Raw genomic sequence first — 57,671 nt, forward strand, 5'->3', positions numbered from 1 at the left:
CTGCCGGCCCCGGGAAAGACGAAGACCACCCGGCGGGCGGCGGCACGGCCGCTCACCACCAGCGGCACACCATCATTCGGCGACGCGAGCGGCGACAGCGGGTCGCTCAGCGTTGCCAACCCCGCCCACAACGTGCCGAGATCCGCGCCGATCACGGCGGCCCGCCATTCGAGCGCAGTCCGCGTGTGGGCCAGCGACGAAGCCACGCCGGCCGCGTCCGACTCCGGATGCTCCGGCAGCCACTCGGACAATCGCCCGGCCTGATCTCGCAACGCCTCCGTGCTGCCCGCGGACAGCAGCCACGTCACCGGTACGTACCGGCGGGCCGGAGGCGGCAGCGCAGCGTCACCACGTAGGCCCTCGGAAGTACCGGCATCAGACACAGCTACGTACCGGCGGGCCGGAGGCGGCAGCGCAGCGTCACCACGTAGGCCCTCGGAAGTACCGGAATCAGATACCGGAGCCGCGTCGGTGCGCGGCGGCTGCGCGGCCGTGGCCGCTGTGGTCGGAGCCTGCTCCATGATCAGATGCGCATTGGCGCCACCCATCCCGAACGAGGACACTCCGGCCCGTCGCACCCGCGCGGCCGGCCATGGCCCGATCGCGGTGTGCACTCGCAGTCCCAGGTCGTCGAGCGGAATCCGGGGGTTGGGCGAGCGGTAGTTCAGGCTGGCCGCCAATTCGCCGTGCCACAGGCACAGGGCGGTCTTGATCAGACCCGCGATCCCCGCGGCGCCCTCCAGGTGACCGATATTCGTTTTCACCGAACCGACGGCCAGAGCGGCATCGGGTGAACGTCCCGCACCATAGGTTTCGCCGAGAGCACCGGCTTCCACCGGGTCACCGGCGGGCGTCGCGGTACCGTGCAACTCCACATAATTCACCGACGCCGCATCCACTTCCGCCGCCGCGAGGGCAGCGCGAATCACCTCGGCCTGCGCCGCTGGGCTGGGGGCGCTCAGGACCTGTCGCTCGTTGCCGGTTCCCACCGCGCTGCCCCGGATCACCGCGTAGATCCGGTCGCCGTCGGACACCGCCCGGGACAGCGGTTTCAGCACGACGAACCCGCCGCCCTCACCGCGAACCGTCCCGTCGGCGCGCTCATCGAAGGTGAAGCATTTCCCCGAGGGTGAATGCGCCCCGAACCGCTCGTACCGCTCACCACTCAACGGCGAGAGAATCAGACTCAACCCGCCCGCCAGGGCCGTCTCGCACTCGCCGCTGCGCAACGACTCGCACGCCACGTGCACTGCGACCAACGACGAGGACTGACCGCTGTCGATGACGAAACTGGGCCCGGTGAAGTCGTAGTAGTTGGCGATCCGGTTGGCCGCGACGCCACGACTCACCGCGGCCAGCGAGTGCCGCCCGATGTTCTCCCTCCCCCCGGACGCGGCGATCTCCGCGAAATCGGTTCCCATCGCACCCAGGAAGACCCCGGTTCTGGTGTGGTGGCGGCGCAGAAATCCCGCGTCCTCCAACGCCTCCCAGCTCAGCTCCAAACCCAGGAGTTGCTGCGGATCGATCGCCCGGGCCTCGTTCGGTGGCACCCCGAAGAAATCGGCGTCGAATTCGGAGGCCGACTCCAGGAAACCGGCCATCTCCTCGATCCCCGGGCGATCGGCCGGGGCCGCCCCCACCGCATCCCGGCCCTCGCGCAACAGACTCCAAAATCCCTGTATATCAGCGGCTCCCGGCAAACGGCAGGACATGCCTACAACGGCGATCGCGTCGGGTTCGATCATGGGCGTGTTACCTCTGATTCTCGGTCTGTCGCAGTAGAGGCAGCAGCCACTGGCGAAGCTGGGACGCGACCTCGGGGGCGGCCTCGTCGATGAGGGAGGAATGATCGGCCCGGACCTCGACGACGCCGCCGCCGTGCTGCCAGAGGGGAATGGGCTCGGCCACATCCAGCCCCGGAATCGCGGTGGTGGCGCGGAGATTCAGCGTGGTCGCGGTGATCGGGCGAACACCACGGTCCTGGTTGATCAGCGCATACCTGGTCATCGCGACGAGCCCGTAGTCGTCCACGGGCAGCAACGGGCCCGCGTGCTCGAGGATCACATCGAGCGCCCGAGTCAGCAGCTCACTGCGGAGATCGGGATCATCGGGGGCATAGGTGTCGAGCATGGCCACACCAGCCGGGCCGCGCCCCCGTTCTTCCAGCCGCCCGGCCAGTGCGTGCGCTATCGCTCCACCGCTCGAATAACCGACCAGTGCGAACGGCTCGGGGCCGATGCTCGCCAGAGTCGTGTCGGCGAGTTCGTCCAGGAGCGCATCCCAGGTGGCCGGTAGGTTCTCCCCCGCCCGCATACCCGGCAACCAGAGCGCGGACACGGCGAACCCGCTCCCCAGCTCACGCGCGAGCCGAGCGAACTGCTGTGGCCCGTTACCGACCAGATACGAGGGCACGCAGACCACTCGCGGACCGTCGTGCGCCCTGGTCAACACCAGGGGCGGGGCAGCGGTCCGCTGCGCACCGGGCCCCGCCAGCGCGTGACTCACCGAGGCACTCACATGCAACAGCGGCATCGCGGAGACCAGATCACCACGCCGATGCGCGGTCAGGACCAGATCGGTGAGCCATCCACCGGACAGCTCCCCGGGTCCGGCCGCGGCGGGTTGCGCGGCGGTGTCGTCGGTGCCGTCGGTATCCGTCTCCCCCAGGCGAATTCGCACCATCTCCGCGATGTCGGCCGCGGTGGGGTGATCGAAGACCAGCGTCGAGGGCAGGGAAAGGCCGGTGGTCGCGCCGAGCTGATTGCGGAACTCCACCCCGCCCAGGGAATCGAATCCGATCTCGGTGAACAGCGCGTCCGCCGGAACCGCGTCCGGCGAGCTGTGGCCGAGTATCGCCGCGGCCAACGACCGGACCTCGTGCAGCGCGGCCGCGGCCCGTTCGGATTCCGGGAGGGCGGCCAGACGTCGTCTCAGCCCGCCCCGGTCGTCTTTCGAGCGTGCCTTTCTCGACGCCGGTGCGATATCACGCAATATCGCCGGAATCTCGGCACGCATCGTCGCGAAATCGAAGGACACCGGCAGGACCACGGGCTCATCGGTCAGCAGGGCCCTGTCGAACAGTCGCACCCCGACCTCCGGGATGATGGGCGCCAAGCCGAACCGGGCGCGGCGTCCGGCGTCCACCGCACTGTCCGTATCGGCCATTCCCAGTGCCCACAGGCCCCAGGCCATCGATCGTGCGGGTAATCCGGCGGCCCGGCGATGGTGGGCCAGCGCATCGAGGAAGGCATTGGCCGCCGAGTAATTGCCCTGTCCGGGACTGCCCAGTGTGTAGGCGATCGAGGAGAACAGGACGAAGGCGGAAAGGTCGGCCTCACCGGTGAGCTCGTGCAGATTCCAGGCCGCGTCGACCTTCGGCCGCAGCACCCTGTCCACTTGTTCGGGGGTCAACGTCGCCAGGGTCCCGTCATCGAGGACGCCGGCGCTGTGGATGACGGCGGTCAGCGGATAGTCGTCCGGAACGGCACGCAACACCGCGCCCAACGCTTCTCGATCGGCGATATCGCAGGCAACCACCTCGACCTGCGCTCCCGCGGCGGACAGTTCGGCCGCGAGATCGGCCGCGCCGTCGGCCGCGAGTCCGCGCCGAGAGACCAGCAGCAGCCGCCGGACATCGTGTGCCGCGACCAGATGCCGGGCGATGAGTGCCCCGATCCCACCGGTGCCACCGGTGACCAGCACCGTTCCGTTCCCCAATGCGACCGTGCCGGTATCCGCGGCGGTCGTGCGGCGCAATCGCGGAACCCGAAGCTCACCGGCGTGCGCCGCGACCCACCCCTCGTCCAGCGACACGGCCCGGTCCACCAGCTCGGCGGTCAGCTCCGTCGCGTCGTCGTGGTCGAGCCGCACGATCCGGCCGGGATTTTCCGCCTGGGCACTGGCGACCAGGCCGGACACGATCGCAGCGGCGGGATCGGCGGCCGATCCGGCGAGTCCGGTCGCGACGACGAGGATGGATTCCCCGGCGCGCTTGTCGGCGAGCCATTCCCGCAGCACGGCCACTGTGTCGGCGAAGTATCGCCGAGCCTTGGCGGCGACAGCGCTATCGCCGGCGAAATCGCCAGTGCCCGTAGTGATATCGCCGGATCGCCACACGACGATATCCGGAACGGCCGGAGCCTGCGGGAGCGCGTGCACGGCCGGGTAGGCGTGCGCACCGGATATCGCCGTATCACCCAGGACCGCCACCACGCGACGCGATGCCCGGCCCGCGGCCGATGTCCACCGCAGTGCGTAGAGCGGATGGGAATCGCTGCGTGCCCGGCGCAGGGCCGCGGCAGCCGCGGCATCGATGGGGCGTGCCAGCAGACGGTCGATGGTGATCACAGGTGTCCCGTGCACATCCGCGGCATCGACGCGCAGGGTGGTGGCGTCGATCTGATCCACGCGCACCCGCAACCCGGTGACCTCGCCGAGGTGAGCGCGCACCCCGGAGTAGGAGAACGGCAGGGGGACCCGTCCGCTGTCCTCGGCGTCGATCTGTCGCCCCAGCGGTGCGTGAAAGACCGAATCCAGCAGCGCCGGATGAACGTGGAAACGCCGGCCGTCCACCTCCTCGGGCAGGGACAACTCCGCGTACATCTCCGTGCCGCGAGCCCATACCGCCCGGACTCCCCGGAACATCGGGCCGTAACCGAAACCGATGCCCTCCAGCCGCTCGTACAGCTGGTCACAGCCCACGGGTGTGGCCCCCGACGGTGGCCACACCCGCGCGTCCCACCCCGGCGCCACCGCACTGTCCGGAGCCAGGGTTCCCACGACATGCGTGGTCCACTCCGGCGCGTCATCGCGCTCGGCGATCCGGGAATACACCACGAACCGGCGAGTTCCGGACTCACTGGACTCACCGGACTCATCCGGGGGGTCGGCCACGACTTGCAGCTCGACGGCCGCCTCGTCGAGCACCAGCGGCGCTTCCACCACCAATTCCCGGACCGAGCCCACGCCCAGTCGCTCCCCGGCGAAAAGAGCCATCTCCACGAAGGCGGTACCGGGAACCAGCACCGACCCGAACACCGTGTGGTCCGCGAGCCAAGGATGGGTTCGCAGCGAAACCTGCCCGGTGAACAACCATTCGTCTCGACCGGCCACCGATACCGCGTCGGTCAGGATCGGATGGTCCGCCGAGCCCGCACGCAGGACAGGCGCCGGGTCCAGCCAATAATGCTCGTGCTGAAACGGATACGTCGGCAGCGCCACCCGAACCCGGGGCCGATCGGCGAAGCAGGCTCCCCAATCCACCGCCACCCCGGAGACATGGATGCGAGCCACACAGTTCAGCAGTTGCCCGATCTCCTGCTCCGACCGCCGCGAACCGGCGACGACCAGCGAACCCTCCTGGGATCGACCATCTTTCGCCAGACACTGCCCGGTCATCGCGGCGAGCACCGCGTCCGGTCCGATCTCGATGAAGCGGCGGACCCCCAGCCCGCGCACCGTATCGACCCCCGCGGTGAAGCGGACCGCCTCCCGCACCTGACGAACCCAATACCCCGGATCGACCAGCTCATCGGTGGCGAGCGCACCCGACACCGTGGACACCATCGGGATCGTCGGCCGACTGTAGGAAACCCGGTCGGCCACTGCCTGGAACCGCGTCATCATCGGCTCCATCAGTGCCGAGTGGAAAGCATGACTGACCCGGAGCCGGCTCGTCTTCACACCGGTATCGGCCAGCAACTTCTCCAGGCCGTCGATCGCATCCGCCGCACCCGAGAACACCACCGCCTCCGGCCCGTTGACAGCCGCCAGCCACACCTGCCCCGCCCCCTCCGCGATAGCCCGCCGCGCCTGCTGCTCCGACACGGCCGCCGCCAGCATCGCCCCGCCCGAGGGCAGCGCGCCCATCAATCTGCCCCGCGCCGCCACCAGTGCACAGGCGTGCGGCAACGACCACACCCCGGCCGCGTACGCCGCCGCGAACTCACCGATCGAATGGCCCATCACCACATCCGGCTCGATCCCGAAGGAAACCAGCAACCGATACAGGGCCACCTCGAAGGCGAAGAGCGCGGGCTGCGCGAATTCGGTCCGATCCAGGACCTCCGCGGGACCCTCGAACATCAACTCACGCAAGGACCACGCCGAATCCGATGCCCGGTCCGCCGGGCGCACGAACGGATCCAGCGTTGCGCAGATCTCGTCCAGCGTGGTGGCGAATACCGGAAACACCGCATGGAGTTCTGCGCCCATCCCGACGCGCTGCGCCCCCTGCCCGGTGAACAGGAAGGCCGTATCGCCCGAAATACGCTCACCCCGGACAACATTCGGCGACAAACGTTCCGCCGCCAGATCCGCCAGACCGATCGACATCTCGTCCCGCCCGGCGCCGAACACCACCGCGCGGTATGCCAGGAGCGCTCGGTCCTCGACCAAAGCTCTTGCCGCCATGGACAGGTCCACCTCGGGGTGATCGATCAGCCACCCGCGCAACCGGTTCGCCTGCTCCGCGAGTGCCGGGGCGGTCTTCGCGGAAAGCACCATCGGCAACGGCTCGATATCGACCCCACCGGCCGGACGATGCTCGGATGCGGGTGCGGGCGGCGCCTGTTCCACGACGACGTGCGCGTTGGTCCCGCTGATCCCGAACGATGAGATTCCGGCCCGGCGAGGCCGATCGCCGACCGGCCACGGCCGCGACTCCCGTAGCAACGCCACCTGCCCTGCCGTCCAGTCGACATGCGAGCTGGGTTCATCCATATGCAGCGTCCGCGGCAGAGTTTCGTGCCGCAGGGCCTGCACCATCTTGATCACGCCCCCGACACCGGCGGCCGCCTGCGAATGCCCGATATTCGATTTGAACGACCCCAGCCACAAGGGTTCCGGCCGGTTCTGCCCGTAGGTGGCCAGCAGCGCCTGGGCCTCGATCGGGTCTCCCAGCGGGGTGCCCGTGCCGTGTGCCTCCACCACGTCCACCTCTTCGGGCCGCAGGCCCGCATCCGCCAATGCCGCCCGGATCACCCGCTCCTGCGCCGGACCACTCGGCGCGGTCAGACCGTTCGACGCACCGTCCTGGTTGATCGCGCTGCCACGGACCACAGCCAGCACCTCGTGCCCCAGCCGGTGCGCGTCCGACAACCGCTCCAGCACCAGCACACCGACCCCCTCGGCCCACCCCGTACCGTTCGCACCGGACGAGAAGGCCTTGCATCGGCCGTCGGGCGACAGGCCACGCTGCCGCGCGAAATCGATGAGGAGCCGCGGCGTGGACATCACCGTCACCCCACCGGCCAAGGCCAGCGATATCTCCTTGCGGCGCAGGGCCTGCGACGCCATGTGCAAGGCCACCAGAGACGAGGAGCACGCGGTGTCCACCGTCACCGCCGGCCCCTCGAATCCGAATGTGTAGCACACCCGGCCGGAGACCACGCTGCCCGCCGAGCTGGCCGTCAGATGCCCCTCGGCCACCGACCCCGCCGCACTGGCCACCTGGTCGTAGTCCTCGTACATCACCCCCGCGTAGACACCGGTAGCACTGCCCCGCAACACACCCGGCGCGATTCCCGCATCCTCCAGTGCTTCCCAGGACACCTCCAGGAACAGGCGCTGCTGCGGATCCATGCTCCTGGCCTCTCGCGGCCCGATACCGAAGAAGCCCGCGTCGAACCCGGTCGCGTCCGCGAGGAAGCCGCCCTCTCGCGTGTAGGTCGTCCCGGCATGGTCCGGATCCGGATCGAAGAGCTTGTCGATGTCCCAGCCGCGGTCGCGCGGAAACTCACCGACCGCGTCCGTGCCCGAGCGCACCAGATCCCAGAGACCTTCGGCGGACGACACCCCTCCCGGATATCGACATCCGATGCCCACGATCGCGATCGGCTCATGGTTCTCCCGCCGCACCCGGGCCAATTCTTCCCGGGTTCGCACGAGATCGGCGGTCGCTTTTCTCAGATAGTCGACCAGCCGGTCCGAGGAAATACTCTCAGGTGCATCCATGCTTCATTCCAAACAAAAAGACAACACGAAAAGAATTCACACCGGCGAGCCTCGATCCACAGTCTTCACCGGACCGAAGCCGCTTTCGTTAGCGTTCACAGAAGATTCTGGCCGGGACCGCGTCGTCGTTCGCCAGAAGAATACTCGCCGAACAATCGGTGGGATCGTTCCCACCGCTTCGTGACAGGCATCGAGCCGGAAATATCTGCGGGAACAGCGGCTCTGATATGAAGAATTGTGCCACCGGCATCGAGATGCCGCAACACGAGGGTTATTGCTTCATACGTCACCCGATCCGGGTGGATTCGGTCGTCTCGGAAGGCTCCGATTCCCGAGGCCGGGACGGTGGCCGCAGAGCCAGTGCCACGGCACCGGCCACCACGGTGACGATCGCGGCCCCCTCCCACAGGACCTGGAACGATCCGAGCCGGTTCGCACCATGGGCGCCGAGGTAGGACACGCAGGCCGCGATGCCGAGGACCGCGCCGAGCTGGCGCAGGCCGCTGCTGAACGCCGTGGCCGTGGCGAATCGCGCACCCGCCACCCCTTGGACAGCGGCGGCGGAAAGGCTCGCGAACAGCATCCCCACCCCGAGTCCCGAGAGCGCCGCCCCCGGCAGGAAGTCGGTCAGGAAACCGGGCTGTACATGCACGAACCGCACGTACCACGTAAGCCCGAGAGCCACCAGAACCGCGCCCGCCGCGGCGATGTAACGGCCCCCGAAGCGGTCGTAGAGAATGCCCGCCGGTCGTGCGACGAGTGTGGACAACAGCGGTGCGGGGGTGAGCGCCAACCCTGCCCGAACCGTCGAATAGTGCCAGAGCGAGGTGAGGAACAACACATTGGCCAGCAGATACCCGTAGAAGGCGACAGCGAACACGAATGTGCTCGCGTTGGCCGCCGCTACGGTCCGGTCCGTGAGGATCGTCGCCTCGATCAGCGGCGCGGGGTGCGTACGACACCGCTGAGCGACGATCAGTACCAGGACGATTCCCGCGCACAGCGATCCGACGGTATGCCAGTCGGCCCACCCCCAGTCGTGCCCTTTCACGATCCCGAGCGCCAGCAGACCGAAACCGGCCACGGAGCACACGATCGAGACAATGTCCGGCCAGGCGGTCGCGGCCTCGTCCTTCGCCTCGGTCAGCCATACCCACGCCACGATGGCGGCCACCAGACCGATCGGCACATTGACCGCGAAAACCACCCGCCAGTCCCAGACTTCGATCAGGAAACCGCCGAGCGCGGGACCGATCCCGGCAGCGAGGCCACCGGTCGCGGCGAACAACGACACCGCGACACCGCGGCGGGACTCGGGGAATGCCGCCAGCAACAACGCCAGCGAGGACGGGACGATCATGGCGGCCCCCACCGCCTGAACGCCGCGCAGCACGATCAGCAGTCCCGCGCCCGGTGCCAGGGCACACAGCAACGATGCCACGACGAAGACGATCAACCCTGCCGTGAACATCGCCTTCCGGCCGAATCGATCCGCATATCTGCCCGCCGGCATCAACAAGGCCGCGAACAAAATATTGTAGGCGTTCATCACCCACGACAACGAATCCATCGACCACGCGGGAAAGCCTGCATGAATACTTGGAAACGCAATATTGACAATCGTGGCATCGAGAAACGCGATAAATGTCGCCAACGAGGCGACGACGGCCACGACCATCACTCGAGGACGCCCAGCGGACGCCGATCTCCTAGGGGACGTCAATTCTTCGGCCATGCAATATTCGACCTCACTACTATGCGCACGCAGGCCAGGATCACCTATCACTGCAGGTGGATTCCACACTCGAGCGGGACATCATGCCCACCGTCCGGCCGAACGATTATCGCCCGACCGTGCCTGTCATTGACAGATTAGGAAGCCCAGGGGAATCGCGCCACAGCTGCCATCTACCGGACCAGAAATGAGACCTAGTTCACACCGCAGAACTGGTCGAGACGTCCAGTCGGTTCGCTCCCGCGGAGCCCGCAGCCACCCTCACCGCGGCGTCCTGGCCACAGCACCGTGCCGTCAGGAGATCCGATGACATCCGATGACTCCTCCGAACCGCTGGAACTCGACATCGACGGCCTGAATACCGCGGGCGCTCTGGCTACCTCGCCGCCCGGGGCCACCGCGTTCCAGAAGGACCCGAATTACGACGTGTGGCCAGAGAACAGGCCATCCCTGCAACCCAGAGGACCGGTGTCGTCCTGCACAGATGGAGACGTGACTCAACGCGATGTGATTGATACTCAAATAACTGGGCCTACAACAACGTTCGGCGGCCACAGGGGGTGCGAGAGCCTGGAGAAAGAAGGCCTCGCCTGTCGCGCAGCCAGAGGTTCTGCCAGCTAAGCCGCTGGCGCCCACCGTGTGATCAGCTATCGGCAATGGGCAGAATTGATGGTCGAGCTGCGGCGCAAGTCCCTGGTGGTCTGCCACTCTTGCCACAACGGCATCCATACCGGGAAGCCGATACCGCAGCTCACGTCGTAGTCATCGGAGAGCCCGTCGCGGTGAAAGCCGCACACCGGGTTCGGGCTGGGGGTCGCTGGAAAAGGAACCGTCCCAACGGAAACCTCGTCAGCGGCCTACCAGTACTCTGCTGGCGAACCTGATGACCGCCGTGGAGCGGGTGCTGGGCCGCAGGCGATCCTGCCTGAACGAGAAAGATCCGGACCGGATCGAGGCCTTGCCGGACCCGGCCGCCGATCCACCGGATGATTTCTCGGATGGTCCTCTGGCGCAGCGGATCACCCGCCAGCATCCCCAGATCCTGCAGATGCTGGCCCAGGGCCGCACGATCAGCGCGATCTCGCGGGAGCTGCACCTCGACCGCAAGACCGTGCGACGCTACGCCCGCACCGAACTCGATGATCTCCTGCACTCCGGAATCCGCCGCGCGAGTCTCATCGACCCGTTCGTACCCCATCTGCAGGCCAGGTGGCGCGAGGGCTGCGTGAACGCCGCGGTCCTGTTCCAGGAGATCGCGGCCCAGGGATTCACCGGCAGCGCCCAAACCGTTCGCCACTACCTTCAGCGCTGGCGCGTGGCCGGTGTCCCCGTCACGCCCGCGGTAATCACCCCCAGAAAGGTGCCGGTTGGATAAGGCGTCGTCCCGACGACCTCGACGGCCAGGAGCGTGAGCGCCTGCGCGCGATCACCCGGCGCTGCGACGAGATCGCCACCGCCGCCCGACTGGCGGGCGAGTTCGCGATGATTCTCCGGCAACGGCGGGGACACGAACTGTTGGACACCACGTGAGGGATGCTCGTTGGGCATCGCGTGATGGCGATTTGCTGCCTACCGGCACCCCCCACCTGTGACCTACGTTACGACCTAGAAGCAATGCACGGCGGGGCAAGGTCACTGTCGGCGCAAATGTTCCACCGTTTCCGAAGCCCAACGGAGTAGCTATGCCCCACATCAAGTTTCTCAACAATGGCGAAGAATCATGCATCCACGCGGACACGGGTAGCACCGTGATGTCGGTGGCAACGATGAACAACGTCAACGGGATAGTGGCGGAGTGCGGCGGAGGTTGTTCGTGCGCGACGTGCCACGTGTACGTGGAGGGTGAGTGGTTCGACAAGCTCGAGCCCGCCGCCCCGGAGGAACTCGAACTCCTGGAGTTTCTTGAAGGCGTACAGCCCAATTCGCGTCTGTCGTGCCAAATTGCGATGAATGCCGAACTCGACGGTCTGACCGTCAGCGTCCCGCCGCAGCAGGGCTGATCGTGACCACACCCCAGGACAATACAGTGACGACCAACTTCGACATGGGCCGGGAGTTGGGCCCGGAAGGGCCGGCCGGCTTCCAGCTGCTCAAGTCGGTGTATCAAGCCCCGTAGCAACGGTGCAGCCGGGGCCGTCCGAGTCGCCCCGGCGGGGCGTCTCCCAAGCGACAAATGTCTCGTCTTCGTACACCTTTCTTGCCACCAACAGTGGCGGTGATCACACTGACGGAGCAGGCTCGCGAGCTCTCACGCCCGGGTTCGCAGCAAAAGGAGTCGCTCGAGGTGGATGTTCAGCAACTGGAGATGTTCGTCGCGGTCGCCGAGGAGGGAAGCATCCACGGCGGAGCCCGCCGAGTGCTGATAGCCCAGCCCGCCGTATCCAAGTCGCTGCGCCGGCTCGAGCGCCAACTCGGTACCGAGCTGATGATCCGGTCCCCGCAAGGAATCGGGCTTACCGTGGCGGGCGAGGTTCTCCTTGCTCAGGCCAAGGAAATACTCGAGCGAGTGGGCCGCACCATCGAGATCGTGCGCAAGGCGGGTGAACCCGGACGCGAGTTGATAATCGGTCTCATCGCCGGGGCCGTGGCAGCGGCGGAGTTGACCAAAGAGATCATCCGCCAATATCGGGTCGACCGACCGGATGTGGCATTGACACTGCGCGAACTCAACTTCCCCAATCAGTTCACCGCTATCTCCGATGGGGTGGTGGACGTCGCCTTGGTGCGTCCGCCATGCCCCAATCCGGACGTCGCACTGACCTCCCTGTTCGACGAGCCGATCATGCTGTGCTGCCGGGAGGACCACAGGCTTGCCGATAAGGACTGCCTCGAGATAGCTGACATCGTCGACGAGCCGATGCTGGACATGGCCGATGCTCCGGTCCTGTGGACCGATTTCTGGCTTCTGGTCAACGAGCGCCACGGGCGACCACCCACAGAGCAATCTGTCCGAACTCTTTCCGAGTTGGGTCTCGCCGTCGCATGCAGCCCCGGCACTGTCACTCCACTCGTCGGCAGCGCCTGGCGCCTCGGACTGGACCCGTCGTCGTTGAGCACGGTCCCTCTGCGTGATGGGCCCCGATCGATTGCGGCGGTGGCCACCGCGCGTGGCGATTACCGCGATGAGGTCTGCGACTTCGTCGCCACTGCGATACGCGTGACCCGACAGCGGGTCACCGAGATCCCCGGCGCAAACCTGCTCGCCTGACTGGTCAGCATCTGGACCAGGCTCTCCGCCTCGCCATGACCAGTGATCCCGATACGGAATCACGTGATGCGATCTTGCATCTACCTGCCCCATCCCTTGTGACATAGATTACTAATCATGGCACGGGAAACCGGCGCCTCTTCTGTTGAGATCCCTTGCGCTGGAACGGCTTACGACCCCTCACCGCTGGGACCCTCCGAGTCCGATGGAGACCTATCGTGAAGCAGTGTGACTATCTGATCGTCGGAGCGGGTTCGGCCGGCTCCGTCCTCGCCGAACGGCTCAGCGCCGACGGAGCACGCGTCCTCGTCCTCGAGGCCGGTTCCTCCGACGACGACCCCCTGGTCAAGATTCCCGCCCTGTTCGCCGGAATGTTCCAGGGGCCTAACGACTGGAATTACAACTCCGAGCCCGAACCTGGACTGCACGGGCGCCGCGTTTTCCTGCCACGCGGGAAGATGCTCGGGGGCTGCTCATCCATGAACGCCCTTATTTACATGCGTGGCGCCCACAGCGACTATGACCGATGGGTCAGCGACTTCGGCGCCACCGGTTGGTCATACGACGAGGTGCTGCCGTACTTCAAACGGTCCGAGAACAACGCCGACATCCACGATGAATACCACGGGCAGGACGGCGGCCTGCACGTGACGCGCGATCGCTGGATGTCTTCTCATGCCGAGTCGTTCATCGACGCCGCCACTGCCAGCGGCATCGCCCGGAACGACGACTTCAACGGTGCACAGCAGGACGGCGCAGGTTTGTTCCAGGTCACCGCACAACACGGTCGCCGTTGTTCGGCGGCGGATGCGTTCCTGCGGCCCGCGATGGAGCGCCCCAATGTCGAGGTCGTCACCGGCGCTCTCGTGCGACGAATCGTTATCGACGGACACCGAGCGGTCGGCGTGGAGTACATCGAGAACGGTCTTCTGCATACAGCGGTCGCCGATCGTGAAGTCATCCTCAGCGCCGGCGCCTACAACTCTCCGAAGATTCTCATGCTCTCGGGGATCGGCCCGGCCGATCACCTGCGGGAGATCGGGATCCATACGGTCGTGGACTCTCCGCACGTCGGCCAGAACCTGCAGGATCATCCGCTGACACTGCTGCACTGGGACACCGACAGCACCGACACCTTCAGCGACCTCGCCCAGCCCGCCCTGATGGATCAATGGCTCGCGGACGGTACCGGCAAGCTGAGCTCGAACGCTGCCGAAGCTGCGGTACTGTGGCGATCCGACTCCTCACTGCCCGCCGCCGACTTCCAGATGGTGTTCGTCCCCGGCTTCTTCTGGGATCACGGTTTTCGGCGACCGGCGACCGGCGGTCTCACAATCGGACTGTCCTATAACGGCCCTTCCTCGTCGGGTTCGGTGCGGTTGCACTCGTCCGATCCGGCAGCCCCACCTCGCATCGTCAGCAATCTGCTCTCGCAACAGTCCGAGGTAGACGCGGTTATTCGCGCCATCGGCCTGGCCGAGGAGATTGCGGGCCGGCAAGAGTTGTCCGCGGCGTTCGGCGAGCGAGTCAATCCTGGCCGGGGCGTCGGCCGGGCCGAACTCGCCGCATGGATCCGTGCCGACACCCAGCACATGTACCACCCCACCAGCACCTGCCGGATCGGTGTCCCGGGAGAGGGTGTCGTAGACCCGGATCTGAAGGTCTACGGAGTTGAGGGCTTGCGCGTCGTAGACGCATCGATCATGCCGAGGATTGTGTCTGGGAACACGAACGCCCCGACGATCATGATCGGTGAGCGCGGGTCGGACCTAATCCTCGGAAAGGCCGCCGCCGCGGCCGCCGAATCTGTCGCCGTGTAGCTCGCCCTCGTTCGAATTTCATTACACCCCTTCATGTTCAGTTCATTCATCACAACAATCCGGTTGTTCACTTCGACCGGAGGAGGTAAAAGGGCCATGACTGTCCACGTGACCGAACGGGACTACCGCGTTCCCGAGAACATCGCGAAGGCCGCTATCCTGCCGGAGTCCTACACCGACGAGCAGGCCGTCACGTATCCGGCGTTTGCTTGGCTTCGTGCAAACAACCCGTTCGGGGTCGCGCACGTCGAGGGGTACGACCCGATCTGGCTTGCCACCAAACATGCCGATATCCTGGAGATCGAGAAGAATCCCGCAGTATTCGCCAGTGGCATCGACGAGCCGAACATCAACGACAGTGCCAGTGCGGGCTTCCTGAAAATGGTCAACAGCGGTGGGAGCCGCACCCTGGACACGCTGGCGTACATGGATGCACCCGAGCACACCAAGATCAAGAATGTGACGAGTGCCTGGTTCATGCCCGCGAGTGTGCGCAAGCGTGAAGACGAGATCCGCACGTTGGCCAAGGATGCGGTCGACCGGTTGCTCTCGTTCGACGGCGAGTGTGATTTCGTGAAGGACTTCGCCGTCTACTACCCGCTGCGGGTCATCATGAGCCTGTTTGGGGTGCCGCCGGAGGACGAGCCCCGAATGCTGACCCTGACGCAGGAAATGTTCGGACCTGCCGACCCGGAGACCCAGCGGGCAGAAATGGTTCCGGAACCGGATGCGATGGCCCGTATGTGGAAGGCCGCCATCGACGACTTCTCCACGTACTTCAACGATCTGGCTGCCGAACGCCGAAAGAACCCCACCGATGATCTCGCGTCGATCATCGCCAACGCGAAGGTCGACGGGGAGTACCTGTCGCCCTCGTTCATCAACGGCTACTACGTGGCGATCGCCACGGCCGGTCACGACACGACCTCGTCGACCGTGTCCGGTGCGATCAAGGCATTCGCCGACAACCCCGATCAACTCGAGAAGGTCCGTGGTGATCTGTCGCTGATTCCCTCGCTGGTGGAGGAAGCTGTCCGGTACATCTCTCCGGTCAAGCACTTCCAGCGTGTCGTCACCCAGGACCACGAGTTCCGTGGCCGCCGGCTCCACCGCGGCGACCACGTCATGTTGCTGTATCCTTCCGCGAACCGGGACGAGGAAGTCTTCGACAACCCGGATCAGTTCGACATCACTCGGCGCCCGAACAAGCACATCGCCTTCGGTCACGGTCCACACATGTGCATCGGTCAGCACGTGGCGAAGCTGGAGATGCGGATCCTGTTCGAGGAACTGCTTCCTCGCATCCGCAAGGTCGAGGTGGTCGGAGAACCCAAGTATGTGGCAGCCAACTTCCTTTCCGGCCTGAAGTCCCTTCCGGTCAGCATCACCAAGGTCTGACCGATGAGCACGGAAACCTCCGTGGTCGGCGCCGTCATCATCGGCGCCGGCCACGCCGGCATCACCGCCGCGGCACTGCTTCGCCAACGCGGATTCGACGACCCGGTAACCATCGTCGGGGACGGCGAACACTTGCCCTACCACCGGCCCCCGTTGTCGAAGTCCTATCTGTCCGGCCCTGACGGCGCACTGGATCCACTGAGACCGTCCGAGTTCTACCGCAGCGAGAGGATCAACCTCATTCGCGGACAGCAGGTTTCGATGATCGATCCTGACCGCAAGGTGGTGCGGCTCGACAGGGGAACGACCCTCGAATACTCGTCGCTGATCCTGGCCACCGGGGCACGTCCACGAACTCTGACCATTGCCGGTTCCTCCCTCCGCGGAGTGACCAGCCTGCACAACTATGAAGACTCCCTGGCGCTGCGCGATTTGCTCGGCGCCGGCCCGGGTACCAAAGTCGCTATCGTCGGCGCCGGCTACGTCGGTCTCGAGGTGGCCGCCGCGGGCATCGAGCACGGAGTGGACATCACCGTCGTCGAACGCGCCGACCGTGCGTTGGGTCGAGTAGCAAGCCTGGACCTGTCGACGTGGTTGTCGGGCTACCACCGCGACCGCGGCACCCGGCTGTTGACCAGCGCAGACCTACTGGAGTTCCTGCCCGGAGAGGACGGGGAGGTAAGTGCTCTGTGTCTGGCCGACGGTACGGTAATCGACTGCGACGGTGCGCTTGTGGGGGTCGGAGTTCTCCCCTGTGACGGGTTGGCCCGTGCGGCCGGCATCCACTGTGACAGCACGGGGGTGGTAGTCGACGCCGACGCCCGTACGTCCGCGCCGGCGGTGTATGCGATCGGCGATGTCACGAGTCGGCCGGTACCTCCCTACCCTGGCCGGTTCCGGCTGGAGAGCATTCCGAGCGCGACGGAGCAGGCCGGCCGGGCCGTGGCCGCCATCCTGGGGCTGGACGCTCCGAAACCGGAAGTGCCGTGGTTTTGGTCGGACCAGTTCGATGCCAAGATCAAGATCGCTGGTCTGTTGGTGGATGCGACGGCCGCGGTGGTGCGCGGCAATCCCGCCGACGATCGCTTCGCGGTGTTTCATCTCGCCGACGACGACACCGTGCGCGCCGTCGAGACGGTCAATTCCGCACCCGAGTTCATGGCTGGCAAGCGCTGGATCGCCGAGGGCGTTCGAATCGATCGGCGACGCATCGAGCCTCCACAAAAGAAGGGGGCGGTCAGCCTCAGCAGATCGGAGTCTTCGCCGTGTCCACCTTCTCCTCCATTGATCATCTCCGGCAGGCGAAGGGCGCCGACCTGGGAATCTCGAGGAAAATCGAGGTATCACAGGCACGTATCGACAAGTTCGCCGCGGTCACCGAAGACCACCAGTGGATTCACATCGACACGGACAGAGCAGCGAACGGGCCCTTCGGCACCACGATCGCCCACGGATTTCTCACGCTGTCCTTGCTCGCGCCTTTTCTGACGGACTTGATCGAGGTACAGGGCGCGACGAGCTCGATCAACTACGGACTCAATCGCGTCCGCTTTCCCACCGCGGTTCCGTCGAACTCCTATCTGCATGCCGAGGGCCGGATTCTCGACGTGGTCGATCGTCCAGGTGCAGTCGACGCGATCGTGGAAGTGGCCGTCTACCCAGACGAGTCTCCGAAACCAGCCTGCATCGCCGAATCGATCATCCGCTATACCTTCTGAATTCGCCGGCAAACGCACAGTCCCAGCGCTAGAGCCTCGCCGGCAAGGTCCCCGCTGGTCAGCGCCAAGACCGCGGCGAAGGCCGCCGCCCCGGAAGCGACTGGTGCGTCGGCCCAGCGGATAGTTGGTAGTCAACTACCAACCTTGTATCGTGGGCATGCAGCCCCACTGTCAGGAGAAGTCCATGACCCGCACCGCCACCACCCCCGATCTCGCCGAGTTCCCCGTCCGTCAACGCGGCGCCTACTTCGAGAAGTTCGAAACGGGCCAGGTTTTCACCCATCACTGGGGCCGCACGATCACCACCGCGGACAACGTGTTGTTCAGTACCGCACTCGCTCACTGGTCACCGATGTACCTGAACGCCGAGTACGCTCGCGCCCACGGGCACAAGGATGCACCGTTGAACCCGTTCCTGGTGCTGTGCACGGTCGTAGGGTTGACGGTCGAGGATCTCAGCGAATCCGGTGGTCCCTTTCTAGGTATCGAAACGTGCGTGTTCGAGCAGCAGATCTACCCCGGTGACACCGTGCGCACCGAGTCGATCGTCCTGGATTCGCGGCCCTCCGCCAGCAGGCCCGGATACGGCATCGTGACATGGAAGACCACTGCGTACGACCAGCACGATCGTGTGGTGCTGCACTTTGTACGAAAGAACTTGCTGGCCACCAAGGAGTTGCGATGATCGGCCACGACGGCACCGTCGTCGTATTGCGGATGCACGGACCGATCGAAGGGAGCCACCGAAAATGACTCGGACACAATCACACTCAACTCCACCGGACTGGGTCACCGAGGACTCGGCATGGTTCGAATCGTTCGAGGTCGGCCAGCGGTGGAAGCATGCACGCGGTGCGACGATCGACGAGGTCGAGAATCAAATGATCACCAAGATGGTCATGAACACCGCGCAGGAACATTGGAACGAGGCCGCGATGCGGGACTCGCCATGGGGAAACAGTCGTTTGGTGTTCGGGCTCATCACCGGATCGCTCACTCTGGGGCTCACCAGTCAGGACACTGCCGAGAATGCACTCGCCGAGCTCGGCCTGGACGGTATTCGCTTCAAAGCCGGTGTCTTTCACGGAGACACGATTTATGCCTACACCCAGGTGCTGTCCGTCGAACCAGCGGACCGCGACGATGCCGGCGTCGTGCAATTCCAACACTGGGGAGCGACCGCCGACATGCGTGTCGTGTTCGAGTGCACGCGTCGGGTGTTGATCAAGCGACGCAGTCACTGGCGCCCATGAGGCCGACCAGCATTTCATTTCACACATTCATCTCGAAGGAGTACCGATGACGAGTCCGAGGCCGGTGCGGCCACGCCGATCAGAACTTTCCACCCCCGCCACCAGCGAAAAGATGATGGCCAAAGCTGCTGCCGGCGACGCTGATCTCGTCTTTCTCGATCTCGAGGATGCGGTCGCGCCCACTGCCAAAGACGTGGCACGCAAGCAGGCCGTCACGGCCCTGCGCGAACTCGATTGGGGGCGGAAGACCCGCGCGGTGCGCATCAACGGCGTCCAGACGACCTGGTGCCTCGACGACATCACCGAAGTGGTTGCCAACGCCGGCGCCCATGTGGATGTGTTGATCATTCCCAAGGTCAAAGCCGCGCGCGATGTCTGGTTCATCGACACTCTGCTGACGCAGCTCGAACACAAGCACGGCCTGAAGATCGGCGGTATCGGCTTGGAGGTATTGATCGAAGAAGTGGAAGCTCTGGCGGCCGTCGACGCGATCGCCGCGAGCAGTCCGCGGTTGGAGGCGCTGATCCTGGGCGTTGGTGACCTCGCAGCCAGTCATGGAATGAGATCTGCACACATCGGCACCAGTTCCGGCTACCCGGGTGACATCTGGCACTCGGCTCGAACGAAGTTGATCGTCGCTGCCCGCAGCAATGGCCTCGACGCAATCGATGGTCCGTTCGGTGACTTCAAGGACAACGACGCCTACCTCCAGCAGGCGAATTGGGCCGCTGAACTCGGCGCGGTCGGCAAGTGGGCAATCCATCCGAACCAGGTGACGTTGGCCAACGACGTCTACTCGCCCTCCGAGGAAGAGGTAGCACAGGCACGCAAGGTCGTCACCGCGATGCGCGAGGCCGAAGCCGCCGGTGACGGCGCCGTCGCCATCGACGGCGTCATGGTCGACGCAGCCACGGCCCGAATCTTCGAGACCGTGTTGCAACGCGCCTCCGTCGTCGAGCAGCACTGACCGCCACCGAACCGACCGTTACCCGGCACGAAGTACTTACGAACAGGACGATCAATGGGCAACATCAACTTCGACTTCACCGGACGAACAGTTCTCGTCACCGGCGCCGCCAGAGGGATCGGTCTCGAACTGGCCCGGCATTTCAAGACTTCCGGAGCCGAAGTAGTCATGGTGGATTTCGACGGTGACGAGCTGGCACGCTCGGCCGACACTATCGATGCTGTTGCTGCTCAGGCCGATGTCAGCAACACCGAGGATGTCGAGAGAGTGGTGAGCGAGACGGTCGAGCGCACCGGCCGAATCGATATCGTGGTCAACAACGCGGGGATCCTGCGCGACCGCGTCGTGTGGAAGCTTACCGACGACGACTGGTCGCAGGTGCTCGATGTACACGCCGGCGGCACCTTCCGCTTCACCCGCGCCGTTGTGCCTCATTTCCGGACTCAGAACTACGGACGCATCGTCAACGTGACCTCCTACACCGGTCTTCATGGTAATCGAGGTCAGGCGAACTACGCAGCCGCCAAGGCCGGCATCATCGGCTTCACCAAAACCACCGCCAAGGAACTCGCACTGTTCGGTGTCACCGTCAATGCGATTTCCCCCAACGCCGCCACCCGAATGACGGCTTCCATTCCGGACGAGAAGATCCCGGAAGTAACCGGCCCGATCGCTCGATTCGCGGACCCCTCGGAAATGGCCGCAGCCGTCGCGTTCTTGGCTTCCGAAGAGGCCGGGTACATCACCGGTGTCGTGCTGCCGGTCGACGGCGGCGCTTCGATCTAGAACAGAAGCAGTGTCGTGACCACGCCACCGCTCTCGCGCCGAGACATCGAATTTTGCTATACGAATAGCTCGATGTCGAGTCACCGGGTTCCGTCGATCAGAAAGCATGTTCATGTCTCGTAAAGCAGTCATCGTCGATGCCGTCCGCTCGCCAGTTGGCAAAAGAAACGGAGGGCTGTCTTCCGTTCATCCTGCCGATCTGTCGGCGTACGTGTTGCGCGCTCTCATCGAACGAACCGGCCTCGATCCCGCGCTGGTCGAAGATGTCATCTGGGGATGCGTCGGTCAGGTCGGTGAACAAAGCTTCGACATCGCTCGGACCGCGGCGCTGTCCGCGGATTGGCCCATTCACGTACCCGGCACCACCATCGATCGGCAGTGCGGGTCATCGCAACAGGCCGTCAGCTTCGCCGCAGCGGGCGTAGTTGCCGGACACTACGACATCGTCGTCGCAGGCGGCGTCGAATCCATGTCCCGCATCCCCATCGGATCATCCACCGCGGCAGGCAATTCCCCGCTCGGTGAGCTCTACTCCCAGCGGTTCGGATCCGAGTTCCCCAATCAAGGAATCGGTGCGGAACACATCGCCGACGAATGGGGACTGTCGCGAACACAGCTCGACGAGTTCGCCCTCGGCTCCCACGCCAAAGCAGCCGCGGCAATCGACGCGGGACGATTCGAATCCCAGATCGCATCCATCCCGGTCGATAAAGAGAAAATAGCCGTCGACGAGGGGGTTCGGCGCGGAGGCACCCTCGAATCGCTCGCCGAACTCAGACCTGCCTTCACCACGGACGGCAAGATCACCGCAGCCAATTCCTCGCAGATCAGCGATGGCTCCGCCGCACTGCTGATCATGGGATCCGACACCGCCGCCGAGCTCGGTTTCACACCGCTCGCAGCCATCGACACGGCAGTCGTCATCGGCTCGCCGCCGATGCCGATGCTCACCGGGCCCATCCCCGCAACCGAGAAACTGCTCGCCAGACGCGGCCTCACGATCGACGATATCGGGACTTACGAGGTCAACGAAGCTTTCGCCTCGGTTGTGCTGGCGTGGCTGAAGGATGTCGGGGCCGACGAAGAAAGGCTGAATCCCAACGGCGGCGCAATCGCACTCGGGCATCCCCTCGGCGGGAGCGGCGCCAGGCTGATGACGACAATGGTTCACCACATGCGCGAGAACGACATCGAGTTCGGCCTGCAAACCATGTGCGAGGGCGGCGGACAGGCCAACGCCACCCTCCTCCGCCTCCTCTGAACACGCCTCTGCCCGGTCACGACCCCGATGCGAGCCGGCCGCCGATCTGCGCCCGTGAAGCGCGATGGTCGGTCGCCGCTACGAAACCCTCACCAGCGTCGTGGCGTGCCGCCACGGTCGGCCTCGACCGTGGCGGCTTTTCGTTCGCAACAATTGTCTCGCTTCGTCGCGACCGATGTCGCTTCTAGGTGATGGCGATCACTGATTAACTGAATACATCGCGAAAATAGCAATGCCGGAAACCTGGAGAGGCTGCTACTGCCCAGCAGTAGCCCGGGATTCGCTTCAACACCGCTAGGACTGCACATCAGCAGACCTGCAGGCGTCACTCGAACAGGCGCCACCGGACGAGGGTGAGGGACCAGTGTCGAACGACAAACTCATTGGTGATCTGGACTTCGATCCAGCGGCTTTGAAGGAACGGTACGACTACGAACGTGATCGCCGCATCCGCCCGGACGGCAAGCAACAATACGTCGGAACGTCCGGCGGCCGATTCGAGCAGTACAGCCGTGACCCCTGGAGTGACGCCGACGTTTCCCGAGAGGCTCTCACCGAGCACACATCCGTGATCATCGCAGGCGGCGGCTTTGGCGGACTGCTGCTGGGAGCTCGGCTGCACGATGCCGGGGTGACCGATGTACGGGTGATCGAGACGGGCGGTGACTTCGGTGGAACGTGGTACTGGAACAGGTACCCCGGAGCCATGTGCGATATCGAAGCGCACATCTATCTTCCCCTGCTCGAAGAGTTGAACTACACCCCCAAGCATCGCTATGCGTACGCGGCAGAAATGCTCGAAATCAGCCAGCGAATCGGTAAAGATTACGGACTCTACGACAAAGCCTGCTTCCACACCGCGATCACCGGCGCGCAGTGGTCCGATGACGAGAACCGTTGGCACATTGAAACGGACCGAAACGACAAGCTGACCGCCGACTACTTCATTCTCGCTTGCGGCCGTCAAAGTCTGCCGAAACTCCCCAACTTGCCCGGAATCGATCGGTTCGAAGGTCACATCTTCCATTCGAGCCGATGGGACTACAGCTACACCGGAGGTAGCAGCGACGGCGGGCTCACTGGACTGAAGGACAAGCGAGTCGGAGTTGTCGGAACTGGTGCGACGGCTCTGCAAATCGTGCCTGAAGTCGCCAAAGACGCCGGTGAGCTCCTGGTGTTCCAGCGGACGCCCTCGACGGTCGGAGTCCGGGGACAATGCGAAACCGGACCCGACTGGGTCGATATGTCCAAACCCGGTTGGCAGCGTGAACGCCGCGAAAACTTTCAAGCCCATGTTCAATTCGGCACGCAAGTTGGCTACGTGCGACCCGACGTCGACATGGTCGGTGACGGATGGACTGCGGCGTTCGAAATCCTCGCCGAGCCGGAAGACTCGGTGATCAAACGGTTGGGTCGGCGCCCGACGGAGGAAGAGCTCGCCGAGCTGTCCGAGATCAACGACTACAGGTTGATGAACCAGATCCGAGGCCGGGTCCACGACGTGGTCGAAGATCCGACCACCGCCGAGGCCCTCGAGCCGTGGTATCGCTGGTGGTGCAAGCGGCCCGGGTGGCATGACGACTATCTCGCTGCGTTCAACCGGAAGAACGTCACGTTGATCGACACTCACGGTCAGGGTGTCGAGAGATTCACACCCCACGGTGTCGTGGTGGACGGTATCGAGCATCCTCTCGATTGCTTGATCATGGCGACAGGATTCGAATCGGCCATTTCGTACACCGAGTTGACCGGCTTCGATATCATCGGCAGAGCGACATCACTCTCGCAACACTGGTCGAACGGCGTCCGGACATTGCACGGCATGTCGACCGATAAGTTCCCGAACATGTTCTTCATCGGCGGAAACACCCAGACTGCGTCGGCGGTCAACGCCGTGCACCTACTGGACGAACAGTCCCAGTACGTTGCTCATATTATTGCGCAGACCGAGGCCAAGAATGCACGCACTGTCGAGGCAGAACCCGAACAGGTCGAACAATGGGTAAGGACCATCGCCGAATCGCCGAAGAATCACGCGATGTTCCGATTCTTCGCGCAATGCACACCTGGTTACTACAACGCCGAAGGTAAGGCCGAGAGTAGCGCCGACCTGTTCATCGGTGGGCGCTACGGGGACGGTCCACTCGCCTACTACGACGTCCTGCACAACTGGGCGGCCGACGGGCAGCTACAGGGGTATGCGCTCGAGCAGGAGTGAAGTTGGACCGTCCGGCGTCGGATACGCGCGCGATCCGGAATGGCTGCTCCACGATCGCGGTGACCGGCTGCGATCCGCCGCGGTCTTGCGCGTGGTCGCCGCCAGGCGTCCCACGCCGTCGCCGACCGGAGTCGCCGATGCGGCCGGTTCGACGCCGAAGAGGCCCAGCGACCGCTCGGCCACTGATGCGCAAGCCTGATCAACGGCAGATGGATGGGATGGCGGTCACACAATCGCTATAGTTGATTGTGAACTACCAACTTGGAAGGTGCCCCGGTGATCGACTATGTCCCCTCCGAGAACAGGCAGGTAGAACGCTCCAGCCTGTCGACCAGGCGCCTGTTGCAGGCCACGGCGGAGCTGATCGGGGAGGTCGGATACGACCGAACAACGCTCGCCGAGATCGGCAAGCGCGCAGGCTACAGCCACGGCCTGGTCAGCCGCCGGTTCGGCAGCAAATCGGCGTTGATCGAAGCGCTGATCGCGAAGCTGAGCGAGCGCTTCGGCCATGAGCGGCTTCCGGACACCCTCGCCCACAGCACCGGGATCGACGCGCTCGTGGTCGTCATAGGTGAGATCGGAAAGGACGCCGCGAATTCGACCGACTCGCTTCGCGGCTTCTACGCTCTGCTGTTCGAAGGCCTCAAACCGATCCCCGAGCTGCATACGTTCGTCGCGGAGCTGCACGCCGACTACCTCGTCCACCTGACCGAACAGGTCGCGCTCGGTCGCGCGACCGGCCGGCTTCGCGAGGGGGTGGATCCAGCCGAGATCACCGAACTCGCGGTCAACGCCCTGCGGGGTCTGGCGTACCGATGGATGCTCGACGATCGCGTCGACTTCGCCGCTGGCTTGAACTCGCTCGTCCGTCAGCTCGCTCTACTCGCCGCGCCAGGCGAGGAACGGCCCTGAGATGAACCGTGGAACGAGTGTCGACAACGATGTGTCCTCGGCGAGAGCTCTGATAGAGCTGAGTACGGAAGGCCTCGCGGTTTTGGACCCGTCCGGCCGGTATCTGACGATCAATGGCGCAGGCCGACGAATTCTCGGCTGCGCCGACGCGGACGTGATAGGAGAACCGTCGGTCTTCTCCACGAACATTCCTGGTGGAACAGGCCCGGACTCCAGCACCGGTTCGCTGTGGGTCGGCACCTCCGAAATCGAGTTCGAGATGCGCCGAACGCAGCTCGGAACCGGGCGCGAGGGTCTGCTGGTACGGTTCTGCCCCACCACCGCGGCTCTGCGCGACCGGCGCAAACTCGCCGCCTTCACGCGAGCCGCGGCCGCGGTGGCGTGTGAGAACCGGCTCGATGTCGTGCTCGACAAACTCGCCGCGGAGGTATCCGAGACCGTCGGAATGGCGACCTGCGCGGTCATCCTGGTCGACGAGGTCACCGGCGCGCTCGACCACGTCGGAAAGGCAAGCCTGCCGATCGACTACGGCCGGCGCTTGGAGTTGTGCCGTCAGCGCGGCGCACCGCTTGCCACCCTCGTGGCGATCACCGAACGGCGCGTGGTGGTCGCCCGGAAATGGCGCGAAGAAATCCTCGGGCATCCCTGGTGGTGGCAACCGGTGCAAAACATCATTCTCGACACGAATTGGGACACCTACGTCGTGGCGCCACTGATCGTGCGCGAGAAGGTTATCGGCGCCTTGGCCGGCTTCGTGAGAGAGGGCCATGATCCGGCAAAGGAAGACATCCGATTCATCGCGGCAATGGCCGACCAGGCAGCCATCGCCGTCTCGAGTGCGCGGATGTTCGCTCGGCTCGAGCTGCAAGCAGCCCGGGAAGAGCGTCGCAAACTTGCCCGGGACATGCACGACTCCGTCGCCCAAACCCTGTATTCGTTATCTCTCCGAACGAAAGCTCTCGAGCTGAGTGTCGGCTCCGGAGAAGAGAGCGACCTCGGCGCACAGCTGAGGCAGATTCACGAACTCGTCTGCGGCGCTCAGGTCGGGATGCGGACGCTCATCATGCATCGCCGCCCTGCCGCGCTCGGTGAGGACGGATTCGTCTCGTCGGTCCGCAAACACGTCGCTTCGATCGCGTCCCGTGAAGAACTCGCGCTGACAGTCGAATGCGACGACGAGTTCTACGAGTTCGACGGGGCGGTCGAGGAGGATCTCTTCATGGTGGTCAGTGAGGCGGTCCACAACATCGTCAAACACGCGGGGGCGTCGAAAGCCGCCGTCCGAATCGGGCAATCGCTCACCGTCCCGTCGGTGCTGAATATAGTGATCATCGACAATGGGCACGGTTTCTCCGAGAGGAACGACAGTCACCAATCCTTCGGACTGGTTTCGATGACCGAACGGGTCAACGCGCACGGCGGCACCCTGACCGTTCGATCGAAACCGGACACGGATCCCGATCACGGCACCACCGTTCGTATCGCCGTTCCGTGTCTGATCGCCGAGTCCGCACCTGGAGCAGCGAAGATGTGAGGAATTCGTCCATGCCAGAGATTTCGGTCTTCCTCGTCGACGACCACGCGCTCGTCCGGCAGGGTCTGCGCGCCTTCTTGCAAACCCAGCAGGACATCACTGTCATCGGTGAAGCCGACAACGGCAAGCAGGCAGTCGACGAAATGCGGGCACGGGTGACCGCGAACGCTATCCCCGACGTGGTGTTGATGGACCTCGCAATGCCCGAACTCGACGGGGTGAGCGCAATCGGCATTCTGCACCGCGAACACCCCGCCTTGAAAATAATCGCGCTGTCCAGCTTTTCCGAAACGGCGAGAGTCCATGCCGCACTGCAGGCCGGCGCCGCCGGCTATCTGCTGAAAAATTCCGATCCCGGCGAGGTATCGGTAGCCATCCGATCCGCCCAGCGCGACCAGGTATACCTGGATCCGGGCGTCGCACGCGTCCTCGCTCGGTCTATGCGGGCCGGCCAGGCGGCGGCTCTGTCCGCTCGCGAACGCGAGGTCCTCGTGCTGGTCGCACGGGGAAACTCGAACCAGGAGATCGCCGACTCCCTGTACATCAGCGAGCGGACCGCACGTACGCACGTCAGTCACATCATTTCCAAACTAGGACTGTCCTCGCGGATCCAAGCCGCGCTGTGGGCAATACGCGAGGGCATCGCCAGCGTCTCCTGACGACGAGACAGATGTCGCGCGCGAGACGCGTCCCAGGACCCTTCTGTGGTGTGCATCATAGGGCTTGACTGGAGTAACACAAATCGCTCACGCGAAAGAGATGGAACTCCATCCCGTTGACCCGGGAGCACGAAAGCAACCAGATCATGGATGCCGAGTACGTCAATTAATGAAGGAGCCTGAATGACCGGCCCACTCGAAGGTGTGCGTGTCATCGATCTCACCGCCGCCCTCGCCGGCCCGTACTGCACGATGATCCTCGCCGACCTCGGCGCCGATATCATCAAGGTCGAACCAGCCGGCGGGGAGGTCACGCGGAGGGTGGGCCCATATCAGCCCAGCGCCGACGGGAATGGTCAGGCGCCGCTCGGCGGGTATTTCCAGAGCATCAACCGCGGCAAACGCAGCATCGTCCTCGATCTCAAAACTCCCGAGGGCCACGCGGAACTACTCGAACTACTGCGCACCGCCGACGTGCTGGTGGAAAACTTCGGACCAGGTGTCGTCGACCGCCTCGATATCTCCTACGAGACGGTGCGGCCGAACAATCCCCGGCTGATCTACGCATCGCTCACCGGATTCGGGGCCGCCTGGTCCGGTGAAAGTCCCTATATGAACTGGCCTGCCATGGATATCACCATCCAGGCCATGGCGGGCGCATTGAGCATTACCGGCACCGAAGACGGCAAACCCGTCAAGATCGGACCGGGCGTCGGCGATATCTTCCCGGGAGCGATGCTCACCATCGGCATACTGTCCGCCTTGCACGAAACCGAACGAACCGGCTTGGGCCAGCAAATCGATGTTTCGATGTTCGATGCGATCTTGTCGCTGTGCGAGCGAATCGTTTATCAGTACTCCTTCACCGGTCAGGTACCACACCCCATCGGCAATACGCACCCCATCCTCACCCCCTTCGACGTTCTCGAAGTAAAAGACGGCTGGATCGCCATTGCCGCGACCACACAGCTGCGGTGGGAAGCCCTGTGCCGCATCATGGAACGCCCTGAACTCATCGAGGACCCCCGGTTCCGGGACGAGGGCGCGCGAGGCCGCCACCGGCCCGAGATCCGCCGGCTGCTCGACGACTGGTCTCGGGAGTTCACCCGGTCCGAGCTCGGGGAGAAGCTCGGCGGAAAAGTCCCGTTCGGACCGGTCAACGATATCCGGGACATCTTCGACGACCCACATGCGTGGGCCCGGGAAATGCTCGTCGAGATCGAGAGCCCGGGATCGGCACGCAAGGCCATCGTCGCCGGGCAACCGATCAAGTTCAGCAGGACCCCGTCGAAAGTCGGGGCCCGGGCACCGCTGCTGAACGAACACGCCGAAGAGATCCGCGCGGAAGCCGGCGCCCGATCACCTCGAGGAGTCCGCTGATGGCCGGTTACGAAGTCAGTCCGGAATTCGCCGAACTCGTCGGCCAACTGCGGGCGGCGCCGTTTCGGGCCGACACCACGGCAGTGTCCGATCTCCGCGCGAACTTCGAGAAGTTCGCCGCGACCTTCTACGATCCGCCGCCGGTGGAGTTCGTGCCGGACAACGCCGATGGCGTCGAGGTCGAGTGGGCGTACACCCCCGGATGCGACCGATCGCGGGTGGTGCTCTACCTGCATGGCGGCGGCTACACCATCGGTTCCATCGGCGCCTATCGCGATTTTTGCGCCCGTATCTCGGAGGGCTCGGGCGCGGCGGTGCTCTCTGTCGGTTACCGTCTCGCTCCGGAGCACCGTTTCCCGGCGGCGGTCGAGGATTCGGTTGCCGTCTACCGATGGCTGATCGCCCACGGCGTCGACGCCGCCCACATCGTTATCGCCGGCGATTCCGCGGGAGGCGGGCTCACCATCGCCACCCTGGTGCGGCTGCGGGACTCCGGCGTGGAATTGGCCGGGGCCGGCGTGTGCATCTCCCCGCTGGCCGATCTCGCCCACACCGGAGCGTCGGTCCACGAGAAGGCACATGCCGATCCCATCGTCACGCCCGAAGGTAGCCACGCCTACGGAGTGCGCTACCTCGGCGACGACGGCGACCTCACCGATCCGATCGCCTCACCGCTCTACGCCGACTTGCACGCACTTCCCCCGATCCTGATCCAGGTGGGCACGGCAGAGGTCCTGCTGGACGATTCACTCCGCCTGGCACGCAAACTCCGCGACTCGGGCGTCTCCGTGGACCTCGACGTGTGGCCGGAAATGATCCATATCTTCCCGTTCTTCGCCTCCCGGATACCGGAATCCCGGCGAGCATTGAAATACATGCACACGTTCATCGAGAACACTATCGGGCCATCGCCGAAACAACATGCGTAGAACCTCTCGACCACGATGACCAATGATTCGGAATACCGAAGAAAGGTGCAATATCGTTGTTGCAGAACAGAAATAAGACGAGAGAAGATATCGCCCTGCCGGCGCGTCCACCGCAATTGCAGCCGCCGTGGGCAACCACCGAGCGCTCAGCACTGCTCACCACCGCGCGGGATTTCAGCTACACCGAAGTCCTTCCGACGGCGAACACCCACGACCGCACGGAAAAGGCCATTCCAGACGCGCTGATGCATCGTCTCGCGGAACTCGGATACTTCGGAATCACCATTCCCGCCGAACACGGTGGACTCGGCCTGGGCGTGTTCGAGTACGCCATGATCTCCGAAGAGCTGTCCAGATCGTGGATGAGCGTCGCCTCCATCATCGCCCGCGCGCAGGGCCTGGGAACACGATTCGACGACCAGGCGCGCCGAAAAGAGTTGATGGCGCGCAGTGCGCGAGGTCAGTGGATCGGCGCCGCGGCGTTCTCGGAGGCCGAGTCGGGCTCCGATCTCGGGTCGGTCCAGACCACCGCTCGCCGAGTGGGCGACAACTATGTGATCAACGGCCGAAAACGCTGGTGCGGCAATGCCTTCGAGGGCGATTTCATCCTGGTGATGTGCAGGGTGCTGGATGAGTCGGAGCAGCCGGGACCAATCCGGACCTTCGTTCTGGAGAAGGCCCGGAACAGTTTTCCGAGCGGCGTTACCGGAGAACCGATCGACAAGATCGGATACCACGGAATCGTCAGCTGGGACCTCACCCTTACCGACGTCTCCGTCGGTCCCGACGCCATCGTCGAACCGTTCGGGTTCACCGGGGCCGAAGGCAAGGGATTCAAGGCGGTGGAAAGCGGGCTCAACGTGGCTCGGGTACAGACCGCCGCCCGCGCTGTCGGCCTCGCCAGAGGCGCCCTCGAAGACACCGTCAACTATCTGCAGTCACGGGTCCAGTTCGGTGCACCGCTGGGTGATTTCCAAGCCATCCGCTTCACGGTCGCGGAGATGGCGGCGAAGATCGCTCAGGCACGATCGTTCTATCAGTACGTGGCGAATCTCATGGACAACGGCGTTGCCTGCGAACAGGAGGCCGCGATGACGAAATTGCTGGCGACCGAGATGGCGGTCGAAATCACGGGGCAGGCACTACAGCTACACGGCGGAAACGGATATACCCGTGAGCACGCCATCGAGCGCTACTGGCGGGACGCCCGATTGACGACGATTTTCGAAGGAACAAGCCAGATTCAGCAGAAGATAATCAGCGACCGCGTCCTTCCTCGACCCGCACGGTGACCACCGGCTGACAGCACAAGCCCCACGAGAAGACAGGGAGAAGACATGAATTCACCGCTGAAAGGTCTGCGTGCCGTGGTCACAGGCGCCGGCCGGGGCATCGGCCGCGCTACCGCGATCACACTCGCCGAACGGGGTTGCGATGTCGCAGTCGTCGATATCGACCTGCATTCGGGGCGCGGTATCCCCGGAGAGTCCGGCGATACAACAGAAGCGATCACCGCACTCGGAGTCAAAGCGATCGGCATCGAAGCCGATCTCACCGTCGAGGCCAATGCGACGAAGATCATCGAAGGGGTCGTCACCGCGTGGGGCGGCCTGGACATCCTGGTCAACATCGCGGGCGGTGCGATCACCCCGTTCGAGAGCAGCAAACCCAGCGTGACCCCATCGGCCGACATCCGGCGGCTCCTCGACGTGAATCTGATGTCGGCGATCTACCTGTGCCAGGCAGCGGCCCCGGTGCTGGACCGGTCGCCGGCCGCGTCGATCGTGAATACCACGTCCTTGTCCGGCCTGGGCGTCCTGCCCGGCGGTTCGTTGGCCGGGTACGCGGTGTCCAAGGCGGCACTTGCGCACTACACCCTGTACCTGGCCGAGGACCTCGGGCCGCGGGGTATCCGCGTCAACGCGGTCTCCCCGGGCTACACGATGACCGGCCGGGTGCGGGCCAACTCGGTGGACACCGGTTTCGCGGAGAAGGCCGCCGACAGCGCGCTGCGGCGGCTGGCCGAACCCGAGGACATCGCCCGAGCCGTCGCGTTCCTGGTTTCCCCGGACGCGGGGTACGTCACCGGCCACATCCTCGCCGTCGACGGGATGACCCGACTGGTATGAGGAGGATCCGGTCAGGACTTCCACTCGCGCGTGAGCTCGGCGATGTCCGGGCAATCCTGCAGTGCGGCGATCCGATCGGCGATCTCCTCGGCGCGAGAACGCGAGAGAACCGGCGTGGCAAGTGAGAGAAACTTCGCCCGGACACGGTCGTCCTGCTCGGACGGCGACACCCGCCAGAGACGTTCACCCGAATCGGCCGAGACCGATGCCTCGGATCCGTCGTCGAACACGATCCGCATGCGGGTCCCGGTCTTCGCCAGGTGGTCATCGGATCGGAGGCGCACGAGCCGGCTCAACTCGGTGACGGCCGGGTTCACGAGCGTCTCCTCGGTGAACTGCTCGGCGCCTGCCCGACCGTGGACGAGCGCCAACGCGGTGGCGAAGGCAATGCTGAACTTCGATTCCAACACCGTGGTCGGCTCCGCGATCGTGCAGACACCCACACAAATCGACGGTATGTCGAGCTCGATGGACCGCACGGTCCGCACATCGAAGCCGGCATCGGCGCGTACTCGCAATGCCGCCTCGATCGCGGCGTGGGTGCCGAAGCAGGCGGCATGCTGCTTGATTCGCGCATCCAGCACGTGCCAGGGCGCACCGAAGCCGGTGAGAATGCACGCTTCGTCGAGGCCGCTGGACTGGGTCGCCACGAATCCCTGGGGGCCGAACACCGCGTCCTCCCGAGCCACGAAACCATTCATCGCCAGCCGCGCCGCGTGTATGCCACCCTGCGCTGCCCGACCGGCGTGCAACGGTTTGCCCATCGACCCGAACATCGCTTTCAGTCCGGCGGCCATGGTGGCGGCGATCCGAAGCGCCACCGCCATCTGCTCGGCGTTCGCACCGAGGAGATGTGCCACAGCTGCTGCGGCGCCGAATGTTCCGACGGTGCCGGTGGTGTGGAAGCCACGCCCGTAGTGACTCGGATTGATGGCCAACCCGAGGCGTTCTTGCAGTTCGTACCCCGCCACGTACGCCGAGATCAGATCCGCTCCGCTGCAACCTATTTCTTCTCCGACCGCGATCAGCGCGGGGACCAGCGGAGCCGAGGGATGAATGCCGGACCCCGGCGCCCAGTCGTCGAAATCGAGAGCGTGCGCGGCGGTCCCGTTGACAATTGCCGCGGTGGCGGCCGAGGTTGTCCGCGGCGTTCCCCACAGTCGCGCGGAACCCGTTTCTTCCGATCGGACCATTGTCCGCCGCACGACCCGGGTCGCCGGTTCGCTCATTCCCGCCAGTGCGACACCGAGTGTGTCGAGAACGCAATGGCGGACCGTCTCCACCACCTCGATCGGCAATTGCCCGTAGGTGAGTTGGGCAGCAGAGCCGGCCAGGTGTGCCAATTTCCGGCCGTCCGAGCTCATCTCGCGAACTCCGCTGTACGCATCAGGCCGGAACGCCGCCCCTTCTCGGCTGTGACCTGAGCCAATTTACGACTCGCCTCGTCGATCATTTCTCCGTCGAGCATGGCCGCGCCGCGCGCCCCGCCGTCCGCCGAGCGGTGGTGGTCATATGCCTCGAGGATCCTCTCGGCCTTGTCGTAAGCCTGCTGGGTCGGTGAGAACACCTCGTTTGCCGCGTCGACCTGGGTGGGGTGCAGAACCCACTTACCATCGAATCCGAACGCCGCGGCATGTTGGGCGGCACCGCGGAAGCCGTCGATATCCTCGATAACCGCATACGGGCCATCGATGACCTGCAGCCCGTATTTGCGGGCCGTCACCGCGAGACTCATGAAGACCGGGTCGATCGGGTTGTGCCCGGCATAAGTGTTCTGGCCTATGACCAACGTAGGAATCTGCATGGCGGCCATGAAGTCACCGGGCCCGAAGATCAGCGTCTCCACCCGTGGGGTCGACGCCGCGATATCGTCGACGATACTCAATCCGGCCGGGCCCTCGATCTGGACCTCGATGCCGATCCCGCCCTCGGGTAGGTCCAGGTCGCGCTCGAGCTGGGTGAGCAGGACGTCCAGCCAATGGATGTGGGCGAGCTTCTCGACCTTGGGCAGCATGATGCAGTCGATCAGCGCCCCAGCGCCCCTGACGATCTCGATCACGTCGTCGTAGGCCCAGCGAGTTTCGGCGTCGTTGACGCGCACCGCCACCACCTTGCCCGTCCAATCGCCATCGCGCAGAGCAGCGAGCACATTCGCGCGTGCCTCGACCTTCGCAGATGGCGCCACCGAGTCTTCGAGGTCCAAGAATGCCTCGTCGACAGCCAAACCCTGAGCCTTCACGAGCATCTTCGGATTGCTTCCCGGAACCGCTAGGCACGAGCGGCGGGGACGGAAAGTACGGGTCATCGGCAACTCACCTTCAGATCGAATCCGAACACGGCCTGCCACGCGGAGGGGCGGGCGCTATGACGTAGAAACGAGCGGATGCGCTCAGTTCCGCAAGCCTACTCAAAACCACCACGTCCGCCTAGGGGATACAGCGCCAACCGCAAGAGACGAGACATTAGACGTAGCAGCTTCGCGTCTCTGGACTCTTCATGCTCGTTCTCACGTCGAGTTGAATTGGACACAGCCCGATACCAGGGATCGCCACGACGACCACATGCACCAGGCATATTCGGAAAATAAGGCCGTCCCTATGGTCACCGACGAAACCGGTGCGCGAATTCGGAAATACCCGACGTCAGGAGATCCAGATGACCGGCACCGGACAAGAGCCGAACCTGGCCGACTTCCCGATCCGGAAGCGGGGCGCCTACTTCGAAAAATTCACCGTCGGCGAGGTGTTCGAACATCACTGGGGCCGGACCATCACCAGCGCTGACAACACGATCTTCTGCACGGCACTGGCCCATTGGACGCCGATGTACCTCAATACGGAGTACGCCCGCGCGCACGGGCACAAGGACGCGGTACTGAACCCGTTCCTCGTGTTGTGCACCGTGGTCGGTCTTTCCGTCGAGGACCTCAGCGAATCGGGTGGCCCATTCCTCGGAATCGAGCAGTGCGTCTTCGAACGTCCGCTCTACGCCGGCGACACGATCCGCGCCGAGTCCGTGGTCACGCAAGCGCGGCCGTCCGGCAGCCGACCGGGATACGGGATCGTCACATGGCAGACCACGGCCTTCGATCAGCACGAACAAGTGGTCCTGCACTTCATCCGGAAGAACCTCCTGGCAGGTGATCAGCAGCGATGACCGACGCACAATCGCTTCCAACGGTCGATCCGAGAATCACCGAGGATTCGTCCTGGTTCGAGTCCTTCGAGGTAGGGCAGCGCTGGAGACATTTCCGCGGCGCCACCATCGACGAGGTCGAGAACCAGCTCATCACCAAGATGGTGATGAACACCGCCCAGGAGCACTGGAACGAGGCGGCGATGCGGGGATCCCAGTGGGGCGAGAGCCGGCTGGTCTTCGGTCTGATCACCGCGTCGCTCACGCTGGGGCTCACGAGCCAGGACACGGCTGAGAACGCGTTGGCCGAGATCGGCCTGGACGGAATTCGATTCAGAGCCGGAGTCTTTCACGGTGACACGATCTACGCGTACACGCAGGTCCTCGCTGTCGAGCCGGCCGACCGCCCGGACGCCGGGATCGTCGAATTCCAGCACTGGGGCGCCACCGCCGACACCCGCATCGTTTTCGAATGCCGGCGAAAGGTCCTGATCAAACGCCGCAGCCACTGGCGCCCCTGACACCATCCGCTATTCCCGAGATTAGGAAACCACCGATGTCCGACACGAGGCCCATCCGACGTCGCCGATCCGAGCTGTCGACGCCCGCAACCAGTGAGAAGATGATGGCCAAAGCGGCCGGTGGGGACGCCGACCTGGTCTTCCTCGATCTCGAGGATGCCGTCGCGCCCAACGCCAAGGACGTTGCCAGGCGACAGGCCATCACCGCACTGCGTGAACTCGATTGGGGAACCAAGACCCGGGCCGTGCGGGTCAACGGAGTTCGCACGACATGGTGTCTCGACGACATCACCGATGTCGTCGCCGGGGCGGGTGCTGACCTGGACGTCCTCATCCTGCCCAAGGTGAAATCACCTCGCGATGTCTGGTTCGTCGAAACACTGCTGACCCAGCTCGAATACAAGCACGGGCTCGAGGTCGGCAGAATCGGGCTCGAGGTGCTGATCGAAGAGGTCGAAGCACTTGCCGCCGTCGACGCGATCGCCGCGAGCAGCCCGCGCCTGGAAGCTTTGATCCTCGGTGTGGGCGACCTCGCCGCCAGTCATGGGATGCGCTCTGCCCACATCGGTACGACAGCGGGATACCCGGGCGACATCTGGCATTCGGCGAGGACCAAGCTGATCGTCGCCGCCCGCAGCAACGGACTCGACGCGATCGACGGTCCCTTCGGGGATTTCAAGGACTCCGAGGGATATCGACAGCAGGCGAACTGGTCCGCCGAACTCGGTGCGGTCGGCAAGTGGGCGATCCACCCCAACCAGGTCACGCTCGCGAACGATGTCTTCTCCCCGTCCGAGGAAGAAGTGGCCCAGGCCACCAAGGTGGTCACCGCCATGCGCGCGGCGGAAGCGGCCGGCGACGGAGCCGTCGCCATCGACGGAATCATGGTCGACGCCGCGACCGCCCGAATTTTCGAAACCGTGTTGCTGCGCGCATCCATCGTCGAAAAGCACTGAGGCCATCGACATCTCCCCCGGCACGCCATCAATGGCCGCACAGTCATCGCACGCAGAAAGTCAACATCCATGTCCACGCCACCGCTCTCACGCCGCGACCTCGAATTCCTGCTGTACGAGTGGATCGATGTGGAGGCGCTGACCAGCCGGCCACGATTCGCCGAACACTCCCGCGAGACGTTCGACGCCGTGCTCGAGCTGAGTTCCGGCATCGCCGCGAAATACTTCGCATCCCACAACAAGACCTCGGATTCGAACGAGCCGATCGTCGGGCCCGACGGGAAGGTCGTCACCATCCCGGAGATCAAGGAAGCATTGGATGTCTTCGCCGGGGCTGGTCTGTTCGCGGGCTCGTTCGACGAAAGCCTCGGCGGGATGCAGCTTCCGACGTCGGTGATGCGCGCGTCGATGGCATGGTTCCAGGCCGCGAACGCAGGCACCGTCGGATATCCGTTCCTCACCGTCGCCAACGGGAATCTGCTTGTCGCACACGGTAGCGATGCCCAGATCGACTCCTATGTCCGTCCGATGCTCGAAGGGCGTTTCTTCGGCACCATGTGCCTGTCGGAGCCGCAGGCCGGTTCCTCACTCGCGGACATCACGACGAAGGCGGTCGACCAGCAGGACGGCACCTACCGAGTGACCGGAACGAAGATGTGGATCTCCGGCGGCGACCACGAACTCAGCGAGAACATCGTGCACCTCGTCCTTGCCAAGATCCCCGGCGGACAGGTCGGCGTGAAGGGCCTGTCGCTGTTCATCGTGCCCAAGTTCGTGCTCGGCGCCGACGGCATCCCCGGCGAGCGCAACGACGTCGCCCTCGTCGGCTTGAACCACAAGATGGGTAACCGCGGTACGACGAACACCCTGTTGAACTTCGGTGACGGCACCTACCAGCCCGGTGGAAGAGCCGGAGCCATCGGCTATCTCGTCGGCGAACCGCACCGCGGACTGTCCTACATGTTCCACATGATGAACGAAGCCCGCATCGGCGTGGGGTTCCTCGCCACCGCCCTCGGCTACGCCGGCTACCGACAGGCAGTGGAGTACGCGACCACCCGTACCCAGGGCCGCGCCCTGTCGGATAAGAATCCGGCATCGAAACCTGTTCCCATCATCGAACACGCCGATGTCAAGCGAATGCTGCTCGCCCAGAAATCGTATGTCGAGGGCGCACTCGCACTCGGGCTGTATTGTTCGCATCTCGTCGACGAGCAGGACACCGCCGAGAACACCGAACAACGCCGTCGCAAAACCCTCCTGCTCGATGTGCTCACACCGATCGCGAAAAGCTGGCCGGCGCAATGGTGCCTGCGGGCCAACGATCTCGCGATACAGGTCCATGGCGGATACGGATACACCCGTGAATACGATGTCGAACAGTTCTATCGCGACAACCGATTGAATCAAATTCACGAAGGAACCCACGGCATTCAGGGCCTCGATCTGCTGGGCCGGAAGATGGCGATGGAAGACGGCGCCGGTCTGGCACTGCTCATCGCCACGATGCGTTCCACCATCGATCGCGCCCGGCAGACGGGCGGTGAATCATGCACGCTGGCAGAGCAACTCGACGAATCTGTCGAACGAGTCCGGGTCGTCACGAACACGCTCCTCGCGGCCCGCGAACGAACCGATGCGCTCGCCAACGCGTCGATCTATCTGGAAGCGGTCGGACACGTCGTGCTCGCATGGATCTGGCTCGAGCAGTTCCTCGCCTCCGACCAGAAGCAAGGCGACTTCTACGACGGCAAACGCCAGGCGGCACGGTACTTCTTCAGATACGAACTCCCGGCTACCGAGCCACAGTTCGACCTCCTCGCCGCACAGGATCGCACGACGATCGACATGGCGCCGAACTGGTTCTGAGAACACTCCGCCCGACACCGATCAACCCTCATCGACAACCGAGCCAACCACCCGGCCCCGCACCGCGAACACCGAAACCGTGCTCTACCAGTCGATTACGTCATGCCCGCCCGATTTTCGGCCACGACCTGAGCAGGGAATGGCTATTGACTTTACGGTATTACATTAATACATTACATATGGCCTGACCAAATGTGTTGTGCATCACCCAGCAAAGGAGCAGGTGAGATGACTGGAGCAGTGGTGGGGGCGCTGGATGCTCTCGACCGGGACGTGATGGATCCCGGCGTGCGGACGCTTCTCGACCGCAAGGCGGAGAAGATCGCCGCCGCAAACGCCTACACGCCACTGGCGACGGCGGACGTCGAGCAGACCCTGCGGAGGTTCTTCTCGGATGAGGCGCCGGGAAAGACGGTGAGCGGGGTGCAGCGTATGGGCGGGGGCGCCTCCAAGGAGCAGTTCCTTTTCAGCCTGGACGGGACCAGCCACGTTCTGCGCATGGACCCGATCGAGACCGCTGCCGAGACCGACCGCAGGCGCGAGTACGAGGTGCTCAATGCCTACAGCGGATCCGTACCGGCGCCATGCGCGCTCTGGCTGGACGAGGACGGCTCGCGTTTCGGGCAGCCGGCCGTGGTCATGGACTTCATGTCCGGGGTCACCAAGCCCACGGCCGAGGTGACCGGACCGAACGTCACGGGCCTGGGTACCTCGTTCTCCGCGAAGCTGCGCGAGCAGCTGGCGCCCCAATACCTTCGCGCGCTTGCGAGCCTGCACAACGTCGACTGGCGAGCCCTCGAACTGCCGAGCTTTCACGCTCCGCGACCTGGTACGACCGAGGCCGCCCTGTGGCAGGTCAACTGGATGTCGCGAGTCTGGCGGGACGACCATGTCCAGGCCAGCCCGATCATCGCGCTGACCGACCGGTGGCTGCGCCGCAACTTGCCGGTCTGCGAGTCGCCGGTCATGGTGCACGGGGACTACCGCACCGGAAACTTCCTGTTCGACGAGCAGGCAGGCCAGATCACCGCGATCCTGGACTGGGAGTGGGCCCACCTCGGCGATTACCACGAGGACCTCGGCTGGATGATGCAGCGCCTCTACACGACTCACCAGGACGGGCGCGACCTGGTATGCGGACTGTTCGAAAAGCAGGAGTTGATCGAGGCATACGAGGCGGCCTCCGGCCGGAAGGTCGATCCCGCCACGCTGAAGTGGTACGAGATCTACAACGCCTACAAGTCGATGGCGATTACGCTCGCCACCTCGGTCAAGGCGGCCCGGGACGGCGCCAACCACCAGGACGCCATGCTGTCCTGGCTGGCTCCCTGCGGCTACCTGTTCTCGACCTGGCTGTGCACGATGCTCGCCGACGAGGGGGTAACACTGTGATCGTCTCTGTCGACATCCGGATCGCCAGCATGCTCAGCGCACTTTCCGGCACGATCGTTCCGGCCCTCGAGAAGGGCGGATTCGCGGCCGAGCAGGCACAGTTGCTGGCCGGACACCTGCAGGTGCTGAGAACGCAGTCGGAGTTCTCCGACGAGTACGAGACCCTCGAGCACAGATACACTCGCCGGCTCGCCCAGGACGTGATCGAGACTGCCGAGGGTGGCCCGCAGACCACGAAGGCCGTGATCCGCATACGTGCGCTACTGGACAAGGGCGAGCCGGTGGGCATTGCCGCCGTCCGTGAGGCTCACACGGCGCTCTGCACTGCTGTGGCGGATTTCGTGGCGGCCGAAGGCGAGGACGGGACCGACGAGTCGGTCGCCAGGACGACGCGGATCGTCCTGCGCGCCGAGCACGAGCAATCCCTTCGTAACCGGTCCTTCTTCAGCTCGTTCGGCTACGAGGACAGCTCGGCCGACATCCAGCCGATCGACCGGATGATGGCGGACTTTCGGAGTAAGTTCCCGGCGAAAGACGGTGCATCGGCGTGATTACCGAAGAGAACCTGCGGTTCCAGACTCCCGACGATGTCGATCACGAATGGGGCGAGACCTACTGGCTCGGGATGTATGTGCCCGAGGCGAACCTCTATGGCTGGGTATACCTGGTGTTCCGCGCGGGCTCGGGCGCGGTGATGTGCGATGTCGAGTTCATCGACCGTTGCTCACGTGAGATGTTCGACGCCCGCTACGTCGACATCCAGAACCACCTGCGTATCCCCGCCGACCTGCGGAAGTTCACCCTGGCGAACGGGATTTCCTTCGAGTCCCACTCCCCGCGCAGCTTCAGGCTGGACTATGTCGGGGTCGACGACACCGAGCTGCACGTCGACCTCGACGGCATCCATGAGCCTTACGACATCCACGATCCGTCCATCGACCCGATGGCGCGAACCGACCAGCAGCAGGCGGTCGAGCACAGCGGTTTCGGGACGGCGTACGCCGGACATTTCGACCTTACGACCCGAATCACGGGCACGGTGAAGGTGCGCGGGAAGTCGTACGACGTGAACTGCCTGGCCACACAGGACCACAGCTGGGGGCCGCGGCCGGAGCGCGGGATGCGGCCGATGGGTTACGTCAACGCACACTTCGACGACGACTACGTGGTCCAGACGATCTGGGGGTTCGATCCGTCGAAGCCGGACGGGCAGCAGCACTCCTTCAAGCACGGCTACGCCATCAAGGACGGCAAGCTGCTGGGAGGCACGGACGGCTCGCTGACCATCAGCCACCGAGGTCTGTTCCCCGAGCGGCTCGAGCTCACGCTCACCGACAGCACGGGCGAGGTGCACGAGCTGACCGGGACGCCGTCAGCGTTCAACAACTGGGTCCCCTACGGCTGCACTCCGACGGGTCACGCGATGGTCCGGTGGACCACCTCGGCTGGACAGCAGGGCGTCGGCACATCCATGGAAGCGTTCCCGCTCGACACCGTCACCGGTGATTTCCTGCATGAGGACATCCGCCTGAGTTCGCCCCGGATCGAATCCGGCCAGTAGGCCTCATCCATTTTCACAGAACTACCGACCGGCCGCTGATCCCAGGCGAAGCCCGTGATGTCGTGATGCCGGTTCCACAAGAGAGGTTGGAGCAGCATGTCAGATTACCGTCATCTCTACATCGGCGGGGAGTGGGTCACGCCTCGAGGCGCATCCACGATCACTCTCGTCTCGCCTTCTACCGAGGAGGTCATCGGGTCCGTGCCCGAGGCATCCGAGGCCGACGTCGATCGTGCGGTGGACGCGGCACGCGCCGCGTTCGACGACCCGACCGGCTGGTCGCGGTGGAGCCCTGCCGACCGCGCCGCTGTCCTGGAACGGTTCGCAGCCGGACTCGAGACGAGGGCTGAGGCGATCTCGAAGGCCGTGAGCAGCCAGAACGGCATGCCGCTGCAGATCTCGCAGGCATTCGAGACAGTCTTCCCGCCGCTGCTGTTGCGCTACTACGGCAAGCTCGTCAGCGAGCGCGGCGCCGAGGAGCGTCGGGACGCGATGTTCGGTGGAACCACCGTGGTTCGCCGCGAGCCGATCGGTGTGGTCGGCGCCATCGTCCCGTGGAACTTTCCCCAGGCTCTGGCCTTTTTGAAGATTGCTCCCGCGCTGGCGAGCGGCTGCACCATGGTGCTGAAACCGGCGCCGGAGACAGTCCTCGACTCCTACGTGATGGCCGAGGCAGCCGCCGAGGCGGGTCTGCCGCCCGGCGTCATGAACATCGTCCCGGCCGGTCGGGAAGTTGGCGCCCATCTGGTCGCGCACCCGGGCGTCGACAAGATCGCCTTCACCGGTTCGACGGCCGCCGGCCGGGCGATCGCCGAGACATGCGGCCGCCTGCTGCGCCCGGTGACACTCGAGCTGGGGGGCAAGTCCGCCGCGATCGTGCTACCCGATTGCGACCTGGCCGGCAGCCTCGAGTCGTTCTTCGGGGCGACCTTGCTGAACAATGGCCAGACCTGTTTCGTGGGGACGCGGATTCTGGCCCCGCGCTCGCGATACGACGAGATCGTGGAGACGATCACGGCATTCGCGAGCAGCCTGAACGTGGGCGACGCGCTCGACCCCACGACTCAAATCGGTCCGATGGTGTCCGCGCGCCAGCGGGATCGGGTGGAGTCCTACATCGACAAGGGCAAGGCCGAGGGCGCCCGGATCACTACCGGAGGTGGTCGGCCGGCGGGGCGCGAGCGTGGGTTCTTCGTCTCGCCGACGGTCTTCGCGGATGTGGACAACCGGTACACGATCGCCCAGGAGGAGATCTTCGGTCCGGTGCTGTCGGTCATCCCCTACACCGACGAGGATGACGCGGTGCGGATCGCGAACGACAGCGAGTACGGGCTCGGGGGATCGGTCTGGAGCGCCGACCCGGAGCACGCCACAGACGTGGCCCGTCGGGTCCGGACCGGCTCGATCGGGATCAATTCCTACGTCAACGACCCGGTATCGCCGTTCGGTGGCGTGAAGGCGAGTGGGCTCGGCCGCGAGATGGGCCCGGAAGGACTGGCCGGGTACGAGACCCTCAAGTCGATCTATCAGGCACCCTGATCGCTCGCCGGCCCGGTGGCCCCGCACAGGGGGCCACCGGGCCGAATCCGGCCTGTATCGCCGGAACGCATTCGCGCACACCGGAATTCCCGCTCAATCTCATCACCGGCACCTCACGTGACGTGGCCTCGGTCGGCTACGTCGAGGAAGAGTATTCGGTTTCGGGATCGGCCAAGGCATACCGGCCGACACGGCCGTTGACGCCGGACGGTCTCTGGGAGGTCGAAGCTGTCGATACAGCGCCGTTCACCACCAGAATCATCGTTCGACGCCCCACGGACCCGGCTCGCTTCAACGGCACCGTTCTGTGCGAATGGAACAACGTCACTGCGGGTTTCGACCTCCTCGTCAACTCCGAGACGTCCACGCTGTACGACGGCTTCGCGTTCGTCGGCGTCACCACGCAATATGTCGGCGCCGTCGGGCTGGCCTCGAGCCCGGCGGGGTTGAAGGCATGGGATCCCGAGCGGTACGCCGATGTCGTCCATCCCGGGGATGCCTATTCCTACGATATGTTCACGCAGGTCGCCCGCCTCGTGGGCCCCGGCCGCACTGTGTCCGGCGTTGACCCGCTGGGCGGACTCACCGTGAGGAATGTCATCGGCAACGGGGCGTCACAGTCCGCTGGGCGGCTTCTGACCTACATCAATGCGATTCAACCGATAGAACGGGCATTCGACGGGTTTCTTGCCACGGTGGGCATGGGCAGAGGCGCCGGCTTCGACAACGCCATCCTGGACCCTGAGTTGGTGTCGACGTTGAGTCCGGCTGAACTGGAAACACTGCTCGGGACGGCGACCACATTCCGAAACGACCTCGATGTACCTGTCATGCAGGTCAATACCGAGTGTGAGGTACTCATGTACGCAAGGGCCCGGCAGCCTGACACCGAACTCTTCAGATATTGGGAGGTCGCCGGCGCATCACACGCACCCGCACCACTATGGGCGGATATCGCGCGCGCCGCTCTGCGTGATTTCGGAGTACCGCTGAATCCACCTGGCGACCTTGTGGATTCGACGATCGTGCAGAGCACCGTCGACTGGCGACCCGTCTTCGGCGCCGCATTGGTGCACGTCAAACATTGGATCGAGGACGGGCAGGCGCCGCCGACCCAGAATCTGATCGAGCTGACACCAGAGGGGGCGGTCGCACGAGACGAACTGGGCAATGCCAAAGGCGGAGTGCGGCTGCCTGACGTAGAAGTGCCCATCGCGGCATTCGACGGGGGCGGGGTCGGTCCCGAGACGATAGGCCTGGGCGGTAGCACGACCGAGTTGACCTCCGCGCAGTTGGCGTCCATGTACTCCTCGCCCGAGGACTACGTGTCGCGAGTCGCGCAAGCCGCCGAGTCCGCGCAGGATGCCGGCGTGATCGAAGCGTGGAGGACGGCGGAATACGTTGCGAACGCGCAGGAAGCGGCGCCGAGTCTGTTCCAGGTGGCCGAAGCCACCGGCAGCGGGACCCAACACACCAGCACACGATGATGCCCCCGGGGGGAGCTCCCCCCGGGGGCATCGTCGCCGCTCAGGCGCGCAGGGTGCGCGGGCCGTCCGTCGGCCACATGCCGCGCTCGCGCACAGCCTCGTCGATCCGGTTGTTGTCCATGACCACGCCGTACCCGACGCGGTCGCCGAGGGTCCACTTCATCATGCTGTTCCAGGTCACGTTGCCCGCATACGCCGTCCACGGCCCGCCGACGTCCGGTGAGGCGTGCATCCGGTAGGTTTTCCCGCGCGTGTCGGTGACGGTCACGTCCAGGGTGAGCAGGACGGTCCCGAAGCGGGCGGCGGTGAAGCTGCCCTCGGTGATGCCGAAGAACTCGCCCTTGTCCAGCACGTACCCGTGGGAGACGGGGTTCGGCCGGCGCTCGCCGTTGTCCCGCGAGCCGCGCAGGTGGATGCAGAGGTCGTCGCCGAAGTTGGCGTTGATCGTGTTCATCGGCCGGACGACCTCGGGCCGGGGGCCCCAGCTGCGGTCCATCCGCTCCAGGCAGTTCACCTCGTAGGTTTTGCCGCGCACGGTGAGCGTGCCGGTGATCCGCCCCGTCATGTCGTAGTGGCCCTTGTAGGCCGCGCCCGAGCTGGAGTTGGCGATCTGTTCCGCCTCCGTGGCCCCCGCCCGCGGGCTCAGCCGCGGGTCGTGGATGTCGAAGGGCTCCATGACGCCGTTCCAGTCCACGTGGATCTCTGTGTTGTCCGGTCCCACGTAGTCGATGCGGTAATCCCGCGGCGGGTTGACCGCGTGCACCGACAGCCCCATGGGCGAGTCGATCCTCGACCAGCGCTCCGGGGCGGGCAGGTGGTGACGGGCGTTGTAATGCAACAGGTCCGCGCGGGAGTCCGACACGGTCCCGAACACGTAGACGTCGTTGCTCATCACGCCCAGCTTCGGACGAACGACGACGTAGACGTGCGCGAGCAGGTGCTCCTCGGGCACCGGGACCGGCAGGAAATAGGTCTCGGCCCAGTCGTGGTCGGCGTCGTCGGGGGCTTGGTACTCCAGCTCGGCGGCCGTGATCATCGGGTCTCCTCTTCGGGTCGGGATGCGTGGATAGTGCTGAGAACGGACTCGAGGGCGGGCACGGCGGCCGCATCGGTCTCCCACCCCTGAGGCAGGAACCACGCGCGGCGGGCGTCGAGCAGCGCCCCGGAGCGGTCCAGGACGGTGGCCTCGATCCGCCGGGCAGCGGACGTGTCGCTGCGGCCGGCGGTGCGCACCAGGGCCGTCAGGCCCTGGGCCAGCCGGGCAGCGGACTCCTCCAGCGCGGACGTGGTCACCGCGGACCTGTCGTCGACCAGCGCGGCCAGCTCTTCGGCGAGGGAGGGTGAGACCTCGGCCGCGTCGTCCGCGACGGCCACGGCGACATCCCGGAAGTGCTCCGCCTCGAAGTCCGCGCGGGCGTGCAGGTGCAGCACCCGTTCGGCCAGCATCGCGAGCAGGCCGGACACGATCGTGGCCTGCTCCCTGGCCAGCGGGTGATCCGGGTCCAGCGCCGGGATGATGATCTCGTTCATCGCCGTGACCGCGGCGCGCAGGGCAGGGACAGTGTGGTCGAGCACCGGTACGGGTCCGGACATCAGAGATCGCCTCCGATCGAGGTACGCAGCTCGGCGAGGATCGAGTAGACGACACCCTCGAGCCAGGCGATCAGCACGTCCTGGTGCGAGCGGCCGAGCCGGACGACCCGTTGGGCGGTGCCGAGGCTCGACGCGACGAGCTGGTAGGCGTTGAAGATCTGGTAGTAGCGCAGCCGGTCCGGGTCGACGGTCAGGCCGGACGCGGCCTCGTAGGCCGGGTAGAACTCGTCGAGCGGCACCAGGCCCGAGACCAGCAGGCGCCCCTCGTCGTCGTGGGTCCCGAAGTGCGGCATGGTGATCCAGGCGAGGTCGCGGTGCCGATCGCCGAGATAACCCCGCTCGACGTCGAGCCACGCGGTGATCCGGCGCTCGTCCTCGTCGAACATGAAGTTGCCCGCGCGATAGTCGCCGTGCAGCAGGCTCACCCGGTCCAGCACGGGCAGGTTGCGCTCCAGCCACGAGGCCGCGACCTCCAGGACCGGCAGGTCCTCCGCGCGGTCCTCCTCCCATACGCGGCGGGCCCGGTTGAGCTGCCAGAGCGCGCTCTGCGTGGTCCCGACCTCGGGCACGTCGAACGCGCTCAGATCCGCCGCGGTGTGGTCGGCGGTGTGGATCCGGGCCAGGTGCTCGACGAACTGGGGCGCCAGCGCCCGGCGCAGCTCCGGGTAGAACGGGTTCCCGACGCCGGTGGCCCGGCCCCGCTCGACGGTCCTGGGCTTGGTCACCCCCTCCGCGAACGCGTACACCAGGGCGGGCTCCGGGAACCACTCACCGGTCTGGTCCACCCAGTACACGCGGGGCACCGGGACGACCCCGGCGAGCGCGCGGAGCAGCTGGAACTCCCGGCGCCTGCTGGTCGCGTTGAGCCCCTCCTGGGGCTCCATGCGTACCACGAGGTCGCTGGTGACGCGGCCCTGCTCGGGATCGTCCCAGTCCAAGCGGAAGGCCATCTGCAGCTTCGACGCGCCACCGGCGAGCCAGCGCTGCCCGGAGATGGTGAAGTCGCCGTCGAGGGTGTGGCGCAGGAAGCGGTCGAGGTCGGCGGCGAGGTCGTCGAGGCCGACCGGGCCGCGCCGCTCCGACCGGCGGTGGGCGAGTTTGCGGGACAGCATGTCGTCGTACTCGCGCTCGGTCGGGAACCGCGCGCGCATCTCCTCCGCGAACCCGTCGTCGGGTCGCATGCGGCGGGCCTCGTCGACGCCGCGCAGCAGGGCGAGCTCCGCGGCGCCGATGTCGGTGCCGGGATGTCCGGTGAGGGTCACGTCTCCTCCTTCGGGGACGGTCGGGTGGATCTCATGCCTGCCCGGCGGGCACGGGCTGGCCCTGGTCGGTCCAGCGGGCGCAGGACCACCCGGCGCCCGGGTCGTATCGGAGCTCGATCGATCCGGTGTTGGGGACGGGATGGGCGGCCGCGAAGTACCCGTCGACCTCGGGACAGAGGTCGAGAGTGAGCAGCCGCATCGCGCCGCCGTGCGTCACGACGACGACCCGCCCGCCCGGTGACGCCTGCGCCACCCGCTCGATCTCGGCGCGGAAGCGGACGGCGACCTCGCGACCGCTCTCGCCGCCGGGCATCCGTTCGTCGCGCTCGCCGCGCATCCAGTCCCCCAGCAGCCCGTGCAGCCGGGCCCAGTGCGCCGGGTCGGTCGAGCCCTCGAGATCGCCGACCTGGACCTCGTGCGCCCCATCGAGGATGCCGACGGGCAGCCCGTGCGGGGCGGCGACGGCGGCGGTCTCTTGGGCCCGGCGGGCCCGGCTGGCGTACACGGCGTCGAGCGGTGTCGTGGCGAGTTCGGCGGCCACCGCCTCGGCCTGTGCCCGGCCGGTCGTGTCCAGGCCGGCGCCGGGCGGAGCCGAGTCCAGAGCCTGGGCGACGTTCGACGGCGTGCGCCCGTGCCGGACCAGCAGGACCGTGGTCGTCCCGGCCATCAGAAGGAAGCCCGTCCGCCGGACAGGTCGAAGGTCATGCCCGTGGTGAACGAGCACTCCTCCGACACCATCCAGGCGATCATCGCGGCGGCCTCGTCCGGCCGGCCGACCCGCTTCATGGGGATGCGGGAGGCGGCCCACTCGGACACTTCGGGCGACATGCTCTCCGCCCACGTCCGGTAGAGCGGGGTGTCGAACAGGGTTGGGGTCACGGCGTTGACCACGACCCCGGACTCGGCCAGCTCCCGGCCGAGGGTCTTGGTCAGCGCGAGCACCCCGGCCTTCGACGCGACGTAACCTGCCTGGTTCGGGCTGCCGTCCTTCGCCGTCATCGACGACACGTTGACGATCCGGCCGTAGCCGTTCGCCAGCAGGTGGGGAATGACCGCCCGGCACGTGTGGAACACCCCGGTGAGGTTGACGGCGAGCTCGCGGTGCCAGGTCTCCAGCGGGTAGTCCTGCACGACGCTGGTGCCGTCCGCGATCCCCGCTCCGTTGACCAGGATGTCGAGCCCGCCGAAGGCGTCCGCGGCGGCTCCGGCGGCGGCCTCGACGGCCGCCCAGTCGGTGACGTCGAGCCGGGCCAGGTGCGTCCGGTCCGCCGGGAGCTCCGGCCGGATGGCCTCGAGCGAGCGCTCGGAGACGTCCCAGACCGCCACGCGGGCGCCGGAGTCGAGCAGCCGGCGGACGACCGCCAGCCCGATGCCGCTGGCTCCGCCGGTCACGATGGCGGATCGTCCGGTGAGGTCGATGTTGTTGTGCTGCATGGCCCTTCTCCTCGTCGAGTGGTGGATTCGGTGATCGAGTAAAACAGCGACGCGACCGTGCCGACAGAGTCACCGGTCTCGTCGGGCCGCGACGGATGATGTAGCCGCTTCCGGCCATCGGCACAGCCAGGTCCACCGGGCAGGACGTCCGGGATCCGGGCCCGTACCGTGGTGCCGCCCGAGCGCACCGGCCGGACGGTCAGCTCACCATCGTGCGCGAGCGCGCGCTCCGCCATGGTCGTCATGCCCAGGCGCGCGCCGCCGCCGCGGCCGGGCCGGAAGCCGCGGCCGTCGTCGGTGACCTCCACGACGATGTCCCGGGTGCCCGGCAGCCGATGGAACCCGACGGCGGCGGTGGCGGCGCCGGCGTGCTTGGCCACGTTGTGCAGGGCCTCGCACACGATCAGGAACAGGTCCTCCTCGACCAGCTCGCCCAGTGTGAGGGGCTCCTCCGGGCAGTCCACAGTGACCGACAGCCTCCCGGGGGCGCTCATCGTCTCGGCGTACCCGCGCACGGCCTCGACCAGCCCGGCCTCGCGCAGCACTTCCGGACGCCGGTGCAGGATCAGCGCACGCATCTCGTCGAGCGCGGTCGCGGCCAGGCCGCGCAGCCCCGCGAGAGCGGATCTCACCTGGTCGGGGCTGTCCGCGGGCAGCAGCAGCTCGGCGGCCTGGACGTGCAGGTTCAGCGAGTAGAGCGCCTGGGTCACCGAGTCGTGCATGTCCCGTGCCAGCCTGCGGCGCTCGTCGCGCGCCGCCTGGATGCGCAGTCGGTCGAGCCGGCGCGAGGTCTCCACCGCGACCGCGGCCTGGTCCGCCATCGCGGTGAGGAAGCGCAGGTCCTCCGGCCCCGGCGTGGACCCGACCGGGTGGAAGCCCGCGAGCGCTCCGATGACCTCTCCCTGAACCACCAGTGGCACCGCGACGTAGGTGTCCCACTCCGTGCCCGGGACGAGGTCGTACATGGGCGCCCACGCCGGGTCGTCCGCGATCCCGGCCCGGCACCCGTACCGGATCTGCACCTGCCTGCTGTCGTAGGCCCGCACGGTCAGCAAGGCCGCACCGTTGTGCCGGCAGCGCTCCATCCGCTCCACGAAGTCCGGCGCCACCCCGGAGGTGCCCGCGTAGCGCCAGAGCCCGGTCGCCTGGTTCATCAGCACAATCGCGCAGTTCGCCATCCCGGAGGCCGTGCGCACCTCGTCGGCCAACCGGTCGAGGACGACCTCGATCCGCGGCTCGCAGGCCACGAGGGCCGCCGCCCTGGCGAAGGCGGCCAGCTCCCGCTCGCGGCGGCCCGCCTCGGGAACCGCGCGGTAGGTCACCGTGAACCCCATGCCGTCGACCGGGAGGCCGATCGCGTACAGAACCCTCCGATGTCGCGCACCTTCGGCCATGTCGTCGAGGTGCGGGCGGGGCTGGATGAGACGAGAAGGGTGGCCGGAGCAGCGGCCTCAGCAATGGGAGTATGCATATGACTTCGCCTCTTTCGCGCAAGCGATTCGTATTGCTCCAGTCAAGCCTTATGGTCCATGTCACATAAGGGTCCTGGGATGCGTCTCGCGCGCGACATCTGTCGCGTCCGTGTCAGGAGACGATGGCGACGTCTTCGCGTATTGCCCACAGCGCAGCGTGAATCCGCGAGGACAGCCCAGTGTCTACGGCATCGCCGAAAGCTCCGCGGCGGACAGCATCGCTCAGCCGCCGAGCCGCACACGACCGGCCGGCCCCGGGCGTTCCGTCGATGATCGCGATCCGATCCGGGGCCGCGTCGACGGCCCGGCGGAGCAGCTGCATCAGCTGGCCGTCGGAAATCAGGGAGCGAATGTGCGTCCGAATACCGAGCGCGCGACCACCAGCTTCGCGATCTGTGCGGTACCGTCGGCGATTTCGAATCCCATGGCGTCACGCATCCGCTGCGCCTGGGGGTTGTCCGCGGACCAGGCCGCGTGACCGTAGGTGAGCAGCGATTGATGAATCGCTTCAACTGCCGCCTTCGGCGCCCACCACTTCACCATGCTCGCCTGGGTCGTATGGTCGAGGCCCTGGTCCTTGCGCCACAGCGCTTCGTAACACAGGTGGCGAGCACCGGCCACGTAGGTGAGGTGTTCCACGAGCGGAAAGGCGACGCCCTGCCGCGTGCTGATCGGGGCGCCGAAAGTGTTGCGCTCCTTGGCATATTGGATGGCGTCGTCCAATGCGGCACTCGCGGTCCCCAGTGCCAGCAGGCCGATGATGGCCCGCGAATACTCGAATCCCTGCATGACGGACACGAATCCGGAGCCCTCATCACCCACCATCCGATCGGGCGTGACCGGCAGCCGGTCGAAGAACAGCGAGCACCGCCCGGCGGCACGGTTGGCCACATCGTTCAGACGTGTTCGTGATACGGCGGGGTGATTCAGCGGAACGTAGAACGCGCTCACACCGCGTGCCCCGGGTCCGCCGGTGCGCGCGAAGACGACGGCGTGGTCGGCATCCTCGGTCAGCGAGATCGAGGTCTTCTCACCGGAGATCTCCCACCCGTCCGCCGTCGGTTTCGCCTGGAGTTCGATATTCGCGGCATCCGAACCGTGCCCCGGTTCGGTCAACGCCAGGGTGGGGATGACGCTTCCGTCCGCGATGGGCGCAAGCCACGCGGCCAGTTGCTCGTCCGACGCCGCCGACAGGAAGATGTCGCAGACCAGTGCCGTGGACAGCAAGGCGTAGCCGGCGTTGATATTCGAGCGGGCCACCTCCTCCGCGGCGATGCCGACCGTGACCGCGTCGGCCCCCGCGCCGCCGAATCGCGCCGGCACCCGCAGACCGAACAGGCCCACCGCCGCCATATCCGTGAAGATGGACGGGGTCATACGTCCGGTGACATCGTCGCGCTGATAATGCGGAGCCAACTGTTTCTCGGCGAATCTCCGGATCTCCCGCCGAAAGATCTCTTGCTCGTCGGTGAAGGAGAAGTCCATGGGACACAACCCTTTCCAGGTCCTCAGTCGAGCGCCGCGGTGGGCAGACTCGTGGTCGAATCACGCAGCGCGCGCCGCAGAATCTTGCCGCTCGACGTCTTGGGCAGACTGCCGAGAATCTGTATCTCGCTCGGCCGCTTGTACGCCGCGAGTCGCTCTCGCACGAAAGCAGCCAGTTCCGCGGAGTCGACCGACCCCGGTTTCTTCAGTGAGACAAAGGCTTTCACCGTCTCGCCGCGATACCGATCCGGCGCCCCCACCACCGCTGCCTCCAGGACGGCCGGATGCTCGTACAGTGCGTCCTCGACCTCGCGCGGCCACACCTTGAAGCCCGAACAGTTGATCAGATCCTTTTTCCGGTCCACCAGGAACAACCAGCCGTCCTCGTCGACGACGCCGATGTCGCCCGAGTACAACAGACCGTCACGGATCGTCGCCGCGGTGGCATCGGGCCGATTCCAGTAGCCGCTCACCACACCCGGGCTCGACAGCACGACCTCTCCGGCAGTGCCCGCGGGCAGTTCGTTGCCGTCGTCGTCGACGATGCGCACCGAGGTGCCCGGGGTCGGCAGGCCGACCGCCAGCGCCCCGGTGGTCGGATCCACCGGCGACCGCATTCCCTTCGGCGTCAAGTGGGTCGCCGCCGTCGCTTCGGTCATCCCGTAGGCGCCGAGCAACTGCTGTCCGGTCCGTTCTTCGAACGACCGCGCCGTGGCGGGCGAGATCGGCGCGCCGCCGCTGTACACCCGGTCGAAGGCAGCGAAGTCCGAGAGGGTGAATCCGGGGTTCTGCAGCAGCCCGATATACGCGGTGACCGGGCCGACCGCAAAGGTGGGCCTATGTTCCCGGATGCTGTCCAGCATCACACCGGGATGGAACCGGAAGCTCAACACCAGCGGACAGCACGAAATCAGGGCCGGAACCAACTGCACCATCAATCCCGTGATGTGGAACAGCGGAGCCAGCGCGAGCACCGTGCTGTGCGGCCCGACAGCGGTGACCGCACAGGTGGCCCGGCCCACGGAGATGACATTGCGGTGGCTGCACATCGCGCCCTTGGGCGCTCCCGTCGTCCCCGAGGTGTAACACAGGAACGCGACGTCTTCGGGAGACGGCTCGTGTGGTCGCGGCGCGCGGCCGCGGTACCGCGCCAGCAACGTCTCGAATTCCAGCACCCCCGTCGCCGGTTCGACGGTCCGGTCCGCCAGCACCCGCTCGTCGTTCCTGGTCTGCATACCGCAGCCGCGGGCGGTGATCACCCGGCGAACCGCAGTGGCCGCCACGACGTCGCGGGCCACGTCGCGCCACAGCGTGTCCAGCGCGACGAGAACCACTGCCCCGCAGTCGTTCAGATGGTGTTCGAGCTCGGCCGCGCGCAACATCGGATTGACCGGAACGAGAATCGCGCCCAGCTTCCAGACGGCCAGCAACGTGAGCACGTAGTGCGGCATGTTCTGCATGAAGGCGGCCACCCGGTCGCCCGGCCCGACCCCCTCGGCCGCCAGCGCGGCCGCCAGCGCATCGGAGAGTTCATCCACCTGCCGCACCGTCAGGATGGTGTCGAAGTAGATCAGCTGGGGTCGATCCGGATACCTGCGGGAGTTCTCGCGAAAGACCCGCAGTGTCGTAGGCGGTTCGGCGGTATTCATCGCGCTTCCCCGGCCGCCGGATACATCTGCAGTTGCGCACGCAGCCCGAGTTCGACCAGGTCGTCGGGCAGCGCCAGATACATTCCCTCGTCATCGCAGACGGCCCGCGGCCGGATCGTGGGCACGACGCGGTCCGAGTCGAGCACCTGGTCGACGCCGCGGAACCGATAGAGCTCGAGGCATGTGCAGTACTGCGGCGGCAACAGAGGCAGCCGTTTGTCGTCGGCCTGACGAATCGCCTGCTCGACATTCATCCATAGGCCGGCGGTCGATTCACGCGAGACTCCAAGTGTCACTTGATCATCGGGGCAACGGGCTACCAGGAACCAGGTGTGGAATCGACGCGGTTCGAACTCGGGGGTGATCCAGACCGACCAGGGTTTGAGCCAATCGGACCGCAGCGTCAAACCTCGCCGACGCAACAGTTCCGCCAAGCCGAGCCGGTGCTGGGACAGCGACTCGCGATCCTCGCGCCAGTCATCGGAATCCAGGTTGCGCAGCTGCGAACCGTTCGTCGGCGACGCGAGCAGTACGCCGGACTCCTCAAATGTCTCTCGCACCGCGGCGCACACGACCGCGCGTGCGCTGTCCGGCCCGATCCCGAGATCCTCGCCCCATTGTTCGGGCGAGGGCCCGGTCCAATCCGAGATCGGCTCGGCATCGCCCCCGTCGACGCGACCGCCCGGAAAAACCGGCCGACCGCCTGCGAAATCCATTGTCGGCGAACGCATCAGCAGATGCACCTCGAGGCCGGCCGCACCATCACGCAGCATCACCACGGAAGCCGCGGGTCGCGGTTCCGCGGTATTCGTCGTCGTAGAAGTTGCCCGGAACATCTTCTCTGGCAACCGAATTCGTGGGTCCATCGCACCCCTTGAAAAGAAACGGCGCAACCCGCCACTCCCGCCGACTACCGGCCCCATCCAACGAAGGGAGTAGTACATCCGAGTGACGTGGGTTACAGTGCTGCCATGAACTTATACATAGATACTGACTCAGTCAATGTTTTGGTCGAAGATTCCGTCGCGACCGTAACCATGAATCGACCGGAACGACGCAACGCGTGGGACGACTCCCTGGGCAAAGGACTCGAACGCGCATTCACGGCTCTGTCGCACAACGACGAGGTCAGGTGCATCGTGCTGACCGGTGTGGGGACCGCCTTCTGCTCCGGCGCGGACCTGGCCACCGGGTTCCCGACCCTGCCCTCGGGTCACGACGACCTGACCGGAACACTGCGGCGACGTTTTCACCCGGGATTTCTCGCGATGCTCGATACCCCGAAGCCCGTCATCGCCGCGATCAACGGACCGGCTATCGGCGCGGGGGCGTGCCTGGCACTCGCGAGCGACATCGCCATCGCCGACACTTCGTCCGCTTATCTCCAGTTTCGTTTCAGCGCCATCGGATTGATGCCGGACGTCGGCGCCACAGCCTTGCTGGCGTCCACGGTAGGGCCCGCCAAGGCGGTCGAAATCTTCATGCTCGCCGAAAAATTGGACGCCCGGCGATGCGCCGACCTCAACCTGGTGTCCCGCGTCAGCGAGGATCTCGCTCGGGACACTCACGAGTTGGCACGACGCCTCGCACAGGGGCCGACCGCGGCGTACGGCACTACCAAACAAGCCGTCCGCGCCTGGTCACGAAGCCAGATGGCCAACCACATCGAACTCGAAGCCGCACTCCAGCAGACCCTGATCGCCACGGCGGACTGGCGAGAGGGCAGGGCCGCATTCCTCGAACATCGGCAACCGGTCTTCACCGGTAAATAGCCGAGCCGAGGCGTGAAAGGATGTACGGCGTGTCGCAAGCCCAGGAGGACGGCCTCCGCAACGGTGCTCTGGCCCCCGCGCTCCGCCCTACACCCGGCACCGCGCAGGCAACCTTGCTCAATATTCTGGGCGATATCGTTCATCCGGCACGCCTTCCGGTGCCGACCGCCGCAATGCTCGAGGCAATGGTCCGGATCGGATACTCCGAGCCGGCCATTCGCCAGGCGATCCTTCGCTGCTCCTCCGCCGGCTGGATCGCGAAGGAGAAGTCCGGGCGGTCGACTCGCTGGACACTGACCGAATCAGGGATCGCGCTGGTCGAAGAGGGAGTGTCCGGAGTCGAACAGCTCTCGGACGCGCACTCCGATTGGGATGGCCGATGGCGAATCGTCATAGTGACGATCCCCAACGAGATGCGCTCCGTACGCGACCGCCTCTATCGCGCACTTCGATGGGACGGCTTCGGGAGCCCCCTACCCTCGGTATGGGTGTCCCCCCATCCCGCCCGTCACCGCAGACCGAGTTCGGCGATCACCGAACTCGGTCTCACCGACTTCACGCTGTCGTTCGTCGGCGAGGCCGATAACGTCGGACTTCCCGTTGCGGAAATCGTCACGCGCGCATGGGATCTCGGCGGACTCGACCAGCACTACACAGACCTGGTCGATCGCTTCGAGATGCTCAAGCCCGCCACCGACGTCGATCACTTCGTCGCACTCCTGCAACTCGATCAAGAACTGCAACAGCTACTCGTCACCGATCCACATATACCGAGTTCGCTGACTCCGCACTGGCACGGGCGAGAGGCCGCCGGCCGACTCCTGAATCTACGCCGCGAATGGCACACCCCGGCAGAACATCACTGGAACAGCATCATGAAACGCCACACCTGATTCGCTGATTCGCGGCTCTGCCGCGGGTCGCATCACATCGCGCACTCTCGCGCCCAGTTCCCTTGTCGCACTGCGCAATACGGCGAGCCCTATATCGCTGGAGCGTGGCGCAGCCCGGCGACCAGCGACACCATCACGGTGAACTCCCCCGCCACCGAGCAGGTGAGCGGCCGCGTCTACCGTCGATGTCGATCTCGCCGCTGCCCGGCATACCTTCGACGACCCGGACAGCTGGCGCCACGAACAGCGCGGGGAAGCCTCGAAAGCTTCGCATCCGAATGAGCGAGGCCGTGGCTGCGGCGGGCCTGCCTCCTTGCGTCTTCAACGTGGTGCCCGGCGATCGTGACGTCGGCGCCTATCCGGTCGAGACTTTCAGGACGTTTTGCCACAGGTAGGCGAGACATATGTCGCGACTTTGTGCTCGACTGTAGTGCACATCACTCGCGTTGAGGTACAAAACGTTGAGAGATTTCAGCTCGCCGGGCACCTAATCTGAAGGCTCGGCTCCGAAATAAGAGCGCAGGCATTCATGAGATTCAATTATCAAGAATTACATCAGAGGATGCGATGAAGCATTTTGATTTCCTGATTGTCGGCGCAGGCTCGGCGGGATGCGTCCTGGCCGACCGCCTGAGCGCCGCCGGCAACAGCATTCTGATCCTCGAGGCCGGCGGCCTCGACGACGATCTGATGGTCAAGGTCCCCGCGCTGTTCTCGGGGCTCTTCCAGGGGCCGAACGACTGGAACTACAACAGCGATCCCGAACCCGGGCTCTTCGGGCGCAGGCTCTACCTTCCGCGCGGGAAGATGCTCGGCGGGTCCTCGTCGATGAACGCGCTCATATACATGCGGGGCGCCCGGCAGGATTACGACGGCTGGGCTCGCGACTGGAACGCGACCGGCTGGTCCTACGACGAAGTTCTCCCCTATTTCATCCGCTCGGAGAACAACGCGGACATCCGGGACAAGTTCCACGGAAATTCCGGCGGCCTGCACGTCACCACGCAGCGCTGGATATCGCCGCACGCTGAGGCATTCATCGAGTCCGCGGTCGAGGCCGGAATCGAGCGGAACGCGGACTTCAACGGAGCCGATCAGGCCGGGACCGGGATGTTCCAGGTGACCGTGCAGAACGGCGGGCGCTGCTCGGCCGCTGACGCCTTTCTGCGCCCCGCTCTCGAGCGGCCGCAGGTCGAACTCCTCACCGGGGCGACCGCGCACAAGATAGTCCTCGAAGGAGGTCGCGCGGTCGGGGTCGAATATGAGCACCAGGGGCAGATTCACACCGCGTTCGCCGACCGGGAGGTCGTGCTGAGCGCGGGGTCGTACAACTCACCGAAGCTGCTCATGCTGTCCGGCATCGGGTCGGCCGACCACCTGCGGGAATTCGGCATCGAGGTGGAAGCCGACTCCCCGCACGTCGGGTCCAACCTGCAGGACCACCCGCTGACGCTGCTGCACTGGGCGACCAGTTCCCCGGACACGATCGCCGATGCCGCCGATCCCCGTTACATGGAGCAGTGGCTCGCCGACGGGACCGGAAAGCTGTCGTCCAACGCGGCCGAGTCCGCGGCCCTGTGGCGCTCGGATCCCGCTCTCGCCTCGCCTGACTTCCAGATCATCTTCGTGCCGGGATTCTTCTGGGAACACGGAATGCGACGGCCGGCCGACAGCGGGATGACGATCGGCTTGTCCTATAACGGGCCGTCGTCCCGCGGATCGGTGCGCCTGCGATCGGCCGACCCGGGCGATGCCCCCCGAATCGTCAGCAACCTGCTCTCCCAGCAGTCG

46 protein-coding genes and 1 pseudogene (1 of these 47 running past the window's edge) are annotated in these 57,671 nt (G+C 65.4%); 33 read left to right on the forward strand and 14 right to left on the reverse strand.

What is annotated here, in order from left to right; translation table 11 throughout:
- From JZ791_RS04125 to JZ791_RS04135, 3 genes are all read right to left on the reverse strand, one after another.
- Positions 1-1,745: beta-ketoacyl synthase N-terminal-like domain-containing protein (locus tag JZ791_RS04125; protein WP_305802004.1), on the reverse strand; the 1,745-nt coding region annotated here is incomplete at its 3' end.
- A gap of 7 nt (positions 1,746-1,752) precedes the next feature.
- Entirely contained in the window at positions 1,753-7,953 is a 6,201-nt protein-coding gene (locus JZ791_RS04130) for a type I polyketide synthase (protein WP_216892789.1), read from the reverse strand.
- Between the two features lie 286 nt (positions 7,954-8,239).
- Positions 8,240-9,688 carry an MFS transporter gene (locus tag JZ791_RS04135; protein WP_308162761.1) on the reverse strand — a complete coding sequence of 483 codons (1,449 nt, stop codon included), beginning with the start codon at positions 9,686-9,688 and terminating at the stop codon, positions 8,240-8,242.
- A gap of 639 nt (positions 9,689-10,327) precedes the next feature.
- Between JZ791_RS04135 and JZ791_RS46770 the strand changes: the two genes are divergently transcribed.
- From JZ791_RS46770 to JZ791_RS04235, 21 genes and pseudogenes are all read left to right on the forward strand, one after another.
- Positions 10,328-10,450, forward strand: a complete 123-nt coding sequence (locus JZ791_RS46770; protein WP_368858324.1) for an HNH endonuclease — start codon at positions 10,328-10,330, stop codon at positions 10,448-10,450.
- Between the two features lie 121 nt (positions 10,451-10,571).
- Positions 10,572-11,063, forward strand: coding sequence for a helix-turn-helix domain-containing protein (locus JZ791_RS04140; protein ID WP_216892791.1), 492 nt, complete (start codon positions 10,572-10,574; stop codon positions 11,061-11,063).
- Positions 11,064-11,370: 307 nt separating this feature from the next.
- Positions 11,371-11,688 (forward strand): 2Fe-2S iron-sulfur cluster-binding protein, encoded by a 318-nt coding sequence (locus JZ791_RS04145; RefSeq protein ID WP_216892792.1) that lies wholly within the window; start codon positions 11,371-11,373, stop codon positions 11,686-11,688.
- A gap of 284 nt (positions 11,689-11,972) precedes the next feature.
- The gene (locus JZ791_RS04150) at positions 11,973-12,896 is read left to right on the forward strand and encodes a LysR family transcriptional regulator (RefSeq protein ID WP_216892793.1); all 924 of its coding nucleotides are present in this window, start codon (positions 11,973-11,975) and stop codon (positions 12,894-12,896) included.
- Positions 12,897-13,114: 218 nt separating this feature from the next.
- Positions 13,115-14,716, forward strand: coding sequence for a GMC family oxidoreductase (locus JZ791_RS04155; protein WP_216892794.1), 1,602 nt, complete (start codon positions 13,115-13,117; stop codon positions 14,714-14,716).
- 96 nt (positions 14,717-14,812) lie between these two features.
- Entirely contained in the window at positions 14,813-16,114 is a 1,302-nt protein-coding gene (locus JZ791_RS04160; protein ID WP_216892795.1) for a cytochrome P450, read from the forward strand.
- Positions 16,115-16,117: 3 nt separating this feature from the next.
- Positions 16,118-17,317 (forward strand): annotated as a pseudogene (locus tag JZ791_RS04165) (NAD(P)/FAD-dependent oxidoreductase); the annotation flags it as partial.
- A 62-nt stretch (positions 17,318-17,379) separates the two neighbouring features.
- Complete coding sequence (locus JZ791_RS04170) at positions 17,380-17,832, forward strand: MaoC family dehydratase (protein ID WP_216892796.1); 453 nt, start codon at positions 17,380-17,382, stop codon at positions 17,830-17,832.
- A gap of 184 nt (positions 17,833-18,016) precedes the next feature.
- Positions 18,017-18,517, forward strand: a complete 501-nt coding sequence (locus JZ791_RS04175; protein WP_216892797.1) for a MaoC family dehydratase — start codon at positions 18,017-18,019, stop codon at positions 18,515-18,517.
- Positions 18,518-18,581: 64 nt separating this feature from the next.
- Positions 18,582-19,085 (forward strand): MaoC family dehydratase, encoded by a 504-nt coding sequence (locus JZ791_RS04180; protein WP_216892798.1) that lies wholly within the window; start codon positions 18,582-18,584, stop codon positions 19,083-19,085.
- 46 nt (positions 19,086-19,131) lie between these two features.
- Positions 19,132-20,052, forward strand: a complete 921-nt coding sequence (locus JZ791_RS04185) for an HpcH/HpaI aldolase/citrate lyase family protein (protein WP_216892799.1) — start codon at positions 19,132-19,134, stop codon at positions 20,050-20,052.
- 54 nt (positions 20,053-20,106) lie between these two features.
- Positions 20,107-20,838 (forward strand): SDR family oxidoreductase, encoded by a 732-nt coding sequence (locus JZ791_RS04190; RefSeq protein ID WP_216892800.1) that lies wholly within the window; start codon positions 20,107-20,109, stop codon positions 20,836-20,838.
- Positions 20,839-20,944: 106 nt separating this feature from the next.
- Complete coding sequence (locus JZ791_RS04195; protein ID WP_216892801.1) at positions 20,945-22,099, forward strand: thiolase family protein; 1,155 nt, start codon at positions 20,945-20,947, stop codon at positions 22,097-22,099.
- A gap of 364 nt (positions 22,100-22,463) precedes the next feature.
- Positions 22,464-24,317, forward strand: coding sequence for a flavin-containing monooxygenase (locus JZ791_RS04200; protein WP_216892802.1), 1,854 nt, complete (start codon positions 22,464-22,466; stop codon positions 24,315-24,317).
- Positions 24,318-24,593: 276 nt separating this feature from the next.
- Positions 24,594-25,229 carry a TetR/AcrR family transcriptional regulator gene (locus tag JZ791_RS04205; protein WP_216892803.1) on the forward strand — a complete coding sequence of 212 codons (636 nt, stop codon included), beginning with the start codon at positions 24,594-24,596 and terminating at the stop codon, positions 25,227-25,229.
- Between the two features lies 1 nt (position 25,230).
- Positions 25,231-26,763, forward strand: a complete 1,533-nt coding sequence (locus tag JZ791_RS04210; RefSeq protein WP_216892804.1) for a sensor histidine kinase — start codon at positions 25,231-25,233, stop codon at positions 26,761-26,763.
- A gap of 11 nt (positions 26,764-26,774) precedes the next feature.
- Positions 26,775-27,422, forward strand: coding sequence for a response regulator (locus tag JZ791_RS04215; protein WP_216892805.1), 648 nt, complete (start codon positions 26,775-26,777; stop codon positions 27,420-27,422).
- A 183-nt stretch (positions 27,423-27,605) separates the two neighbouring features.
- Positions 27,606-28,802, forward strand: coding sequence for a CaiB/BaiF CoA transferase family protein (locus JZ791_RS04220; protein WP_216892806.1), 1,197 nt, complete (start codon positions 27,606-27,608; stop codon positions 28,800-28,802).
- Positions 28,802-29,731: an alpha/beta hydrolase gene (locus tag JZ791_RS04225; RefSeq protein WP_216892807.1), complete on the forward strand. Its 930-nt coding sequence runs from the start codon at positions 28,802-28,804 to the stop codon at positions 29,729-29,731. Before JZ791_RS04220 ends, JZ791_RS04225 begins: the two co-directional genes overlap by 1 nt.
- A gap of 56 nt (positions 29,732-29,787) precedes the next feature.
- A complete protein-coding gene (locus JZ791_RS04230; RefSeq protein ID WP_254205202.1) occupies positions 29,788-31,023 on the forward strand; it encodes an acyl-CoA dehydrogenase family protein in 1,236 nt (411 codons plus the stop codon).
- A 45-nt stretch (positions 31,024-31,068) separates the two neighbouring features.
- Positions 31,069-31,860 (forward strand): SDR family NAD(P)-dependent oxidoreductase, encoded by a 792-nt coding sequence (locus JZ791_RS04235; protein WP_216892808.1) that lies wholly within the window; start codon positions 31,069-31,071, stop codon positions 31,858-31,860.
- 11 nt (positions 31,861-31,871) lie between these two features.
- Here the strand turns inward: JZ791_RS04235 and JZ791_RS04240 are convergent, their stop codons facing one another.
- Entirely contained in the window at positions 31,872-33,224 is a 1,353-nt protein-coding gene (locus tag JZ791_RS04240; protein ID WP_216892809.1) for an MmgE/PrpD family protein, read from the reverse strand.
- Positions 33,221-34,165, reverse strand: coding sequence for an HpcH/HpaI aldolase/citrate lyase family protein (locus tag JZ791_RS04245; protein ID WP_216892810.1), 945 nt, complete (start codon positions 34,163-34,165; stop codon positions 33,221-33,223). Before JZ791_RS04245 ends, JZ791_RS04240 begins: the two co-directional genes overlap by 4 nt.
- 350 nt (positions 34,166-34,515) lie before the next feature.
- Between JZ791_RS04245 and JZ791_RS04250 the strand changes: the two genes are divergently transcribed.
- The 9 genes from JZ791_RS04250 (at position 34,516) to JZ791_RS04290 (ending at position 44,320) form a co-directional block, all read left to right on the forward strand.
- Positions 34,516-35,016 carry a MaoC family dehydratase gene (locus JZ791_RS04250; protein WP_216892811.1) on the forward strand — a complete coding sequence of 167 codons (501 nt, stop codon included), beginning with the start codon at positions 34,516-34,518 and terminating at the stop codon, positions 35,014-35,016.
- Positions 35,013-35,516, forward strand: a complete 504-nt coding sequence (locus tag JZ791_RS04255) for a MaoC family dehydratase (protein WP_216892812.1) — start codon at positions 35,013-35,015, stop codon at positions 35,514-35,516. The genes JZ791_RS04250 and JZ791_RS04255 overlap by 4 nt, the downstream gene beginning before the upstream one ends.
- Positions 35,517-35,551: 35 nt before the next feature.
- Positions 35,552-36,472 (forward strand): HpcH/HpaI aldolase/citrate lyase family protein, encoded by a 921-nt coding sequence (locus JZ791_RS04260; protein WP_216892813.1) that lies wholly within the window; start codon positions 35,552-35,554, stop codon positions 36,470-36,472.
- Positions 36,473-36,541: 69 nt separating this feature from the next.
- Positions 36,542-38,341 (forward strand): acyl-CoA dehydrogenase, encoded by a 1,800-nt coding sequence (locus JZ791_RS04265; RefSeq protein ID WP_216892814.1) that lies wholly within the window; start codon positions 36,542-36,544, stop codon positions 38,339-38,341.
- A 228-nt stretch (positions 38,342-38,569) separates the two neighbouring features.
- Complete coding sequence (locus JZ791_RS04270) at positions 38,570-39,733, forward strand: phosphotransferase family protein (RefSeq protein ID WP_216892815.1); 1,164 nt, start codon at positions 38,570-38,572, stop codon at positions 39,731-39,733.
- Positions 39,730-40,284 carry a hypothetical protein gene (locus JZ791_RS04275; protein WP_216892816.1) on the forward strand — a complete coding sequence of 185 codons (555 nt, stop codon included), beginning with the start codon at positions 39,730-39,732 and terminating at the stop codon, positions 40,282-40,284. Before JZ791_RS04270 ends, JZ791_RS04275 begins: the two co-directional genes overlap by 4 nt.
- The gene (locus JZ791_RS04280) at positions 40,281-41,294 is read left to right on the forward strand and encodes a DUF7064 domain-containing protein (protein WP_216892817.1); all 1,014 of its coding nucleotides are present in this window, start codon (positions 40,281-40,283) and stop codon (positions 41,292-41,294) included. The genes JZ791_RS04275 and JZ791_RS04280 overlap by 4 nt, the downstream gene beginning before the upstream one ends.
- Positions 41,295-41,390: 96 nt before the next feature.
- A complete protein-coding gene (locus JZ791_RS04285) occupies positions 41,391-42,833 on the forward strand; it encodes an aldehyde dehydrogenase (RefSeq protein WP_216892818.1) in 1,443 nt (480 codons plus the stop codon).
- Positions 42,834-42,934: 101 nt separating this feature from the next.
- Positions 42,935-44,320, forward strand: coding sequence for an alpha/beta hydrolase domain-containing protein (locus tag JZ791_RS04290; protein ID WP_308162772.1), 1,386 nt, complete (start codon positions 42,935-42,937; stop codon positions 44,318-44,320).
- A gap of 40 nt (positions 44,321-44,360) precedes the next feature.
- On the opposite strand, the gene JZ791_RS04295 is transcribed toward JZ791_RS04290, so the two are convergent.
- The 9 genes from JZ791_RS04295 to JZ791_RS04335 form a co-directional block, all read right to left on the reverse strand.
- Positions 44,361-45,356, reverse strand: coding sequence for a DUF7064 domain-containing protein (locus JZ791_RS04295; RefSeq protein ID WP_216892820.1), 996 nt, complete (start codon positions 45,354-45,356; stop codon positions 44,361-44,363).
- Complete coding sequence (locus tag JZ791_RS04300) at positions 45,353-45,913, reverse strand: hypothetical protein (protein WP_216892821.1); 561 nt, start codon at positions 45,911-45,913, stop codon at positions 45,353-45,355. The genes JZ791_RS04295 and JZ791_RS04300 overlap by 4 nt, the downstream gene beginning before the upstream one ends.
- Positions 45,913-47,175, reverse strand: coding sequence for a phosphotransferase family protein (locus tag JZ791_RS04305; protein ID WP_216892822.1), 1,263 nt, complete (start codon positions 47,173-47,175; stop codon positions 45,913-45,915). Before JZ791_RS04305 ends, JZ791_RS04300 begins: the two co-directional genes overlap by 1 nt.
- Before the next feature lie 31 nt (positions 47,176-47,206).
- A complete protein-coding gene (locus tag JZ791_RS04310) occupies positions 47,207-47,842 on the reverse strand; it encodes a histidine phosphatase family protein (protein WP_216892823.1) in 636 nt (211 codons plus the stop codon).
- A complete protein-coding gene (locus tag JZ791_RS04315; protein ID WP_216892824.1) occupies positions 47,842-48,609 on the reverse strand; it encodes an SDR family NAD(P)-dependent oxidoreductase in 768 nt (255 codons plus the stop codon). The genes JZ791_RS04310 and JZ791_RS04315 overlap by 1 nt, the downstream gene beginning before the upstream one ends.
- On the reverse strand, positions 48,564-49,943 hold the full coding sequence (locus tag JZ791_RS04320; protein ID WP_216892825.1) for a GAF domain-containing sensor histidine kinase: 1,380 nt from the start codon (positions 49,941-49,943) through the stop codon (positions 48,564-48,566). The genes JZ791_RS04315 and JZ791_RS04320 overlap by 46 nt, the downstream gene beginning before the upstream one ends.
- 477 nt (positions 49,944-50,420) lie before the next feature.
- Positions 50,421-51,566, reverse strand: coding sequence for an acyl-CoA dehydrogenase family protein (locus JZ791_RS04325; RefSeq protein ID WP_216892826.1), 1,146 nt, complete (start codon positions 51,564-51,566; stop codon positions 50,421-50,423).
- Between the two features lie 23 nt (positions 51,567-51,589).
- Positions 51,590-53,215, reverse strand: a complete 1,626-nt coding sequence (locus JZ791_RS04330) for an AMP-binding protein (RefSeq protein ID WP_216892827.1) — start codon at positions 53,213-53,215, stop codon at positions 51,590-51,592.
- Positions 53,212-54,138: an NUDIX hydrolase gene (locus tag JZ791_RS04335; protein WP_216892828.1), complete on the reverse strand. Its 927-nt coding sequence runs from the start codon at positions 54,136-54,138 to the stop codon at positions 53,212-53,214. The genes JZ791_RS04330 and JZ791_RS04335 overlap by 4 nt, the downstream gene beginning before the upstream one ends.
- Before the next feature lie 48 nt (positions 54,139-54,186).
- Here JZ791_RS04335 and JZ791_RS04340 point away from each other — a divergent pair, with 48 nt between their 5' ends.
- From JZ791_RS04340 to JZ791_RS04350, 3 genes are all read left to right on the forward strand, one after another.
- A complete protein-coding gene (locus JZ791_RS04340) occupies positions 54,187-54,987 on the forward strand; it encodes an enoyl-CoA hydratase/isomerase family protein (RefSeq protein WP_256461804.1) in 801 nt (266 codons plus the stop codon).
- A 29-nt stretch (positions 54,988-55,016) separates the two neighbouring features.
- Positions 55,017-55,880, forward strand: a complete 864-nt coding sequence (locus JZ791_RS04345; protein ID WP_216892830.1) for a PaaX family transcriptional regulator — start codon at positions 55,017-55,019, stop codon at positions 55,878-55,880.
- A gap of 567 nt (positions 55,881-56,447) precedes the next feature.
- On the forward strand, positions 56,448-57,671 hold the 5' portion of the coding sequence (locus JZ791_RS04350; RefSeq protein WP_216892831.1) for a GMC family oxidoreductase. 366 nt of this gene lie beyond the right edge of the window; only the first 1,224 of its 1,590 coding nucleotides appear in the window; it begins with the start codon at positions 56,448-56,450; its stop codon lies off the right edge, out of view.

This window comes from Nocardia alni, from assembly GCF_019038435.1.
GTDB classification, from domain to species: Bacteria; Actinomycetota; Actinomycetes; order Mycobacteriales; family Mycobacteriaceae; genus Nocardia; species Nocardia alni.

Excerpts from the sequence above, each read along its gene's own strand:
- JZ791_RS04180 (WP_216892798.1), top strand. The coding sequence starts at position 18,582 with ATGACTCGGACACAATCACACTCAACTCCACCGGACTGGGTCACCGAG.
- JZ791_RS04145 (WP_216892792.1), top strand. The coding sequence starts at position 11,371 with ATGCCCCACATCAAGTTTCTCAACAATGGCGAAGAATCATGCATCCAC.
- JZ791_RS04190 (WP_216892800.1), top strand. The coding sequence starts at position 20,107 with ATGGGCAACATCAACTTCGACTTCACCGGACGAACAGTTCTCGTCACC.
- JZ791_RS04285 (WP_216892818.1), top strand. The coding sequence starts at position 41,391 with ATGTCAGATTACCGTCATCTCTACATCGGCGGGGAGTGGGTCACGCCT.
- JZ791_RS04240 (WP_216892809.1), bottom strand. The coding sequence starts at position 33,224 with ATGAGCTCGGACGGCCGGAAATTGGCACACCTGGCCGGCTCTGCTGCC.
- JZ791_RS04220 (WP_216892806.1), top strand. The coding sequence starts at position 27,606 with ATGACCGGCCCACTCGAAGGTGTGCGTGTCATCGATCTCACCGCCGCC.
- JZ791_RS04310 (WP_216892823.1), bottom strand. The coding sequence starts at position 47,842 with ATGGCCGGGACGACCACGGTCCTGCTGGTCCGGCACGGGCGCACGCCG.
- JZ791_RS04260 (WP_216892813.1), top strand. The coding sequence starts at position 35,552 with ATGTCCGACACGAGGCCCATCCGACGTCGCCGATCCGAGCTGTCGACG.
- JZ791_RS04215 (WP_216892805.1), top strand. The coding sequence starts at position 26,775 with ATGCCAGAGATTTCGGTCTTCCTCGTCGACGACCACGCGCTCGTCCGG.
- JZ791_RS04195 (WP_216892801.1), top strand. The coding sequence starts at position 20,945 with ATGTTCATGTCTCGTAAAGCAGTCATCGTCGATGCCGTCCGCTCGCCA.
- JZ791_RS04235 (WP_216892808.1), top strand. The coding sequence starts at position 31,069 with ATGAATTCACCGCTGAAAGGTCTGCGTGCCGTGGTCACAGGCGCCGGC.
- JZ791_RS04135 (WP_308162761.1), bottom strand. The coding sequence starts at position 9,688 with ATGGCCGAAGAATTGACGTCCCCTAGGAGATCGGCGTCCGCTGGGCGT.
- JZ791_RS04330 (WP_216892827.1), bottom strand. The coding sequence starts at position 53,215 with ATGAATACCGCCGAACCGCCTACGACACTGCGGGTCTTTCGCGAGAAC.
- JZ791_RS04320 (WP_216892825.1), bottom strand. The coding sequence starts at position 49,943 with ATGGGGTTCACGGTGACCTACCGCGCGGTTCCCGAGGCGGGCCGCCGC.
- JZ791_RS04325 (WP_216892826.1), bottom strand. The coding sequence starts at position 51,566 with ATGGACTTCTCCTTCACCGACGAGCAAGAGATCTTTCGGCGGGAGATC.
- JZ791_RS04225 (WP_216892807.1), top strand. The coding sequence starts at position 28,802 with ATGGCCGGTTACGAAGTCAGTCCGGAATTCGCCGAACTCGTCGGCCAA.
- JZ791_RS04250 (WP_216892811.1), top strand. The coding sequence starts at position 34,516 with ATGACCGGCACCGGACAAGAGCCGAACCTGGCCGACTTCCCGATCCGG.
- JZ791_RS04140 (WP_216892791.1), top strand. The coding sequence starts at position 10,572 with ATGACCGCCGTGGAGCGGGTGCTGGGCCGCAGGCGATCCTGCCTGAAC.
- JZ791_RS04245 (WP_216892810.1), bottom strand. The coding sequence starts at position 34,165 with ATGACCCGTACTTTCCGTCCCCGCCGCTCGTGCCTAGCGGTTCCGGGA.
- JZ791_RS04335 (WP_216892828.1), bottom strand. The coding sequence starts at position 54,138 with ATGGGGCCGGTAGTCGGCGGGAGTGGCGGGTTGCGCCGTTTCTTTTCA.
- JZ791_RS04210 (WP_216892804.1), top strand. The coding sequence starts at position 25,231 with ATGAACCGTGGAACGAGTGTCGACAACGATGTGTCCTCGGCGAGAGCT.
- JZ791_RS04160 (WP_216892795.1), top strand. The coding sequence starts at position 14,813 with ATGACTGTCCACGTGACCGAACGGGACTACCGCGTTCCCGAGAACATC.
- JZ791_RS04295 (WP_216892820.1), bottom strand. The coding sequence starts at position 45,356 with ATGATCACGGCCGCCGAGCTGGAGTACCAAGCCCCCGACGACGCCGAC.
- JZ791_RS04185 (WP_216892799.1), top strand. The coding sequence starts at position 19,132 with ATGACGAGTCCGAGGCCGGTGCGGCCACGCCGATCAGAACTTTCCACC.
- JZ791_RS04255 (WP_216892812.1), top strand. The coding sequence starts at position 35,013 with ATGACCGACGCACAATCGCTTCCAACGGTCGATCCGAGAATCACCGAG.
- JZ791_RS04265 (WP_216892814.1), top strand. The coding sequence starts at position 36,542 with ATGTCCACGCCACCGCTCTCACGCCGCGACCTCGAATTCCTGCTGTAC.
- JZ791_RS04340 (WP_256461804.1), top strand. The coding sequence starts at position 54,187 with ATGAACTTATACATAGATACTGACTCAGTCAATGTTTTGGTCGAAGAT.
- JZ791_RS04270 (WP_216892815.1), top strand. The coding sequence starts at position 38,570 with ATGACTGGAGCAGTGGTGGGGGCGCTGGATGCTCTCGACCGGGACGTG.
- JZ791_RS04300 (WP_216892821.1), bottom strand. The coding sequence starts at position 45,913 with ATGTCCGGACCCGTACCGGTGCTCGACCACACTGTCCCTGCCCTGCGC.
- JZ791_RS04175 (WP_216892797.1), top strand. The coding sequence starts at position 18,017 with ATGACCCGCACCGCCACCACCCCCGATCTCGCCGAGTTCCCCGTCCGT.
- JZ791_RS04315 (WP_216892824.1), bottom strand. The coding sequence starts at position 48,609 with ATGCAGCACAACAACATCGACCTCACCGGACGATCCGCCATCGTGACC.
- JZ791_RS04130 (WP_216892789.1), bottom strand. The coding sequence starts at position 7,953 with ATGGATGCACCTGAGAGTATTTCCTCGGACCGGCTGGTCGACTATCTG.